Below are 48822 nucleotides of genomic sequence, written 5' to 3' on the forward strand. Positions count from 1 at the left end.
GCACCGCACCATCGAACTTGTCGGCCCAGCCGGCAAAGGCGAACAGGCGTTCCACCGACAGGGCGACTTCCTCGGCACCGTTCTCGCCGGTCTGCTCCTTGATGCGGGCGGCGAACTCGTCGCGCCGGTAATCGAGGTTTTCAGCCAGGTAATAGAGGATCTGCGCGCGCGCATGGGCTGCGGTCGTACCCCAGCTCAGCGCCTTGCGTGCGGCTTCAACCGCATTGCGGATGTCCTTGCGATTGCCTTCGCCAACTTCGCCGACCAGCTCGCCCTTGGGACCGAACACAGGCCGGTTGTAGCCACTGTCGGGACGCGCCTGCTTGCCGCCAACATACATCTTGGCGGTCTGGTCGAGACTTCCGGTATCGAGCGGATTTGCCGCTGCCGGTTTTGTCGGGGCTGCGGGCGGGGCTGCTTTGAGCGTCTTTTCCCAGGCGGGCTTGAGATAGGCGCTCATGCCTTCCCGGCCGCCTTCGCGCCCGAAGCCGCTTTCCTTGTAGCCGCCAAAGCCAACGGCCGCGTCGAAATTGTTGGTGCCGTTGATCCAGATCACCCCGGCCTTGAGCTTGGGCGCGATATCGAGGGCGAGATTGATGTTCTCGCTCCAGAGCGTGGCCGCCAGGCCATATTTGGTATTGTTGGCCAGGGCCACCGCTTCCTCGGGCGTACGGAAGCTCATGGCAACCAGGACAGGCCCGAAAATCTCCTCGGCCACCAGGGTGTTGGCGGGCGAGACATTGGTGACCAGGGCGGGCTTGAGGTAGCAATTGCCGCCGGGTAGTTCAAAGTCGGGTTCGTAGACTTCGGCGCCTTCAGCAATGCCATTTTTCATCAGGTCGCGAATGCGTTCGACCTGCACTGGAGCGACCAGGGCGCCAATATCAACCGACTTGTCCAGCGGGTTGCCGACGCGCAGCTTGGCCATGCGCGCCTTGACCTTGGCGATGAAGCGCTCCTCGATGCTTTCCTGCACCAGAAGGCGCGAGCCGGCGCAGCAGACCTGGCCCTGATTGAACCAGATGGCGTCGACTAGGCCCTCGACCGCACTGTCGAGATCTGCATCCTCAAAAACGATATAGGGCGACTTGCCGCCCAGCTCGAGGCTCAGCCCCTTGCCGGAGCCGGCAGTGGCGGCGCGAATGATCTTGCCCACTTCGGTCGAACCTGTGAAGGCGATCTTGTCGATATCGGGATGGTTGACGATGGCGGCGCCGGTGTCGCCCTCGCCGGTGACGATATTGACCACGCCCTTGGGCAGGCCGACGCGCTCGCAGATTTCGGCAAAGAGCAGCGCGGTGAGCGAGGTGAATTCGGCCGGTTTGAGCACCACGGTATTGCCCGCGGCCAGGGCCGGTGCGATCTTCCAGGCCAGCATCAGGAGCGGGAAATTCCACGGAATGATCTGGCCGCAGACGCCGTAGGGCACGTGGTCGGGGAATTCGCGCGCCAGATGGGTGGCCCAGCCCGCGTGATGGTAGAAATGGCGGGCGGCCAGCGGAATGTCGGCGTCGCGGGTTTCACGGATGGGCTTGCCATTGTCCATGCATTCGAGCACGGCGAAGAGTCGGCTATGCTTCTGGATCATGCGCGCGATGGCATAAAGGAACCGCCCGCGCTCATAGCCGGAAAGGGCGCTCCAGGACTTGAATGCACCCCGGGCCGCCTTGACGGCCGCGTCGACATCGGCGGCGGTGCCATCGGTGATCTCGGCCAGCGAAGCGCCGGTAGCCGGGTTGTCGGCGGTGAAGGTCTTGCCCGGCTTGGTCCATTTGCCGTCGATGAAGTGGCCGAACTTGCGGCCCTTGCTGTCGAGCCAGGCAATGGCTTGATCGGGCGCCTCGGGTGCCGGACCGTAATCCAGGCTATCGAAGATTTGTGCAATCTTGTTCATATGTGGCCTCCTCGCGAGTGCCTGAATTCTTCGGGTGCGGCAAGGCCGCTGATGCTTCTCCCGGAGGGAAGAAGGTGGCGCTCAGCGCCGGATGAGGGGATGGTCCCCCTCCACACTCATCACACCATCGGCTGGCGATAATCGGCCGCGTAGTGGCCGGTCAGACCGTGTTCGAGCTGCCGCTCGATGTCGGTCAGCAGGCTCGATGCGCCGAAGCGGAACAGGTGTGGCTGCAGCCAGTTGGTGCCCAGCTCTTCCTTCATCAGCGCCATGTATTTGAGCGCGTCGACGGCCGTGGCGATACCGCCGGCGGGCTTGTAGCCGATCTCGATGCCGGTCTCTTCAGCGAACCAGCGGATCATGCGGATCATGGTCAGGGAGGTGACGAGGTTGGCGTTGACCTTTTCCTTGCCGGTCGAGGTCTTGATGAAGTCGGCGCCGGCCAGCATGCAGACCAGCGACGCCTTGGCGACATTGGTCTGGGTGGCCAACTCACCAGTGCCGAGGATGGTCTTGATATGCGCGTCGCCGCAGGCCTTGCGGAAGGCCTTGACCTGATCGTAGAGCGCCTGCCAGTCGCCGCGCAGCACCATGCCGCGCTCGATGACGATGTCGATCTCTTTTGCCCCATCCTTCACCGAAGCCTCGATCTCGGCGATCTTGGTCTCGACCGGAGCCAGGCCATGGGGGAAACCCGTGGATACGGCGGCGACGGGAATGCCGGTCCCCTCCAGGGCCCGCACGGCGGTATCAACGAAGCTGTGATAGACGCAGACGGCACCGGGAAGGATGCGGCGGCCAGACATGCCGAGCTGGTCGAGAATATCCTGGCGCACCGGATGGCGCGCCTTGGCACAAAGGCGCTCGACGCGTCCTGGGGTGTCATCGGAGTTGAGCGTGGTCAGGTCGATCATGGTGATCGCCTTGAGGAGCCAGGCAAGCTGGTGATCCTTCTTGACCGTACGGCGGGCGCCGATGGTGCCGGCCCGACGTTCCAGCGCCGAGCGGTTCATGCGCACCCGTTCGACCCAGTCGAGATCGAGTGGATAGCCCGGATTGCGCTTGTGTGCGGGAGTGGTGGACTCTGCGGTCACCAGTTTCATTGCATTACCTTTCCGTCCGCCAATGCACGCCGATAGTAGTTGGCAAATCCGGCAGAGAGCGGGTACTGCGGCCGCCAGCCAGCGTCCTCCGCCATCCGCCGCAGGGAGAAGTCATTCTGCACTTCGGGTGCAGGGTCGCGGCCCTCAACCAGTTCGATCCGCGCACCTGGCACGACTGCCAGAATGATATTGCGCACCGCATCCATGGTCAGAACTTCGCCGGAACCGACATTATAGGTAGAGTGATCGAGCTTTTCTGCGGCGAGAGCAGCCAGCGTCGCGCCAGCCACATCTTCGACAGAAAGAAAGTGATAAGGGAAGCTCGGGTCGCACGGAATGATCGTAGTCCTGCCCACGAAACTGTCCTCAATGGCCTGCCGCAGATAGCAGTTGGCACGGCGGTGCGGACCATAGACTCGAGTTAGGCGCAGGGCAGCGGCCGAAATGCCGAATTCGCGCGCAAAGGACTCCACCAGCGCTTCGCCCGCAACCTTGCTGGCGGCATAAGTCGTGCCGGGATGCACTGCATCCTCTTCGGAAACTACGACCTTGTCGCTATGGCCATAGACCACATGCGATGACATCAGCATTAACCGACCAATGCGATGCCGCCGAGCCAGATCCAGTAGGAAGACTGTCGAGTCCACGTTGATGCGCATAACGCTGCGCGGGAATTCTCGCTGCATCAGCGGCCCGGAAATGCCGCCAGCATGCACGATGGCCTGAACTTCACCTTCCACCACCATCTGTTCGAGACGCGCGTGATCGTTGAGATCGGCCAAGAAGAGATCGGGATCATGTCGGGAAAAGTCAGTGATGTCGGTCGCCAGCACGCTGTGTCCCGCCGCCTGAAGATGGCGACGCAAAGCCATGCCGACGAGGCCGGCACCGCCGGTCACGAGTACTTTCACTCCGTTACCTCCACCCCCGCCAGAGCCGACCTGGGCAATACGCCGTGTACGCCCTTCTCCCCGTTGACCGACTGCGTGACCGCGAAGTCGGCAGCCAGTGAGCAGAGCTGATAGGCCTCTGTGCGGCCCAGTGTGGAGCGTTCGCAAACCATGGCGATCATTTCGCGCACGGCGATCCGCAGCGCTTCGTCGAGATCGGCATCAAACCCCATGCTGATGAGGTGGCTGGGAGACTCGGCCCTGGGCAAAACGCGCTCCGCAACTGTGCCAGCCTTGTGCAACGCGAAGGTAAAGTGTCCTTCGAGCGCCATTTCCAGCGCGGTGACGCAGACTTCGCCGTCACCCTGCATGCCGTGGCCATCGCCACAGGTGAACAGCGCGCCCTCGGCCCAGATAGGAAAGAAAACCGTCGTCCCCGCCGTCAGGCGCCGGTTGTCGAGATTGCCGCCATGCTTGCGCGGCTCGCGGGAGGAAATTTCGCCGTATTCTTGTGGCGGCGCTACGCCCATGACGCCGAAGAAAGGGTTGAGCGGCAACGGCGTGCCCCAGGGCATCTTTGCGATGCGCGCCTTGCGGTCGACGCCGATATGGCTCAACACGCGCTCAGGTATGATGAAGTCATGCGGCAACGTGCCGTCAAATGGCTCGATCGCGTTGAAACCCCAATCAGCCAGCGGCTCCACCGCTTCGATGCGCACCTCGAGCATGTCGCCCGGCATCGCGCCTTCTATCGCTATTGGTCCGGTCAGCAGATGCCCCCAGCGGAATGGCAGTTCCGCTTCGTTGATCGCCTTCAGCTTGGGCGAGACATTCATGCCGCTGCCTGCGGGTGGATAGAGATCGGAAATGCCCGAATAGGTTTCAACCACCACCGAATCTCCGGACCGGATCGTCAGGACAGGGGGTATCTTTGCCGAAAAACGGCCCCAAACCACGGTTTCAGGTGTGGCATTGAGGTGGTGAACAGACATCTTATCTCCTCGCGACCAGCCCAGTGGCATGGCATGATGTTGGCGATAGGAAACCACAAAAGCGCTATCAGAAGCAAGAGGTCAGACTTTTGACCTCTGTCCTATTGACCGCCGAAAGGCTTCATGCAAACTTCATATCAACCGAGGATCGCCGTGACCGAAATCGACTTCCATCAGCTGAACGACAAAATCTGGGCTTCCGGCGTGCGCCGGGACGATCTCGTCCAGCGCGTCGCTAATGCCCTGCGCGAACAGATCGAGCAGGGCATCATTCCTGTGGGCACCAAGTTCATGCCTGAGGCAGAACTCGCCAAGCAGCTTAACATCAGCCGTCCAAGCCTGCGCGAGGCCATCCGCATTCTGGCTCACGACGGTCACCTGCAGGTCAGGCACGGCGTCGGCACCTTCGTCAGCAGGGCCAGCAAGCCCATGTTCGGCTCGCTTGAGCAGATGCGGTCAATGACAGACCTGATCCGCGACGCCGGCGGCACCTCGGGCCACCGCGATCTGCAAATCGAGCACATTGCCGCCGCCGACAAGATTGCGGCCGAACTTGGAGTGGACGAGGGGGCGCCCCTGGGCCGGATCAGGCGCGTTCGACTGGTGGATGACCGGCCCTTCGTCTACGCCAATGAATATCTGGTGCTCCAGCACGCAGAGAAGGACTTCGGCGCCCTCAGTCAGTTTACCGGGGGATCGATTTACCAATTCCTGCGCGAGCGTTTCAGCCGTCCCATTTCGCACAGCAAGCTGCGCGTTTCCGCAGTCGCCGCCGACACCGAACTGGCAGGCCTGCTGCAGCTCAAGCGCGGTGCTCCACTCCTGCGAATGCATGAACTGCATGTGGATGCAAACAACGTCCCGATGCTGCTCTCCATCAACTACCACAACACCGAAGTGGTCGAATTCACCTCAATGCGCGCAGGTATGCCCACGTGACCCATCTAACCTTTGCTAGTTTTGGCAACGTCACGGTCGACGACCTGGTTTTCGCCGACGGCACGACCATGTGGTACACGCCGGGCGGCAACGCTATCTATTCCGCACTGGGAATGGCGATCTGGGGGCACCGGCCGGCGGCCGTGGCTCCTATCGGTGACGATTATCCAATCGAGATGCTCGAGGGGCGGCTGGTTCTCGACTATTGCCGACGCACTGGCCAAACCCTGCGGGACTGGGGGCTCTATGAAGAAGATGGTACCCGCACGTTTGTGTTCCGCTCCTATACCCGTGACTGGCTTGAATACAGTCCGACGCTCGACGATGTGGGAGCGCTGACTTGCGACTATGCGCACATCGCGCCCGTCCCATGGCAGCAGCAGATCGCCATTGCCGACAAGCTGCGCCGTCTTGGCACCAAGACCATTTCGATCGATCTCGATGACCGATACCTTGCGGAACTGGCCGATGCTGATCGCACGCAGCTACTGACTGTTGCCGACCTTTTTCTGCCCAGCAAGCAGGATGCAGAGGCGCTATATCCCGGCAACAGCATTCCCGACACCATCCGCCGTATGCGCGAAGTCGCACCTGATGTCCCGATGATAGCGGTCAAGCTAGGCGGAAGCGGTGTGCTGTTCCATGGCGCAGATGACGCGGAGCTTTCTTGGCTGCCCGCAATAGCCGACGGCGTACGCGATACGACAGGCGCAGGCGACGCATTTTCCGGCGGGGCCCTCGCGGGCTTCGTGCATAGCGGTACGGCGCTCGAGGCGGCGCTGCGCGGTTCGGTAGCTGGTAGTTTCGCCGTTCAAAGTTCTGGACCAGGAGCCCTGGTTTCTGCCCGCCCCGAAGAGTGCGAGGCGCGTCGAAGCGCTCTGTTGGCTCGAGTAGAGACCCGCCCATTCTAATACAAACTGACTAGGAGTTCTTAAGTGGATAACGAAAAGACCGTCATGTTGCGCGAAATCGCGCTGCAGCCAGACTTCGTCAGGGACAACATCGACGAGATGCTGACCTATATGCGTTCGGTGGTTGCCGATCGCGATCCTGGCTCGTTGCAGCATGGCTTCATGATCGGTTGCGGTGACAGCTATTGCGCTGCCATTGCCGTACGACAGTTCATGATGAAGGCCACCGGACGTCTGGTGGAAGCGGTCGAAGCCCTCGAGTTCTCGCGTTATCTCGTTGAAGATCTACCCGCCAACAGCTTCGTCTTCGGCGTGTCCAACTCCGGTACCGTGTCGCGCACCATCGAAGGCGTACGCCTCGCTCGCGCCAAGGGCGCATGGACCTTTGCCGTCACCGTAAGCGCGGAGAACAAGCTGGCACAGGCTGCCGAGACGCTGATCCGTGTCAACGCGACGCCAAACATCAAAGAATTGCCGAACGGCACCCGCGTCGTAACCCCTGGCACCGTGACCTACACGGCCAGCATGCTAGGCCTCTATGTCGCAGCCATCGCCATCGGCGAGCGCATCGGCCATCTTGATGCCGCGGCATCCAAGGTATTGGTCGAGGAACTCCATGCAACAGCCGAAGCCATGCGCGCTGCCGATGCATCTACGGCGGCGCTGGCGCGCGAGATTGCTGCCAGCTTCACGCCCGATCGTCACACTGTGTTTGTCGGCGGCGGGCCGAACTATGCCACGGCCTATTTCGCCATGGCCAAGTGGTTCGAAAGCCTGACACGTCCGGCGCACCTGTCCCAGCTGGAGGAGTGGGCGCATGAGCATTATTTCATGACCCGCTCCAACGTCGACACCTTCATCATCCTGCCGCCCGGCCCGGGTCGCATCCGTGGTCTGGAACAGGCCCGCGCTGCCCGCGAGATGGAATCGCGCGTCATCATCATCGCCGAAGAGGCCGACGCCGAGGCACGCGCCGCGGCCGATATCTTCTTCGCGATGCCGACAGGCATTCGCGAAGTGCTGACCCCATTCGTTTACAAGCTGGTGTTCGAATATCTGTCCTGTGAAATCTCAAAGGTCCAGAACGTGGCCTTCCTGGGCTTCAATGATCGTCGTCGCCAGGAAGTCAACTTTCGGCAGATCTTCCATTCCGCAGAGATGGCCTAATGAGCCGGCTACTCTTGCAAGTCAATCAAGGGCACCGGCCCGTTGTCGGCATGGTGCAGCTTCCGGCGTTGCCGGGCGGTGCCAACTATCGTGTAGGCACAGTCGAGGCAGTGATCGAGGCCGCCCGGTCCGAAGCCGAGATTCTGAGTCGCAACGGCATTGATGCTTTGTTGGTGCAGAATCTGGGCGACATCCCGGTCCACCACAAGACAAGCGTCGAGCAGGTGGCCTGGATGACGCGTGTGACGAGCGAGATAGTAGCCGCCGCATCCTGCCCTGTAGGGCTCAATTTTCTTGAGAACGATGCCCACGCCATGATGGCGGTGGCGTCGGCCTCGGGGGCCGACTTCGTCCGCATAAAGATCTACGTGGGCGCCATGCTGACCCCGTTCGGCATCGAATCCGCGCAGGCACACGTGGCCATCAAGGCACGCACGGCGCTTGGCGCAGACAATGTCGCCATCCTCGCCGATGTGCATGACCGCACAGGCACGCCCATCGCAACCGGTGGCTTCGAGGAAGATGTGGAATTCGCCCTGCGCTTGGGCTTGGCCGATGGCCTGGTCCTCACTGGCAAGTCCTACGAGCAGACGCTCGACATGGTCGCCCGGGCCAGGGCCCAATACCCGAAAGCGCCCCTCTTCGTGGGTGGCGGGGTTACCAGCGAAAACTTCGCCGAAGCTATGGCCGAAGCCAACGGCGCCTTCGTTTCTACAGCGATGAAGGACAGCGGTTCAGCCGTGGGGCGATTCGTGCCCCAGAAAGTGCAGGATTTCATGGCCGCCGCACGGCGCGCTCCATGAATATGGTGCGGATGCAGCGTCAGGAGAAGCGTCCATCCGTTCAATCTCAGGAAAGGGAACAAAGATATGTCTAGATTTAATCTCAGGGCGGGGCTGACAATTGCCTCGCTGCTTATGCTCTCCACTTTGTCGATAGCGCAGGAAGGCCCCCGCGTCGCTATGGTCACCTCGGAGTCCGGTTTGGGCGACCGTTCATTTAACGACATGATGGTTGAAGGCATGGAACGTGCCGAGGCTGATTTCAACGCAGAGTACGTCGTCATCCAGCCGCGTGCGGTTTCCGAATTCCAATCGACTCTAGCACGTGCCGCCGGGCAGGGTTTCGATATCATCATCGGATCATCGTTCGACATGATCGAACCGATGCGTGCCGTGGCTGAGGCTTTCCCTGATCAGAAATTCGGCCTCGTCGACGTCAGTGACGAACCGGTCGCCGACAACGTCGTCTCGACGGTCACCAAGGACTGGGAAGGTTCGTTCCTGGTCGGCTGGATCGCCGCCAAAACCACCAAAACCGGCACCATCGGCTTCGTCGGAGGGGCTGACATTCCGATCATCCATCGCTTCTTCGTTGGCTATTACTACGGGGCCAAGATGGCCAACCCCGAGGTCAACGTGATCGAGACCTATACCGGCTCCTTCACGGACCCAGCTGGCGGCAAAGAATTCACACTCGCCAACGTCAACCAAGGAGCCGACATCAACTTCGCCGTTGCTGGTGCCACCAGCGCCGGCGTTATCGATGGTGCCGTAGAGTCGGGTACTTTCGCCATCGGCGTAGACAGCAACCAGAACTACATGGCCCCCGGCTCGGTGCTAACCTCCATGGTTAAGCGCGTCGACACCCAGGCCTATGACATGATCGCTTCGGTTGCCAACGACTCCTTCATCGGCGGCAACGTTCTCTACTACGGTCTCGCCGAAGACGGCGTCGGAGCTGCCATGGACGAGCACAATGCTGGTCTGATCGACGAAGAAATCCTGGCCGAAGTCGAAGAACTCAAGGGCAAGCTGCTTTCGGGCGAAATCGTGGTGCCGAACTACTTCGACCTGACACCCGGTCAGAAGGAAATGGGAACGCCTCCGATGGCAACCCCACCTTCTGTCGCCAACGCCAAGTAAGAAAAATTGGGCCGCAGTCTATGACTGCGGCCCAAATATCGGGAGATTCTTAATGGCATCCGATACTTCGAAACACGTCGTGGAAATGCGCAATATCGTCAAGCGCTTCGGTAATTTCACCGCGATCCACAACGCCAACATCACTATCGGACGCGGCGAAATCCACGCGCTGGTCGGTGAAAACGGCGCGGGCAAGTCGACGCTGATGAACGTGCTTTATGGTCTGCTGCCGCGCACCGAGGGTGATGTGCTGCTGCGCGGCAAGTCCGTTCATTTCAGTACGCCAAACGATGCCATTGCACAGGGCATTGGCATGGTGCACCAGCATTTCAAGCTCGCTCCCTCGTTCACCGTGGCCGAGAATATCGTGCTTGGCGCCGAGCCGACGCTGGCCATGGGCCGGCTGAACATGCGCCGCGCCGAAACCGAGACGGGTGAACTGAGCAAGCGCTTCGGTCTCGATCTCGATCCGCGCGCCATGGTCGGGTCCCTGTCCGTGGGCCTGCGTCAGCGCGTCGAAATTTTGAAGACGCTCTATCGCAAGGCCGAGGTACTGGTATTTGACGAGCCGACGGCGGTCCTCACTCCGCAAGAAACGCGCGAACTCTTCGCGACCATGCGACAGCTGGCCCAGTCGGGCCATTCGATCATCTTTATCACACACAAGCTGCGTGAGGTCCTTGCGGTATCAGACCGCATCTCGGTGATGAAGCAGGGCGAAATCGTCGCCACCATCGACAATAAGGATGTCACCGCGCAGGAGATTGCCAGCCTAATGGTGGGGCGCTCAGTGCTGTTACGCGTCGCCAAGGACGAAGCCAAGCCGGGCGGCCGCACCATGCTGAATATTCGCAACCTGACGGCGCTTGGCGAACGCGGCGAGAACGCGGTCCACAAGCTCTCGCTCAGCGTGCGCTCCGGCGAAATCGTCGGCCTGGCAGGCGTGCAGGGCAACGGCCAGGACGAACTGGTCGAATGCATTGCCGGCCTGCGCCAGCCGGCCGGGGGCAAGATCGAGATCTGCGACAAGCCGCTGGGTGCTACGCCCGCTGACAACCGCGCATTGGGCCTTGCCTATGTTCCGGCTGACCGCGGCGGCGTTGGTCTTTCGCTGCAGAGCAGTATCTGGGAGAACATGACGGTCGGTCACCTGCCCAAGTTTAAGAGGGGACAATTCTTGTCGATCGGCGACGCGCGGGCCAGGGCAGACGAGCTCATCAAGCGCTACGACGTCCGCGGCGCTACACTCGATAAGGCCGCTGGCTCGCTCTCAGGCGGCAACCAGCAGAAGGTGCAGATTGCGCGCGAGCTGTCGCGCGAGGACGGTTCGCTCATCATCGCCGAACAGCCCTCGCAGGGCGTCGATATCGGTGCGATCGAGTCGATCCACCGCATCCTCGTGGAAATGCGCGACGCCGGCAAAGCGGTGTTCGTCATTTCCGCCGACCTCGACGAGATTTTCTCCATCTCCGACCGCATCCTCGTAATCTATCGCGGTCAGATCGTCGCCGATCTCAAGGCGTCGGACGCCACTCAGGAAGAAGTCGGCCGCTATATGGGTGGACTGGAGACTCCGATTGTCGATACCGGCGCATCAGTTAAGGAGCCAGCACGTGTCTGTTGAAACACTGTCTGCACCAACAACTCGTCCCTACCTGACCTCGCTGTTGTCGGCAGTGGTCAATCCCATTATGGCCCTGGCTATTGCTGGCATCCTCGGCGCCTTGCTCGTTATGGCGCTGGGTGAAAACCCCTTCGAGGTCTACTGGCTGCTGATCTCGGGTAGCCTCGCGGGTATTCCCAATATCCTGGTCACGTTGCAGATGATGACGCCGCTGCTTTTCACCGGGCTTGCGGTCGCCATTTCTTTCCGCGCCGGACTCGCCAATATTGGCGCCGAGGGCCAGATGCTGGTAGGCGCCCTGTGCGCGGGTATCGTCGGCTTCGCCGTCGACCTGCCGGCGCTCCTGCATGTGCCTCTCTGCATTGCGGCCGCCTTTGCCGGCGGCATGGCCTGGGCGGCTGTTCCGGCATTCTTGCGTGTCAAATTTGGCGTTAACGAGCTGGTCGTATGCCTGATGATGAACCCCATCGCGCTGCTGCTGACCGGGTATTTTGCGACGCACGTCCTCAAGGCACCCGGGCCGACCAACAAGCTGCCCGACGTGCTGCCAAGCGCCAAGCTGTCCACCTTCTCGTTCTACTCCCAGGTTAATACCGGCCTAATCCTAGCGCTGGTGCTCTGCGTGGTCCTGGCCATCATCAATGCTCGCACCGTGCGCGGCTTTGAGTGGAAGATCATCGGCCTCAGCCCGAAGTTCGCTTACTATGGCGGCATCGACGTGCCCAAGCGCGCGCTCAACGTGTTCCTGCTCAGCGGCGGTGTCGCCGGCCTCGCCGGGGCAGAGCAGGTGATGGGTCAGTTTGGTGCCTATTACGACAACTTCTCGCCTGGCTATGGTTTTGATGGCATTGCCGTAGCCATGCTTGCTCAGTTCCATCCCATCGGCGTGATCTTCTCGGCATTCCTGTTCGGCGCGCTGAACAGCGGAAGCGGCGTGCTGCAGATGATGACCGGCCTGACCAAGCACCTAGTGCAGGTTCTGCAGTTCATCGTGGTTTTGGTTCTTGCTGCCAAGATTTCTTGGGATTGGCTCACCCACTTCAAGAAGCCAAGTGAAATCACCATGCGCCCGTCGCGATCCAGCACGACATCGGAGACTTGAAATGGACATTGTAGAAGTCCTTTACTCGGCGGTGCGCGTGTCGACGCCACTTGTTTATGCCGCAATGGGTGGCCTGCTCACCTATCAAGCGGGCATGCTCAACATCGCACTGGACGGCTTCATGATCGTCGCGGCCTTTGCCGGCATCGCGACAGCCTTCGCTACCGGCAGCCTTGAGCTGGCGCTTATCGCTGCCGTCATCAGCTCCGTGCTGCTCGCCGCGTTGATGGCGACGTTCACCTTCCGCTTTAAGGCCGACATTTTCATCGCCGGCATCGCGGTGACCTTCCTGGCATATGGCCTGACTGCGCTGTTGCTCAAAGGCGTTCTCGGCGAGGACGGTGTGTTTATGTCGAACACCATCCCGCGCTTCTCGCCCATCGTCCTGCCCTTCATCGCCGATATTCCGGTGCTGGGGCGAATACTGAGCGGACACACGATCCTGGTCTACGTGGCGTATCTGTTCATTCCGGTAATTGCGTTTGCCCTCTATAGCACGCGCTGGGGCCTGCGGGTTCGCATGGTCGGTGAAGCGCCCGAGGCGGCAGCGGCGGCCGGCGTCAAGGTCACGAGCCTCAAGTTCCAAACCATGCTGCTGTCTGGCGCATTGTGCGGCTTCGGCGGGGCCTATCTATCACTGGCCTATGTGTCTCTTTTTGCCAATCAGATGACGGCGGAACGCGGGCTGATTGCACTCGCCGCCATCTTTTTTGCCAAAGGGCGCCCGCTTCCCACCGCGCTCGTCGCGCTGCTGTTCGGCCTGGCGACGGCCCTCTCTGTTCGCCTGCCGCAGGTGACCGGTGCAGCGCCGCAACTGCTGCAGCTGATCCCCTATGTGGTAACGGTTCTGGCGCTGGTCATTGTTGGTGTGCGCACGGCGCGGGCCAGCAACAAGCACGGCGCCTGGAAGTTTGCACTTGACTAAGACGCCTGAGAATAGAGAACGACGGCAGCTACGGCTGTCGGCGTTCGAGCAGAGCGCAGGCTATACGCTGACCGGCCGAAAGGTAGACTAGAGCAGAGAGACGTTCGACCATGGCGGGCAGCGGAAATATGGCTCCCGCCCGGATGGTCCGTAGCGGACTGTCATCCGCGATAACAAGAGCCGTGGAATCGTTGCCCTGCCGCCGCTCGAGTACGAGTTGTGCCCGCCTTACGCTGAGTCCGTTGGGCACGATGGCCAGCGTGGCGACGGATGGGCTTGACGGAATATCGCCCAGAGTTTCTAGCCCGCACATCGTGATCGGACGGCCGGTAGCAGCACAGAACCAATGCGCGCTTGCCGCGGCTGCTGCGCGGGCCGCCCCGTTGCCGGCCACCACGATGTGCCGAGCTGCAGCAAGCTGGGAGGCCATAGCGCTATCCGAGGCCGTTGCTATCAATGCCTTTTGCAACTGCCCCGGCATTTCCGCAAGCGCGGCCTCCAACTGGACCAGCCGGTCTGCCGCCACGCCGTACTGCGAGCCCATTGAAAGGGCGAGCCGGTAGGCCATGGCCAGAAGTAGGCTGGGGTCGGCGATCGGATCGAGGGGCGGCGCTAGCCGCCAGCTCCAGGACGCAAAGCGGTCGTAGCGCATGTCGGCGCCAGCGGCGAGAACGAGTGTCGTGGCACCAAGGCCTCGCGCGGCGACGATTGCTTCGAGACTGCGCCAGGGTTCTTCGGACGCGGCGAAGACGATGACGAGGCAGTCAGCGTCGACGGCCTGGCGGGCGTAGTAGGCGAATTCCGTGCTGTCGATCGCCTCGCAGGGCGTGCCAATGAGCATTTCCTCGAACAATGGCCGAAGCCCGCAGGCGGCGGCATAGGCCGTGTCCGTGCCCACGAGGTAGGCCTTGCAAAATGTCCGGTTCAGCGCCGACCCCAGCGTCAGGTCATGGCCCTGGAGGATGTCGCCAATCCGGCTGGGCAGATGGTCGAGGGCGAGGCGAGCGCCAGTTGCTGTCCAGCCGCGCGAAGCGATGGGTTCATTATCCTCTTCGCGCATCCATCCGGCGATCAGGGACTGGTCGGCATCGCCAAGCGGCGACGCCGGTCCGAGGAGCGGGTGGGCGAAGACGAAGCTCACTTCGCCTCTGCGGCTTGCGTCAGATAGTCCGCATAAAGGCCGATGCCGCGCGCCAGCGGCACCTTCGGCGTCCAGCCCAGGTCTCGCGCGATGGCCGAAATGTCGAATTCGGTCTGCACATCGGGCACATCGTCCTCACCCGGCACCATTTCGATGCGGGCGCGGAGCAGGACCTGCTCGGCCGTGGCAACGATCTGCGGCATGGTCATGGCTTCGCCCCCGCCCACATTGTATCGTCGCGCGGGCAGGTGCGGCGCATCGAGCACGGTGAGGATGGCGTCGACCACGTCGTCGACATGCACGTAATGATACATGAACGCCGGATCGCAGGGGATGGTGGTCTGCGCACCCGCGAGATCGTTGCGGATGATATCGGCAAGGATGCAATTGCCGCGGCGGTGCGGCCCGTAGACCCGGCCAATGCGCAGGCTGACGCCATCGAGCCCATGTTCGACCTGGAAGGCATCGACCAGCGCCTCGCCAGCCACCTTGCTCGCCGCGTAGACCGAGGTGGGGCGCAGAGGCGTGGTCTCATCGATGCGTCCGGGCCCGACGCTGCCATAGACGCTGATCGACGAGCAGACCACGAAGCGCCTGACGCCGTGGCGGCGGGCCTGGTCCATCAGCCGCGCGGTGCCGCCGACATTGACGTCGACGACGAGGCCAGGATTGTCGCGCGCCAGCATCGGTCCAGATATGGCCCCGCAATGGACGACGGCGGTGATGGCCTGCCTTGCGAATAGGACCTCCAGCGCCGCCGGATCGGTCAGTTGCGCGATGATCAGGTCCGGATCGTTCCGGCCATGGCTGACCGCGTCTGTGGCAATAACCGTCCGGCCCAGGTCTGCCAGATGCTCGCGCAACGCCATGCCCACCAGACCTGCGCCGCCCGTGACGAGAATGCTCATAGCGCCACCATGCCGCCATCGACGCTGAGGTCTGCGCCGGTGATGAAGGAGGAACCGCCCGAGCAGAGGAAGACGATCGTTTCGGCGACCTCTTCGGACCGGGCAAAGCGTCCGATCGGGGTCAGCGGCAGAAAGGCCGCCCGCTGCGCGTCGGTCACGGTGCGCTGGATGCCGGTCATGGTCGTGCCGGGAGAAACCGAATTGATCTGGATATTGTCGGGCGCATATTGCACGCCGGCCTGCCGAGTCAGCGCCAGGACGGCGCCCTTGGAGGCGCAATATATGGCCGCGTCCCTCAGCCCGATATGGGCGGCGGTCGAGGCCACGTTGCAGATTTTCCCGCGCCCGGCGGCAACCATTGCAGGCAAGACGGCCTGCATGCCGAGCCAGACGCCCTTGGCATTGATGCTCATGATCTGCTCCCACATGTCGTCCGTGCCGTCGATGACGCTGTCGCCGGGCAGGGCAATGCCGGCATTGTTCACAAGCACATCGATGCGTCCGAACCGCGCCAGCAGATCGGCGACAAGGTTGCTCCACGCCGTGGCGTCGCGCACATCCATGGTTACGCCGAGAACGGCGCTTCCCCGCGCCGCCAGTTCGGCTTCGACCTCCGGCACGCCCTTGATATCGATGAGGACCAGTGTGCCGCCCCGCTCGGCGAACTGCCGCGCCGCTGCCCGGCCGATGCCGTCCCCTGCACCCGTCACGAGAATGATCTGGTCGGTGAAGTCGTGTGTCATGGCAGGATCCTCGATGGAATGAGCGGCGCAGGCGCCAAGGGGGGCAGGACGGATGTCGCGAAATCGATGAGAGCGCGATCGCGACCGGGCGCAGCGATCACCTGCACGCCGATGCCGCCGCCGCCTTCGGTCCAAGCCAGCGGCACATTGAGGGCCGGCAGTCCCGCGACATTGGCCCAGGCGGTGAAAATGGCGTGGCCGCGCGGCCCGACTGGCTGGGCGTCGATCGTTTCGGGATAGGGCTGGCGTGCGTCCCAGGCCAGCGCAGCGATAGTCGGGCTCATGAGCAGGTCGGTATGCTGGAAGAGGTCGCGCGCCTCTGTGCGCAGCTGCTGGGCGCCGGCGAGGGCCTCGACATAGTCGGCGCTCGAAAGCGCCATTCCGGCCTCGACCATCTTTCGGGCATTTTCGCCGGTCTGCCGATCCGCGAGGTGTCGACCGATATGCCAGGCAAGGCCCGCCTGGGCGACGGTTTGCCAGACAGCGCCGGCGCGGGCTGCGTCGAACGGCTCGGCCGCTGTGGTAACCGGCCAGCCAAGAGCTTCCAGATCCCGGATAAAGCGGGCAAAGGCAGTCGCTATAGTCGGGTCGACGGGCGCGTCGCCGATCGTGTCGAATGCTAGAATACGCGGTCGAGCCGGCAGGGGCGCGGCCGGGCCATAGGCGCCGCGTGTGCGTGGATCGGCGTCATCGGGACCGGCGAGGATGGCGAGCACCGCCGCGAGATCGGCTGCGTCGCGGGCGATGGGCCCGATCACCTCGAAGTCGTGCAGGATTGCCGGAAATCCGCCGGCTCGCGCAATGGTGCCGATCGACGGCTTGAAGCCCCACAGCCCGCAATGGGCCGCAGGACGGCGAACCGAGCCGCCGCCGTCGGTGCCGATGGCAATGGGACCAAAGCCGGCGGCCACGGCTGCAGCGCCGCCGCCGGTCGAGCCTCCGGGCGTGCGGCCGGGCGCCAGGGGATTGAATGTCGGGCCGAAGAGGGCGTTGTCGGTATAGCCCTGGAGGGTGAATTCAGGGACGTTGGTCTTGCCCAGCACGAGCAGGCCGGCGGCGCGAAGCCGTCGAACGGCCGGCTCGTCGGTGTCGGGGCGATCATGTTCGTGGGCTCGGCTGCCCCAGCGCGCAGGCAGGCCCGCGACGTGGATATTGTCCTTGATGGTGATGGGTACGCCGTCGAGCGGCGAGAGCGGCTGGCCCGCCTGCCAGCGGGCATCGGATGCGTGCGCCGCCTTTTTGAGGGACGCGTCGTCCTGCGCGATGATCGCATTGATCGCCGGGTTATAAGCCGCAATGCGGTGCTGGATGGCGGCAACGGCATCGCTGGGCCGCACCTGGCCCGAGCGGTAGCGTTCTGCCAGTTGCAGTCCCGTCAGATCCCAAATGGGTGGGGAAACGCTCATCTCGGCCTTGGCACGTCGCGGTAAAGTTGCTGCAGTTTGCTCAGGAAGGCCGGCTCGAGCTTTCTGGCTGTCCCCGCGACGGGGTCTGCGCCGGCTCGCATCGTGTCGGTCGCATCGCGGGAAAAGCCGGTGACGAAGTCGATGCGCTGCTGCCGCCGCGCCGCGAATTGGGCCGGCACGTCCTGCAGCGCGCCGCCGCCGGCCAAAGCATGGCGAATTTCGTCCAAGAGTACGCAGGCATCTTCGATCGACTGGGTTGCGCCCTGTCCCAGGGTTGGGAGCATGGGATGGGCGGCGTCTCCGGCGAGGACGACACGCGATGCGCCGACAAGCCGGGTTGCGCGTTCCTGCAGCCGCGCCCAATGCAGCCGGCCGCCGCTGCCGAGTATGGCGTCAAGGAGAAAGCGAACGGCGGGAGAGACCTGTCCCGATGGCGGTATGAACAGCGCGCTGATGGCCAAGGGGTCCTTCATGGCGTCGGTAAGGGTTCCGTCTCCCGGCAGTGGAAAGGCGCCGGCGCAGTAGACGCGGTCGCCGGGAATGCGGAAGGCCAGGAGGCGGTTGGGTCCGTTGAACCATTGGCCGTAGTCGTCGATGGGGCAGTCGGCCGGGGCCGGGCAGAGAAGGCGCAGCAGCGCGACATCGGTGTATTCGGTCGTGTCCGATGCCAAGAGGCTTTCGCGCACCACCGAGTAACGGCCATCGGCGGCGATCAGCAGGTCGAGGTCGTCGATGCGGTGCGTTTCGCCGCTGTCCACGCGCAGGTCGATGAAGGGACTGTCGCCGTCCTGACCCGCAGCGATGACGTCGGTGCCATAGCGGATGGCGGCGCCGGCCGAGGCACGAAGGCGCGTGTTGAGCGCGGCCCAGCCGATGCGGAGGCCGGGATTGTCCGCGAGCTGATCGAGTTCGAACCGGGCAAGGGGCGTGCTATCGGTAAGCGCCACGGTCCATTCAAACCATGGCAGGGAAGCGGCAACCAGGCTTTCCGCCACTTCAGGCAGAAAGTGGCGCAGCGCCTTGACCCCGTTCGGACCGATATTGAGCCCGGTGCCGACATCGATCTGCATGTCCTGGGCGCTGCGCTCGCAGCAGATCACCTCGACATCGTCTCGTCCCGCGAGGCCGGCGGCCACGAGGCTGCCGACGACGCCGCCACCCACCACGCCGATTCGAACGCGGCGCGACAATTCAGTTGGTCTCGCGGTCAACGATCAGGGCCATGATGCCCCCGCCGTCCGGACCCTGGTGTTCCGCGCCACCAGAGACGAAGAGGGCGGTGTCGTTGAGTACGCTGGCCACGATGGCCCCGACGGCGCCGCGAATATGGCGCTGCTGGTCGATATCGCCATCGGTGAGCATGACATGGGACCGCCCGCGAATCTGGCCGTTGCGCGATGCTTCGCACTTGATGAAGCCGGCCCGCAGGCGTTTTGCCTGGCGTTCGTCGAGCTGGGGGTCCGCCACCATGTCGAGCGCGTCCAGCACGTCATGAATTCCTGAAATATCGAGAGCGTCCTGCATCACCCCATGGGCGATGGCGAGCGGGCCGGACCATTTCCGGCTCATGCCGACCACGATCACCTCGTTGCAGCGCACTTCGGTGCCCGCCGAACAACTGCCGACCGAGGTAAAAAGGGAAGAATCCTTGAGCACGGCCGCTTCCACGGCAGCGTCAGCGGGCATCTCGCCCAGCGCCTTGCCGACGCCGAGGGCGGATGCCGCTCGTCCCAGGGCCATCAGGCGTCCTGCATTGTCCGAAACCAGCGGGTGCCGCGCGGCGAGAATATCGTCCGTGTCAAAGGCGGGGCCCTTGATCTGCACGAAATGCACGTCCGACGGGGAGTCTATGCCTGCCGATGCCATGGCCTCTCGTATAGCCGTGGCCGTCGTGTCGATCTGGTGCTGGCGGCCAATATCGCCGGGGTCATAATCGGGCGTGAAGGCAACGCCGATGGCCAGGGCCGGCTCTCCTGAGCCGGCTTCGGCGGACTGTGCCGTGAACACGGTATAGTGGGCGGACAGGACGCCTTCGACGCCCCCGGAAAAGACAAAAGGCACCCGCTTGCGCACTGCCTCGGGCGTCTCGCCCGTGTGGCGAGCGATCAGCAGGGACAGCGACAGTGTGAGATAGCCTCGGGTGTAGTCGTTGACGAGGCCGTTGCCATGCGTCTTCCCGATGACCGCGACAATGTCGCCAGCCTCGATGGAGCCCGACGCAAGCGCCTCTTCAAGCCCCGATACATCGCCCGGATTCGACAAGGCAAAGCGGATTACGTCACAGCGCATATTCATGTCCTGACCATTGACATCAGAGGTCAGACGACATGTTATAGACGAAGAGACGGCACAGGCAAGAGCGGCTGTCGGAATTTATGCATTATGCCGTGGCGGACCCTGTCGGGCGCGGGCGGAGGTTCGGAGGATCAGATGACAAGTCAACAGTCCCAGTTCGGCGCGGGTGCCCTGGCCGGGATGCGCGTGCTCGATGTCAGCCAGGTCATGGCGGGACCGTTCTGCTGCATGATGCTGGGCGACATGGGCGCGGACGTCATCAAGGTGGAGCCGCCGCAGGGTGGCGACCAGACGCGGCGCGCCATGGGCTTCAAGCTCAAGGGCGACGACAGCCTGGGCTTCCTCAACATGAACCGCAACAAGCGTTCGATCACCATCGATCTCAAGAGCGACGAGGGCCGCGAGATCTTCTACGCGCTGGCGAGAACCGCCGACGTCATCGTCGAAAACTACCGGCCGGGCACGATGAAGAAGCTTGGTATCGACTACGACACGATCAGCAAGATCAATCCCGGCATCATTTATGCCAGCATTTCCGGCTTCGGACAGTCTGGCCCCTGGGCGGACCGGCCGGGCTTCGACCTGATCGCCCAGGCGGCCACCGGCGTGATGAGCATAACCGGCCATCCCGGCGGGCCGCCGGCAAAATCGGGCGTGCCCGTAACCGATATCGGCTGCTCGCTGTTCGCGCTCTACGCCATCCTCACTGCCTATATCGGCCGGCAGAAGAGCGGGGAGGGCCAGCACATCGATGCGTCCCTTTACGACGCCGGCATCGCCTTTGCCGTCTGGGACATCTGCGAATACTGGGGTACCGGCAATGTGCCCGAGCGCATCGGCACAGCCAATCGCATGGCGGCGCCCTACCAGGCCGTGGAAGCGAGCGACGGCTACTTTGTCTTCGGCGCCAACAATGACCGGCTCTATCGGCGCCTTTGCGAGGTCATCGGGCGGCCAGACCTGCTCGACAACCCCGATTATGCCACCAATGCCCTGCGCATGGCCAATCGCGAGGCCCTGATCGGCGCACTGGAAAAGAGTTTTGTCCAGTGGACGCGCGCAGAATGCGTCGACATGCTTCTGGCCGTCGGCATTCCGGCCGGTCCGATCAATGACTATGCCGAAGCGCTGGAAAACGAGCATGCCCGCGAACGCGACGTGGTGATGAAGATCGACCACCCGATCGAAGGTGAGGTCAATTCCATCGGCTTTCCGGTGCGGCTCTCGGGAACGCCACAGCAGGTTCGCCGGCCTCCGCCGCTTTTGGGCGAGCACACAGCGGAAATCCTGGCTGAGCTTGGCATCAAGCCGGCAGCAGCCCAATGACCGTGTCCGGCATCGTCGCCACATTGGAGGGGCCGGTCGCCCGCATTCGTATCGACCGCCCCGGGGCTCGCAACGCCCTGACCCTCGCTATGTATGATGGGCTGATCGGCGCGCTGGAGGCGCTGCGTGGCAACGACGCAGTGCGGTTGCTGGTGCTCGAGGGGGAAGACAAGGCTTTTGCCGCGGGCACGGAAATCTCCGAGTTCACAGCGTTCAAATCCTGCAGCGACGGCCTGGCCTATGAGACCAGGGTAGAGCAGGTGATCGACACGCTCGAAACACTGCCATTCCCCACTCTGGCCGCAGTCAAGGGCGTGGCCACGGGCGGCGGGCTCATGCTCGCCGTGTCCTGCGACCTGCAGTTGTTGTCCGCGAGTACCCGTATCGGCGCCCCGATTGCACGCACGGTCGGCAATTGCCTGTCGTCCCGCAATCTCGCGCGTCTGCAGACCCTGGTCGGGCCCGCTCTGCTCCGGCGCATGCTTTTTGCAGCCGAACTCGTGCCGGCATCCGAAATCGTCGGCAGCGCCTTCCCGACCTGGATTGTGGGGGCCGACGCTTTCGAGGCGACGCTGGCCCAAAAGATCGACGCTATCGCATGTGCCGCGCCTTTGACCCAACGCGCCACCAAGGCCTCGTTGATCCGCATCGCCCGCAACGACTTCAACGACACCGACATTATCGAGCGCACCTATGGTAGTGCCGACTTTGCCGAGGGCGTCGCTGCCTTTCTTGAACGCCGCAAGCCTGCCTGGCAGAACCGCTAAAGGGGACGCACGCACGGACAATAGCCAGACTATCGCCGAGTCATTCTTGAGCGCGCGCCGGGCAGCGCTGTCCCTGGCGGAATTTCCGGGACCGCAGCCGACGACGCTGCAAGCTGCCTATGCGGTGCAGGAGCGCATGCTGGACGCTCTCGCGGACCGGCCCGTCGCCTGGAAGGTCGGACTGATCGCCGCCGAACAATCCGCAGCCCTTGGAGATAATCGGCTTGTCGGGCCGGTCGCTCGCCTTATCGAGCAAGGGGCAGGGGGCAGAGGCGTTGCCGTTCCATTGATCGCGGGGGGCTTTGCCGCCGTCGAAGCCGAACTCGCCCTGTTGATCGGGCACGATATACCCGCGCGCAGCGAGGTATTCGCCGAAGCGGACCTTGCCGACTACGTGTCCGACATGCGTATCGCTGCCGAAATTGCCGGCAGTCCGCTTGCCGCCATTGTCGAACTTGGACCCACCGCGGTTGTCTCCGACCACGGCAACAATCTGGCCGTGGTCTTGGGGGGAAGCATTGCCGATTGGCGGGCGCGATCGCTGCAGAGCCTGGTCTGCACCGTCAGCATCAACAATGCCGTGATCGCCTCCGGCAGTGCCGAACAGGTACCGGGAGGACCTCTCGCCGCCTTGTCCTTCCTCGTCCAGAACCTGGCGCGGCGTGGCCGAGCGCTGAAAAAGGGCGACTGGGTGAGTACGGGCGCCATGACAGGCGTGCACCCTGTCGCGCCCGGCATGCTCGCTGAACTCGATTTCGGTTCACACGGTCGCCTGTCCGTGCGTTTTAGTACGCACCGGCAGACATAGTAAAAAATTCGCCGGCCAGTAGCGCCCCGGCTGCGGCCCGTGGTCCCAAAAGCCACTCGGCCTGGAATTTCTCCCAGCCCAATAGATGGTTCAGTAATCTCTCAATGGAATGTCCGCTTAGCCTCGGTTGCTGCCAGAAGCTGCCAGTCTGCAATCGGCCCCCGAAACGTCATCTGCGAGCCCGGCGGGAAGGGTAGGGAGCTTCCATAGCATGTCCGACCTTAAGCGCTTCGATGTGTGGCTTGAAGCTGCCAAAACGGTAGGTCCGCGGATAACCCGCCTGCAGTTTAGAGAAGCTGATTGTGCCTGCCGAGTTAACCTACTTAAGTCCCCGAACCGTCTGCAAAGTCTGCTTTGCATTCTCTGCCAACAGCCTCACATCCGTCGCGGCAGTCACAAGATCGAAGCCCCAATCTATCGCTCTTGACGCATAAGCCGCCGAGCCTGTGTGGAGGCCGCCTTTGATGCCGTGTTTGTGGGCGGTGGTGAGAATTCTCTTTATAGCCTCGACCATCTCGGGCTCTTCGCGGTCAAAGCCGACGCGGTACCTCCGGCCGGTGAGAGCCAAGGTCAGATCCGAGGGGCCGACATAAATGCCATCGAGGCCTGGGGTCGAGCAGATAGCGTCGAGATTGTTCATGGCTTCGGCAGTTTCGACCATGGCGAAGCAGATCAGCTCGTCTTCGGCGTTTCCATCATAGCCCGGCCCCAGCGCGATAGCGGCGCGGGTGGGGCCAAAGCTGCGGATGCCGTTTGGCGCATAACGTGCATATGAGACAAGCGCCTCCGCATCGGCGCGGGTGTTGATCATCGGGCAGATGAGGCCCATGGCCCCACCGTCGAGAACGCGCGTCACTTCGCTGGGGGACAGGTGAGAAATGCGCGCCATGGGCATGACCCCGCTGGCGCCCATGGCCTGGAACATCTGGATGGCGGTCGCATAATCGACGACGCCGTGCTGCAGATCGACAGTGAGGCAATCAAAGCCTTGGGCGGCCATGATCTCGGCAGAAAAACTGTTGCCGATGGAGAGCCAGCCATTGATGGCTCTTTCGCCCCCAGCCCAGAGGGCCCTTACTGCGTTGGTATTCATGGCTTGGCTGCCTTCGCCTTCGCGCGCATGGCGGTGATGGTGGTGCGGTGAGAGATGGCGTCCTTTTCGGTTATCAACTCTAGGAGGGCGCTGCCGGGCGCGGCAAGCGCGCGCGCGAGGGCAGGGCCGAAATCGGCCGTTTTCTCAACTCGTTCAGCCATGAGGCCATAGGCCTTGGCGAGGGCGACAAAGTCCGGGTTGACGAGATCGGTCGCGTAGACGCGCTCGGGGAATTCGCGCTCCTGATGCATGCGGATGGTGCCGAGCATGGAATTGTTGACGACGACGAACAGTATCTTGGCGCCATATTGGGCGGCGGTTGCGAGCTCCTGACTGCTCATCTGGAAGCAGCCATCGCCGGCAAAGCAGACAACGGTGCGGTCCGGGTGGACGAGGCTTGCCGCAATTGCGGCCGGCACGCCATAGCCCATGGCGCCCGAGGTGGGAGCGAGCTGGGTGCGGAAGTTCGAGAACTGCCAGAAGCGGTGGGCCCAGGCCGTGTAATTGCCCGCGCCCGAGCAGACGATGGTATCGGCCGGCACTGCATTCCTGATATCGGTTACAATGCGGGCGAGATCCACGGTCGTGTCGCGGTCGGCGACTTCAAGAGTCGCGAGATATTCGGCGCGGCAATCGGCGACCCACTGGCTGCGCTTTTCGCTCGTTGCCTTTGGCGTCAGAGCGGCAAGACCCGCCGCGATTGCGGGAGCGCCGGCATTTATGGCAAGGTTGGCCTGATAGACGCGGCCAAGTTCCTCCGGATCAGGATAGATGTGAACGAGCGTCGCGCCGCGCTTGGCGGGATCAAGGATCGTGTAGCCGGCCGTGGTCATTTCCCCGAGGCGGGCGCCCATGACGATCAGGAGATCGGCCTGGCGGACCCGCTCTATGAGCTTTGGTTCGGCGCCGATGGTCAGGTGGCCGACATAGTTGGGGTGGTGGTTGGAGACGTAATCCTGGCATCGGAGGGAGGCTGCCACGGTAACGCCGAAGCGTTCGGCAAAGCTCGCGACCTGTTCGCCGAGGCCAGGCTGCCAATCGCCGCCGCCAACGATGAGGAGCGGGCGTTCGGCGGCTTCGACGAGATCGGCAATCATGTCGAGCTGGGCCGCGGTCGGGGCGCCATTAACCGGCTCAGCACAAAGACCCGGGTCGATATCATCGGAAACGAGCGTGCTCAGAACATCTTCGGGAAGCGCGAGCACGACGGGGCCGGGGCGGCCGGCCATGGCGGTCTGGAAGGCGCGGTGCACATATTCAGGAATGCGCGAGGGGTCGTTGATCTCGGCAGCCCACTTAACGAGTGGAGAGAACATAGCGGCGAAGTCGACTTCTTGGAAGCCTTCGCGGTCCTTCATGGAGGAGTTGACCTGGCCCACGAACATGACGAGCGGGGTCGAATCCTGGAAGGCGGTGTGGACGCCAATTGAAGCATGGGTCGCGCCCGGACCGCGAGTGACGAAGCAAACGCCGGGGCGGCCGGTCAGCTTGCCGTATGCTTCGGCCATGTTGGAGGCGCCGCTTTCGTGACGGCAGACGACGAGATCGATCTGGTCGCTGACATCATGAAGCGCATCGAGTACCGGCAGATAGCTCTCGCCGGGGACGCAGAAGGCGCGGTCCACCCGATTGGCCAGCAGGCTGGCTACAAGCAGATCCCCACCCCGGCGGGTCATACTGGTGATCTCGACCGACATTTTCATTCTCCTTCGTGCGTTCTTGGGGAAAGGCTTTCGCCTAAACCGCTACCGAACCCGGTTATTATTCAGCGCTCCGCCCAATCGAAACCAATTCCAACCTGCTTGGTCCAATTTAGCTTTGCCCTTATTTTGGGCGAATAGTGACTTTGAATATTTCGCTAGTCTGTTATAGATTTGGGTAGTCCGGGTGCCGCCAACCAAAGCGGCCTTACTCGCAACCTAATGGTCGGTTAACATGAATTTCGAAGCCATCTCGGCGGTCGGCGCCGCGCTCAATGTACGCGCCAAGTCCGAACTGGATTCGCAACTTATCTATCGCGAACTGAAGTCTGGCATCATGGACGGTAGCTACGCGGCCGGAAGCAGGCTGCCCACCGAACGCGCGCTGGCCGAACACTTCGATGCGGCGCGCAACAGCGTGCGCAAGACGCTCAATCTTCTTGAAGATGAAGGCCTGATCGTTCGCCATGTCGGTCGCGGCACCTTCGTGCGCAGCGCGCCCGCGCAGGACGAGTTTACGCTCGCCGAACTGCTCGAAGCGCGGCTCCTGTTCGAACCCAACCTGCCGGACCTCGTAGTCGAGCGCATCACGCCCGAGCTGATCGCGGAGATGGAAGAAGCGCTGGAACGCGTTCGCGATGCCGAGAGCTGGGACCAGTTCAAAGAAGCGAAATACGCCTTGCACATGGCCATCGCTCGCGGCTCGCGCAACCGCTTCATCATCTCGATCTTCGAGCAGATCATTGCCTCGCGTCGCCGCGCCGGCTGGGGGCGTCCGGGCCAGCAGCTGTCGCCGGTTCTGGTGGTTCGCGAATCCGCGTACCGCGACAATCTCGTGATACTCGACGCGCTGCGCGCCGGCGATGCCGATAAGGCGCGCGAAGCCATTCGCGACTACCTGCTGCGCATGCTGTCCAACGTCAGCAGCAACTGACTGGGTCCGGATGGCGGCAGCCATCCGGTCGGTCGTCCAACTCAGGTTCATCGCTGATCCATCCGCTTCTGAACACCACGACCAACGAGCATGAGGGCTAGTGCGGCAATCAGCACGGCAATACCCGGGAAAACCGAAATCCAGGGGGCATAGAGGGTGTAGTCCTTGCCCTGTTCCATGATCGCGCCCCAGTCGGGGGTCGGCGGCTGCACGCCCAGGCCGAGGAAGCCGAGCGCTGCCTGGATCTGGAGGATCAGCGGGAAGAGGATTATGTATTGGGTCAGGATGAGCGGCAGCACGTTGCGGGTAACGTGGCGGCTGAGGACAACACCGTCGTGGACGCCAATACTGCGGGCGGCTTCGACATAGGTCTTGCCCGTTTCGCTCATGGCGCCGGCGCGCGCGATACGGAAGAAGACCGGCATGTAGACGATGGAGAGCGCGAGCACTAGATTGGTGATTTCGGGACCAAGAACGCCGGTGATGATGACGCCGAGGATAATCGGTGGGAAGCTGAGGAGCACGTCCACGGCGCGGCCGAGAACTTGGTCGGTCCAGCCGCCGAAAAAACCAGACACGAGGCCGAGTGTGCCACCGACAATGGCTGAGATCAGAAGCGAGCCGGCGCAGATCGCGAGGGTAACGCGGGCACCGTAGATGACGCGCGTAAAGACATCGCGGCCCACATCATCGGTGCCGAACCAGTGGTCCCACGACGGCGCCTGCATGGCGCGCTCGATATAGACACCAACGGGGGAGTGGGGCGTGAAGAGCCAGGGAAACACCGCCATCACGAGAAGGATCGCGAGCAGAGCGATGCCGAAAACCAGACCGGGTTCGCGGCGTAAGGTGCGTATGATCTTGCCCCAAGTGCCTAACTGGGCGGAAGCCGGCGATGACGCGATGGAAGAACTGGCTTGTGCCATGGGTAACTCCGTATCAGGCTACGCGCACGCGCGGGTCGATGAGCCGGTAGGTAAGGTCAACGAGGAGATTGATGACCATGGCAGCGACGACAACGATCAACAGGGCGCCCTGGAGGACCGGATAGTCGCGGGTCTCGATGGCGGTGAGGAGCAGGCGGCCAAGGCCGGGGAGTGCAAACAGGGATTCAATGATCACCGTGCCACCCAAGATTTGGATGAGGATCAGGCCCATGAAGGTGATGATGGGGATCAGCACATTGCGCAGGATGTGCTTGAAGAAGACGACGCGGATCGGCACGCCCTTGGCAATCGCGGTGCGCACATATTCCTGGTTAATGGCCGAAACGACGTTCTGGCGCACGAACTGGCTATAGGCAGCAGCCTGCAGCAGACCAAGGCTGGCAATCGGCAGCATGAGAATGGCGAGGTTGTCGCTGACCGAGCGGGTGAGCGGCACGAAACGGAGTGGCGGCGACCAGCCTAGAGTCGCGGAAACGCCAACGAGGAGCACTAGGCCGACCCAGAACACAGGCGCCGACAGACCCAGGATATTGAAGGTCTGGATGGCGGTGTCGAGCGGACGGTTTTCGAAGATGCCGGCGATGATGCCTAGCGGCACGCCGACAAGCGTCGCCACGGCGAGGGTCAGGATGGCGATTTCGAGAGTGACCATGAAGGCCGGTGCAATCATTTCGGCGACCGGCATGCCTCGCGTCCAGCTATTGCCGAGATTGCCCTGCAGGACATTGGTGATCCAGGTCAGGTACTGCATGTAGATCGGCTGATCGAGGCCGAAAAACTCACGCAGTGCCGTTGCGGCGTTTTCACCGCCGGCCTGGCCCATCATCTGGGCCACGACGTCCCCGGGCACCATGCGGACCAGCAGAAAGACCAGAATGGACGCCAATACGGCCGTGAGAAGTGAGGCGAACAGCCGTTTGAGAAGATAAGTGCCCATGATCAATCCCGTGCGGAGCTAGGGTGCGGGAGGCGCGTCGGCGCCTCCCCTGTGACATCACTCGGAGATGTAGGTCCGAGCCAGACCGAAGTACCAACCGGTCGGATGCTGGGTGAAGTTCTTCACCTTGTCGCTGCGAACGGTCACGTGATCAGGCGAATAGAGCATGATCGTCGGGACGGTTTCCGCGAGCACGACCTGGAAGCGGTTGTAGATATCGCGACGCTTTGCAGGGTCGGATTCCGCGCGACCTTCATCAAGGAGGGTACTGGCTTCGTCGTTGTTCCAGTTACGGAAGTCGGCGCCGTCGGGCTTCTTGTGGAAGTGACGGTAGAACAGCAGGTTCGGGTCAGGCTGGGTAGCCCAGTCGTTGAAGGTGAAGCCCATCTCGCTCGAACGGAAGTTGTTCACCCAGACGCCGAGGTCGACGCGCTGAATGTCGAGCGTGATGCCGATTTTTGCGAGTTGTTCCTGAAGGGTGACAGAAGCCGGGTCCATCCAGTCAAAGCCGTTGATGGTGGTCAGCGTCATGCTGAAGCCATCGCGATAACCAGCTTCGGCGAGGAGTGCCTTGGCCTTTTCGATATCGGGACCCTGCATCGGGACCTCATCTAGTGGCAGGCCCCATGTGTCCTGCATGCCGGAAACCATGGTGCCCAAAACGGTGCCATATTCGCCGACGGAAGCCTGGAGGATCTCATTCTTGTCCACGGCCAGCGAGATTGCCTGACGGACGCGGACGTCGCTGAGCTGCTCGAGCTCTGAACCGAGGTCGATCGCGGTCTGGGCCAGCGAAGGCCAACGTTCAATGGTCAGACCAGGAAAGCTCGAGACCTGCTGCACGTCCTGGGGACGGCTGAGCGGGACGAGATCGACGCGCTTGTTCTGGAGAGCCACCAGCATGGAAGAGCTGTTGGGCAGGATTGTGAAGTCGATGGCGTCGAGGTAGGGGATGCCTGCTTCCCAGTATTCCTCGTGACGTTCGAGGGCAACGTGGGAGTTGGGGACGAACTCGACGAGCTTGAACGGACCGGTGCCAACGCTTTCGGTGTTGATGCGGTTCTTGGAGTTTTCGTCGTCGAAGTAGCCGGCCGGCACGACAGCGCCGTACTTGTTGCCGAGGGCCATCGGCAGAGCGGCGTTCTTGGCGGTGAGGGTGAAGCGAATGGTGTAGTCGTCGACGACTTCAACATCGCTCACGATCGAGAAGTCACCAGCGCCGGGCGAGCCGTTATCCGGGTTGCGGATGTAGTTGTAGCTGTAGGCCGCGTCCTTGGCGGTCATCTCGCCACCGGTGTGGAACTTGACTCCCTGACGGAGCTTGATCGTGTAGACGAGGCCGTCTTCAGAGATCTCATAGCTCTCGGCGAGCAGCGGGATGGCCTGGCCATTTACGCCTTCATAGAACAGGCCCTGATAGACCAGAACGCTGAGACGGATACGCGCGTCAGCAGCCTGGTGGAACGGGTCGAAACCGGGCGGTTCCAGGAGGAGGCCCATGTTGAGGCGGCCACCCGAGACGGCGTTTTCCGCAGCCGGGCCATAAAGGCTCGGATCATCAGCAATGCTCGGCGAAAGCGCCAGCAGGCTGAGCATTGTCGCGCCGAGCAGCTTCTTGCCCATGCGGCGCATGCTATTTGCATTCAGAAAGGTCATTAGTACCCCCTTGAGGATCAGTGTTCCCTTGACGGTCGCCGCCTTCAGGGCGCCAACCGCGAGCGTGCGCGCCTTATCGGCGCTGTTGTCAGTCGCGATAGGCGACTGTCATTTCGATCTCGACCGCAGCATTGCGCGGAAGCTCGGCTGCGCCGATTGCTGCCCGTGCGTGCCGACCGGCCTCGCCGAAGATTTCTGCCAAAAGGTCCGAAGCGGCATCCAGCACCTTGGGCTGGGCGTTGAAGCCCGGCGCGGACGCCACGAAGCCGTTGACCTTGATGATCTGTTCGATGCGATCGAGCGAGCCGAGCGCCTGACGCAGGCAGGCAAGGCCCTGCAGGATGCAGATGCGGGCTTCGCCCTGAGCCGTTTGGAGGTCTACCTCTGCGCCGACCTTGCCGAAGACGCGGACTTCACCATCAACCTTGGGCATCTGGCCGCTGACATAGGCGATGCCGCGGTGAAGGATCACCGGCATATAGTTGAACGATGGAGAGGCGGCGTTGGGCAGTTCGATGCCGAGTTCCTTGAGGCGCGCGTCAATGCTCATGACTTGGCTCCACCGATCTGGGACTTGAGAAGGTACTTGAGGTCGTATTCGGGCGTAAAGGCGAAGCGCGCTCGGAAGCGGCTGTCGTCCATCAGCGGGAAGGTATTGGTCGGCGGCACGATTTCCTGCTCGACAGCATAACCGGGCACGAGTTCGGCAGCGGCGGCGGCGATCTCGCTCATGCGGGCCGTAAAGCCATTGATGTGGTAGATGGCCTCAAGCGGCTCGGCAGTGGTGAGCGCCTCAAGGATGGCGCGAGCGACATCGCTGACATGCATGAGGTCAATCGGCAGATCATGGAACCGGACCGCGGGGCGCGCGCCGGGGGCAGCATTGGTGATGACGCTCGAGATGGCGCTGGCGGCGCCTTGGTACCAGAGGCCGGGTCCGAGAACGATCGGCAGGCGGATGGAGGATGCATCGAGCCCGTGGCGATCGCGATAGTACTGGACAAGGTCTTCGGAGAGGACCTTCGTCAGGCCATAGATGGTGCGCGGACGCTTGACGCCGCTCTCATCGACCCGCTCGGCGGAGTAGGTGTCGGCGGGACCGAAGACAACGCTCGAACCAGTGGTGATGACACGGGAAACGCCGGCTGACTGGGCAGCTTCCAGAACCTTGCGGAAACCATCGACATTGATGGCCATTGCGCGGTCGACATCGGCTTCGCCGCCGACCATCAGGCCCTTGCCACCTTCGCCGTAGGCAGCGGTCGTCACGATGGCCGTTGCCCCGCTGGCTTTGATCGCCTCGAGAATGGCGATGCGGTCCTCCACCGAGCCGTTGATCTCACCGAACTTGCCGGCGCTATCGGCCAGCAGATCGGTTGCCATTGTGGGGCCGAACACATGGGCAGGAATGTTGCGGGCAACGAGAGCGCGCACGATATGGGAGCCGATAAAACCGCGGCCCCCGATAACCAATACGCTCGGTGCTTCAAAGGGTGATGTCGTCACGGATACAAGCCTTGTAATGGCCAGCGCTCAGCTCGCGCAGGATCGGAATAGTCTGGGCGCATTCTGCAATGGCGAAGGGGCACCGGGTGCGGAAGACGCAGCCTGAGGGTGGCGCGATCGGACTCGGAATTTCCCCGCCAAGGATTTGGCGGCTTTCGCCCGTATAGCCGGGAGCGGCCTGGAGGAGCGCCGCGGTATAGGGGTGCGCCGGATTGTCGTAGAGGTCTTCGGTGCGAGCGACTTCCATCACGCGGCCGAGATAGAGCACCATCACGCGGTCAGTGATGACTTCGACAACCGAAAGGTCGTGGCTGATGAAGAGGAGCGCAAGGCCAAGTTCCTGCTGCAGGTTCTGCATCAGGTTGAGGACGTCGGCCTGCACCGACACGTCAAGCGCGGAGACCGGCTCGTCGGCGACGATGAAGCGCGGCGAGGACGCAAGAGCGCGGGCAATGGCGATGCGCTGGCGCTGACCGCCCGAGAAGGCGCGGGGATAACGCTTGGCGTGATCGGTCGAAAGGCCAACCTTTTCGAGGAGAGCAACGGCCTGATCCTCGGCATCACGACCCTTGAGGCCGAGATGGAGCTTCAGGGGCTCCATTAGCGCGTCGCCGACGGTCATGCGCGAATTGAGGCTCGCGAAGGGATCCTGGAAGATCATCTGCATGTGGCGGCGGAACTTCCGGAGCGCGGTCGGTCCGAGCGCGCCGAGGTTCTGGCCATCAAAGATGACTTCGCCGGCGGTTGGCTCGACGAGACGCAGCATGAGCCGGCCGACGGTGGATTTGCCGGAGCCGGATTCACCCACAACGCCGAGGACTTCGCCCGGAGCCACGGTGAGGCTCACGTCCTCAACCGCGCGGACAGCCTGAGCGGGCTTGCCGAAGCTCGCGCCGCGGACGGGGAAATGCTTGGTCAGGCCACGGACCGTGACCAGTGCCTTGGTTTCTTCTGTCGTGCTCACAGTGCAAGCTCCTGCCAGCGGATGCAGCGGGTGACGTGCTTGCCTTCCACGACTTGAAGTTCCGGTTCAATAGCGACGCATTCTGGCTGGGCGTAAGCGCAGCGGGCATGGAAGCGGCAGCCGTCCGGCGGAGAAAGCGGATTGGGCATAGTGCCTGGAATGGGCTTGAGCGTGCGCCGATTGCCATCGCCATCGCGGCGCGACGGAATGCAATCGAGAAGAGCACGGGTATAGGGGTGGCGCGGATTGGCGAGGACCTGATCCACGGGCCCCTCTTCAACCACCTGGCTCGCATACATGACGGCCACGTGGTCAGCGATCTGCTTGACGAGCTTGAGGTCGTGCGTGACGAAAATCAACGCCATGCGCAGTTCCTTCTGCAGCTTGCGCAACAGGTCGATGATCTGGGCCTGGATGGTCACGTCGAGCGCGGTGGTCGGCTCGTCGGCAATGAGAAGGCGCGGATCGCAGGCCAGGGCCACGGCGATCATGACGCGCTGGCGCATGCCGCCGGAAAGCTCGTGCGGATAGGCATCGACGCGCTTCTCAGGCTCGGAAATGCCAACCTGGCGGAGGAGTTCGATGGCCTGGAGACGGGCCCCGCGCTTGCTGAGGCCCTTGTGGACCCGCAGGGACTCAGCAACCTGATCGCCCACCGTGAAGACCGGATTGAGGCTCGACATCGGATCCTGAAAGATCATGGCGATGTCGTGTCCGCGAATGCGGCTCATGGCTTTTTCGCTGAGGGCGAGAAGGTCGGTGTTCTCTTCGTTTCGGCCACGGAAGTGGATGGAGCCACCCACGACCTTGGCGGTCGTACGACCGAGCAGGCGCATAACGGTGAGTCCGGTGACCGATTTGCCAGAACCCGATTCACCAACGATGGCGAGCGTTTCGCCTTCATCAACGCTGAGGGTCACGCCGTTGACGGCCTTAATGACGCCGGCATCGGTAAAGAAGTGGGTCTTGAGGTCGACCACGCTCAGCACGTGCTGAGCGGGGGCGAGACTTGTATCACGCTGCGGCATATCGGAGCAGCGCCTCCTCGTCGACTTCGATGCCGAGGCCCGGGCCCTCAGGCACGGCGATGATGCCATCCTTGACCACGATCGGCTCCTTCAGAAGCTCGGTGCGCAGCGGATTGGCACCGAGGTCGTATTCGAGCAGCGTGGGCTTGGGGATGTTGTCCGAATGCGGAAAGGCTGGGAGAGAGGCGATAAAGTGGATGCCCGCAGCCAGGCCGATCGCGCCACCCCAGACGTGGGGCGAGAGGCGCAGATGGTTGGCATAGGCCAACTCGGCAATCTTGCGACCCTGCCAGAAACCGCCGCAGAGGCTGAGGTCGGGCTGGAGCACGTCCACACCGCCGGCATCGACGAGGTTCTTAAAATCAAACACAGTATAGAGCGCTTCACCGGTTGCGATCGGCATGCGCGCGCGCTTGTGGAGGCGCCCATAGCCCTGGATGTCGGCCGGGTTGAGAGGCTCTTCCATCCAGCCAATGCGGTATGGTGCGAGACGCTCCATGCTCTCCATGGCGACGTCGTAGGTATAGTTGGAATTGATATCGACCAGGAGCTCGACATCCTTGCCAAGAATTTCGCGGGCCATGGCAACGCGCTCTTCGTCGCTTTCGGGGCTGAGGCCGATTTTGATCTTGACCGCGGGGTAATTGCCTTCGGCGAGAAGTTCAACCTGCGGGCGATAGTCTTCGCGCGGCGTCTCGGTGAGGTAGCCACCCGATGCATAGATCGGAACGCTATTGATGCGCTTACCGCCGAGCAACTTTGAGACCGGCAGGCCGAGCGTTTTGCCGATGGCATCCTTGGTGGCCATGTCGATACCGCTGATGCAGGCCATCATCGGGCCCTGAACGCCGAAGTGATAATGGCGGGCGAGGATGCGGGTATAGGCGTGCTCGATGTTGAAGGCGTCGGTGCCGACCAGATAGTTGGCGAGGAACGCCTCGTAGCTACGGTTGAAAGCGGGCAGGCCCCAGGCTTCACCATAACCGACCACACCATTTTCGAGCGTGAGCTTCACAACCGTGGATGCGCGTCCGGTCGCCAACGACTTCGACATTCCGTACGGCTTGGCAGCCCCCAGGGGAGCGCTCAGAGCGACGAACTGTATGGCGGTCAATTTCAAGGCAAACCCTCGCAGCCAATGCTGATCAATTACGGATCATATGTGAACCATTTTTCACAAGAAGCGCAAGAGGTCTCTTTAAAAAGTAGTTCATTGGGCGCTATTGTGCCGACAAATCCCGCATCGACTACCACAGGACAGACATGACGAACGCTGCAAGAATCTGGGAGGGGCTCAGCCAAGAGGAGCATGAGCGCCAGTACAATCCACAGAAGGCCTGCCCCAACTTCGACGAATATCGCGCGCTGCGCGAGCCGGCCAATGAGCAGGCTCTCAAGGAATTGATGCTCCATGCGGACATTGCATATGGCGATCACAAACTACGCACTCTCGACATTTACCCGGCTCTCGGCGAGGGGGCGCGGCCCGTTCACATCTACCTGCATGGTGGCTATTGGCGCGCGCAGGACAAGGTCAACTATGCCTTTATAGCAGGAATGTTGGTGCAGCATGGCATCACAACCGTGGTAATGAACTACGAGCTGTGCCCCAACTCAAGCCTCGACGAAGTCGCAGATTCCGCGCTTGCGGGCGTTGAATGGGTGTGCCGGAACATCGCTGGCCATGGCGGCGATGAGAAGATGATCAGCCTCTCGGGCCATTCGGCCGGGGCGCATCTTGTCGCAGAAGTGCTGGCGACCGATTGGAAGGCGCGCGGCATTGACCCCTCGTGCTTTGTGGGTGCGGTTGCCGTCAGCGGCATCTTCGATCCGGCGCCAGCGGCGCTGACCACGGTCAATACGCAGCTCAACCTGACGCCCGAAACCATCGCCAATCGCAATGTCGAAACGCGCACGCCGCTCGTCAAGTGCCCGGTGGCCGTGATGGTCGGTGGGGACGAGCCCTGGCAGTGGATCGATCAGAGCTTCCGCTACTCGCATCACCTCCACCGCCACGGCAACCAGCCGGAAGTGCAAGTTCTACCCAATTACAACCATTTCAACATTCTCCTGCCGTTCATGCAGCCGGAGAGCGCGATCGGTAGCGCTATGCTGCGTCTTGCTCGGCCGCGTCGCTGATTGATTTCCAAGGCCCTAAAGACCAAAAAATGAACAAGTTGAAACTAAACGATTATCGCCTCAGCGTCTATGATCTGACCGCCAGCGCCCAACCTGCCGTGAGTGACGTGACCAGCATTGCATTTGTCTACGCCGCCAACGGCACTGTAAATGTCGACGGCACGGATGTTGTGGAAGATGACGGATACTTTGTCGAAGGTCCGTTCAAGCTATCTGGTGCCGGCAAGGCATGGCTCTATGAATTCGCCCCGATCACCCAGCCGGTGCTGGAAGGCGAAGGCATCAGCCTCGTCATTTCCCGCTGTCTGCCGCAGACCTACTCGGGCGACCGCATCTTCCGCGCCGACCGCGTCGAGTCGAACCCTGGCGCGCAGACCCCACTCCACGGCCATCGCGGTCCGGGCATCCGTCGCCTGCTCAAGGGGCGTCTTCATGCCTATATTGGCGAAGGCAGCGAACGCATCGATGCGGGTCACGCCTGGTTTGAAACCGGCAAGGATTGGGTTATCGGCAAGAACATACACGACAGCGCCAGCGCCTTCGTACGCGTGATGATCCTGCCGGCCGAACTGTCCGGCGGCATTTCTTCTTTTGTCCCGGCAAGCGAAGAAGACGCCAACAAGCCGCGTTCGGTCACCTACCGCCTCTTTGGCGAACGTCCGTGCTGATTGGACCGCCAACAAGAAGGGCGGATAGCCGCAGGAAGCAACCAAAGGAGCTCAACCTTTCACGCCCAACGGAAGAACGTGGCTCGGGCGTATGAACGTTGTCGAGTGCGAGCGCCTGACCACGAGTCCTCGCAATTGTTGGACATAAAGGTCCGGACTGACCTATAGAGGGCGTTGTCACGGCAACGAGGGACCAGATGTACGTGGAGCGATAGGGTAGGGGCATGCAGCCCATTTCCTATGCTCGCCATCGCTTCCCGCCCGAGGTGATCCGCCAGGCCGTTTGGTTGTATCTGCGTTTCACGCTGAGCCTGCGGGGTGTAGAAGAACTTCTGGCCGAACGCGGGCTCGAGCTCTCATGCGAAACAGTCCGCCGCTGGGTGCTCAAGTTCGGCCCCGTATACGCCCACAACCTTCGCCGGCTTCGGCCCAACCGTCCAACACCTGGCACCTGGACGAAATGGCGGCCTCGATCGCTGGGCGGAAAATGTATCTTTGGCGCGCGGTGGACAGCGAAGGTGAGGTGCTGGACATGTTGGTTCAGCCCAGGCGGGACAAAGCCGCGGCCCTTAAGCTCATGCGTAAGCTGCTCAAGAAGCAGGGTTATGCTCCTAAGGTTCTCGTAACCGATGAGCTGAAGTCCTACGCTGCAGCGAACCGGGAGCTCAAGCTAAGAGCCCTGCACGAGCAAGGTCTGCGAGCCAACAACCGGGCCGAGAACTCGCACCAGCCGGTGCGACGACGAGAGCGCAAACTGCAGGGCTTCAAGTCGCCTGCATCAGCTCAAACGTTTTCTTGCCTACCACTCCGCCGTTCACAACACCTTCAACCTCCAGCGTCACCTTATCTCCCGTCCGACACTGCGCCTGTTCCGAAAACAGGCTGCTGCCACTTGGAAGATCGCTACTGCAGCAGCATGAATCGGCGCCAGTCCAGCCCAAGGTTGCACTCCTGCGGGCAAGGTGACAAAGCCCTGTCGTTCTGATGGTCTTGTGACATCGGCCGATATGATTCGCACAGCTGCGGCACAGGCGCGGATGGTTCAATAGGGCGTACGTCAAAATGCTAAACGCTGCTCCTCCGCCTCAACCTGAGCGTCGTTCCCAAATGCGGGCCTCGATCCCAAGAGACGCTAGAGCGCCTGGCTGATTACAAATCAGGTGCCCTAGTCTCACTGATCGACCTTCCGACCGGTCAGCCCCTGCGTCGAGGCAAGCGGCCAAACGGCCTGCCGGTAACGGGATCCCGGTCGAGCGAACCCTTAGCGCGAGGTGAGGCAGTCCACTCCAGAAACTGCACGAGACTATCTACCTGGTCGTCATAGCGGCCATTGGGGAAGGCAAGGAGCTCCCGGCGAAGATCGGCAAGCCAGGAAGCCTCGATCGGCAGCAGGTAATTCCCGGTTGCCAACCTTGCCGTCTGCGCCTCAAAGCGCGTGCGTTTGTCCAGCTTGGTTACGATTCCTAGATAGCGCGTCTCCTGCTCCCGCTGTTCCCGGTGTAGCTGTTGGAGCAATGGGTATCCAGATGCAGCCTTCTCGATCAACACCCGGTCAGCCCTCCAGCGCGTGGCAAAATAAAGGACAAGGGCCTTCAGGTCAGGAAAGTCCAGCTTCTCGCGAATGAGATCAAGCAAATACCACTGACCATTCCTCAGTCCCCAGGTCATGCCCACCGAGAAATCGCTGGCGGGCTCAGCGGTAAGTGCGGTGTCCCAGCTTTGCACCACATACTGGAAGTCGCTGCGGTCCAAGTCCGGCTCATATGTTCCGAACCACTCCCACCGCAGCCGGTTGCCACCAGGAGGGGTGGGGTCCTGCTGATACTGCGCGGAAAAAACCGCCGGCCCCATTTCGATCCGCAGTTGTTCCAGCACCTGCAGCGGCTCGCGGTCGGGGCAAAGCGCCTCTCCTTTGACGCGATGCCGGAGGCGTTTGAGGCCAATCGGCACCGTCTGGGTCTCTTCCGCGATGGCAGGCAGGTTGAGGTGCTCAAACTGTTTGCTGGCGAGCAGGTGACCTGGCAGATCATCCTCGTGCAGGCGCTGCTGGATGACAATGACCTGACCCGTGCCCTTGTCGTTGAGCCGGGAGAGCAGGGACTGCTCATAATAGTCGCGGGCCCGCTGACGCTCGACTGGGGAGGAAGCATCTGCTGCCTTCATCAGGTCATCGACAATGATCAGATCGGCGCCAAAGCCGGTGGCCGCCCCGCCCAGGGAGACGGCTTTGCGACCACCATTGCCCGTAGTGATCTGCTCGTCCGCCCGATTGCCGCCCTCAGCAAGTCGGGCAAGTGGGAAGAGATGCTCGTACCAGGGTGAGGTGAACACCGCGCGAAAGTCGCGTGCATGTTTGGCCGCGAGGTCCCCGCCATAGCTCGCCACCATGATCTTGAGAGAGGGATCATGACCCAGCATCCAGGCCGGCAGCGCCACGGCGGCGCAGATAGACTTGCCGTGCCGGGGCGGGACCGTGATCACCAGGCGCCGTGTTGCGCCCGAAGCCACCTGTTCGAGTGCATGGCAGATTGCCTCCACATGCCAGGACGGAACAAAGTCCTGTCCGGGATGCAGCAGCTCAAAAGCCTTCCAGGCGAAGGGAAACAGATGCGTGCGCTGAACAGCTGCGCTGACAACGGCAGCATTCATGGTGTCTCCTCCTGATCGGAAGAGCGGTTCGCCTCGATAAACCACTGCAGAATTGCTTTGTCAGTTTGAGACGGCTCAACTGGTGACAAACTCGCAGGACCAGCCAGATTGCCCGCCGGTCCGCCAGAGCCGGCTTCCTGAAGCTTGTGAACCGCCAGCAGAATCTTGACGTCACCTGTTTCGGCGAAGCGGTTGGCGAGTTTGGTGATGCCAATCTCGCTCTTGCTCATGCGCTTTGTGCGACCACCCTCCCTAACGGGAACCTTGGCCCCGAATTTTTCGGACACAAGGGTCGCAACGTTCTTTGCACCCTTAGGGCGGCCTTTGGGGTTGCCGGAGCGGCCTTTTTGGAATTGGCTCGAGCGGGGAGGGCGGCCGTAGCCGACCTCATACTCCGACTGCTGCGGATCCTCTTGGCCAGAAGCGATGTCGATCGGGTGCTGTTTACGCGTGGTCATGGCCGACCTCCGCGTTCCCGACCACGCTCGAACGGGCAGCCTCGCGCGCGGCTTCCACCTGGGCAAAGCTTTGGTTGGTGCCAGCCAAGATAGCCGGCTTGCCGCTGATGCTCTGCCAGCGGCGGATCGCAACATCCACATAGGCCGGGTCGAGCTCGATGCCATAACCGACGCGGTGGCTCTTTTCGGCCGCGATAAGGGTGGTGCCCGAACCGCAGAAGCAGTCCAGCACGCTTTCGCCGACACGCGTGCAGTCCTTGATCGCATCGGCAACAAGCGCCCACGGCTTGACCGTGGGATGGGCCGCGAGATCATCCATCCGGCCCTTGCGGAACGTATTCACCCCCGCATAGCTCCAGAGCGTTGTGCGGAAGCGACCGTATTTGCCGAGCTGGATGTTGTTGATGTGCGGGATGTTATCCCCGCCATTCTTGAACACATGCACAAACTCGGTCTGCTGACGGTAGAGGCTGCCCATGCCCGCATTCGTTTTGGCCCAGGTGCAGGTGGTCTTAAAGGTCAGCTTAGTCTGGCGAGCGGCCGACAGGAGCTCGAAAGCGTGAGCTGCATCCATGCAAACATAGTGCAGAGCGCCAGGCACAGAGTGCTCGCATGCTTTCTCCAGGTAGCCCTGGAGAAAGCCGGTAAACTCTCCTTCGCTCATCTCGCCCGATGCCATGGCAAATTCGCGGTGCTTCACGCGGCCCTTGCCGCTCACATGGCCATGCACCGGAACATTGTAAGGCGGGTCCGACCAGACCGCCCGAACCTTCTCGCCATCGAGGAGAACGCGATAGCTGTCTTCATCCAGAGATGAGCCACACAACAGCCGGTGAGGGCCAAGCTGCCACAGATCGCCAACCTGGCTAACAGCAGCCGCCGGCACAAGCTCGGGCAATTCGTCAGCCGCATCGCCGCTGTCTTCGTCCAGGCTCTGGATGTGAAGATCGATCTCAGCGGTTTCAAAGCCACTGAGCTCCAGGATTTCCAGATCAAGCTCGACGGCAGCCAGGTCTTTGAATTCGAGCGCAAGCGCGGTAGCGTCCCAGTGAGACAATTCTCCAAGACGATTGTCTGCCAGGCGATATGCCTTGATCACCTCGGGCGAGAGGTGGCTCACCCGAATGCCCGGAACCTCATTGAGCCCAAGTGCAATAGCAGCTGCAAGCCGGCCATGACCGGCAACCACTTCGTTTGAGGCGTCGACAATGATCGGCACGAGAAAACCGGCCTTGCGGATGGTGCCGGCCAGCTTGGTAATCTGCCGGTCGCCGTGCACGCGCGGATTGCGGTCGTAATTCTTAATGCTGTTGATCGGTAACTGCTCGATAGCAGATGCCAGGAAGATACCGGTAGACGAGCTCTCCGCCTGGCCGCGCTTGCGGCTCTGCTTGGCGGGGGCGGTTTGGTCGACTGTGAGACGCTTGATCATCTGAACCTCGTCGCTGGCCGAGTTAGTGCTCGGCCGGGTAAATGGAGGATCACAACGATGGGTTGGAAAGCGCAGAGCAGTAGACGAGCATAAGCGCTCCCCAAAGGTCCCAATGCGAGATCCAAGGTGAAGCGTCTACTGCCCGCGACCTGTGTGATGACCACTCACCAAGGTCCTGTGGTCCACCACAGTTAGCGTTCTGCAAACTGGAGCTACGCGTCTTGGTTGGTCTCGGCGCAGCCCGTGAGGAGTAGTTAGAAACTGGACCTACTGCCCGTCAAGATCAGATTAAATCTAAATTGCAAAGCATGAGCACGCGCGCCTTCAGTTGCTTGCATCGAAGCTCCCCTTTGCAAACTCCGGTCGCAAGCTGGTTTCCTTGATATGGCACCGGATTTTCCCTGTTCCGGTTTGGCTAATTCCCTGTTCTCATTGAAGAAAAGAACTTGGAAAATCTACGCAAAATCAGAAACTTGGCTGCTCCACGGTTGGGGATGCGGAAGCGAAATACCCTGTATTTTCCCGGCGAACAGGGAATTTGTGGCAAGGCAAGCGGAGAGCAGTTCGCAGCTGACTGCCTCCACAGCCAAACAGTCTCGCACAGTCTGGCGACATGCTGGTACCCCAGCGGAAAATTAGATACTTCCGCGGGTTAGGGGGCCAATGTCCTCCCGTCCGTCTCTCTCCGTTTCAGAAACTGTGCCTTATGGCGCGATCGTTAGCCTGGTTTCTCCACACGCGAAATTCCCGACATGCTTCCGCGTCGACTTAGACGTACGCACCGCCTTAAAGAACGTCGATGCGGTGGAGAATGAGTGGTGATGGTACCAAGACGTGGCTTGCGTCACCCACTCTCTCTTCTGAGCTCAGCCCAGTAGCTTCAGACGCTGGAGGTCCCATTCGAGTGGCAGCGGCCGCGCTGCTTTCAATCGTTCGTGTGTGAGCGTTGCAGGCTGCGTTCCTGCCAGGATCATGTCGACGATATCTGGAGCTAGGAATGCGAGCGATAGAGTGCGGCTAACGTGAGAAACTTGTTCGTTGTCGCGCTTGGCAATAGCCGCAATTGTCTTCGCCCGCCCTATAGAAAGATCCGCGAACCAACGATGGCCGTCGCCTATGAGCTGTACGAGCTGTGCATCCGGCGATCTTGTCTTGCTCGTGACTTCACCGACAATTAGCCGCACCTGCTTGCCGCACCGAAGCATCTTGGCAGGCACAGTGATGCAAATTGTCTGATTGTCAGGCAGGGAAATGTCATCACACACAGGGATGCCAAGCGCCGCTACGAGCGCCGCCCTATCGAGTGAGATGACTATCGTATCCGTGCCAACCTCGACACGTCGAAGAAGTGGCGGCATGTCCAGGGATGGGCAGTCGCCATCTGGGCATCGCACTGATTTTGCTAGCTGATCAGCCGCGGCGATGATCATAGGGAAGTGGGTGATCTCGATTTCACCGATCAACGCCGCCAACCATTTCTGATCGTTGAGGCGATCGGCAATGCTCCCATTGATCAGTTGCTCCAAGTCGGGTGCTGGCAGGCGCATGCCCTTGCCGCCCGAGCTACCGCGAACAAGGGGTGCAAAGGTGTAGTGCCGATAGTGTCGCCCTGCTTTCTTTGAGTAGGTAGGTGTCATGCGTGTGCCGTCGGCGTCGTAGATCACCCTGGCCAGAGGTGCCGGTGTTGCTCTGGAGCCCGATCCCCGAGGCCGCTGGCTTTGATCTTTCAGGCGCCCTTGAACCTCGTTCCAGAGGTGTTCGGGAACAATCGCCTGGTGCTCGCCCTGATAGATTTCGCCTCGGTGTTCGATCTGGCCGAGGCATATGCGGTTGCGTAGAATTTGATAGAGCGCGCCTCTGCTCAGACTAGCGCCGCCCATGACCTTGCCAGTCTGGAAGCGACGATGCTTAGACACTATGCCATCGGCATCGAGGGAGTGTTTCAATTGCGCGATTGAGCCAACCTTGCAGTAGCGCCGAAAGATGGGTCTCACGGTGTCGGCTTCCACGCTGTTGATGATGAGCTTGCCCTCCACCCCATCGTAACCCAGCGGTGGCAGGCCGCCCATCCACATGCCCCGCCGTTTCGACAGTGCAATCTTGTCGCGGATCCGCTCTCCGGCGACCTCACGCTCAAACTGCGCAAAGGACAGTAGAACATTGAGCGTCAGCCGCCCCATGGAGGTCGATGTGTTGAAGGCCTGGGTCACGGAGACGAACGACGCGCCGGGTGCATCAAACAGTTCGGTGAGTTTGGCAAAATCGGCGAGTGACCTGGTTAGGCGGTCGACTTTGTAGACCACGACAATGTCGACCAGGCCATCACGGACGTCTTGTAGGAGCCGTTGAAGAGCAGGGCGCTCCATCGACCCGCCCGACAGTCCGCCATCATCATATGCCCCCGGGACTAGCCTCCACCCTTCGTGCACCTGGCTGGCGATGAATGCCTCGCATGCGTCGCGCTGGGCCTGAAGCGAGTTGAAACTCTGTTCCAAACCTTCTTCACACGACTTTCGCGTATAGACGGCACACCGCAATTTTTGCCGTGGCACCGCAGATGGGGGCGATCTATCGTGCGCCACGTGGCTTCTCCTCCTTTAGACCAAAGAAGGCGGGGCCTGACCATCGTGTGCCGGTGACTGCCCTGGCGATAGTACTAAGGGATTTGTACGTCCTACCGCGATAGAGGTATCCGCCTTTCTCATTGGCGATCACCTCTATGGTTCTGCCTTGCCATTCCCGAATGAAGAGCGTGCCAGACTTAATGGTACGATCGACCCGACCTGGCGCGGCCCGCAGCGGCGTGTCGCTTCGGCGAAGCTTGTTGCGGCTGAGGACAGAAAGTCCTCCCAGCGCCTCCTCCTCGATGCGGTATGCAATTGCCTGAACCATCAGCTCCCGGCTCATATGCTTTGGTGCCATAGTGCCGTAGTACCGGAGCCAATGGTTTCGCAGGGTAGCAATCTCAAGATCGGCGAGAGCACCGATCTCCAGCTGCACACGAGTGTTTGACACGGCCCGGCCCTACGCAACGATCCTGTAGCGTCGTATCCCTTCAATGGTCTCGCTTGTGACGGTAAGGCGGCATCTCTTCCGCGCTGTTCCGGATAGGATTCCGCGAACTGAATGGACTTGCCAGCCGCTCGCCGCCATCATGTCTGAAACCGAAGCGCCCTCTTTTTTCTTCGCAAAAGCTCAACCACAGCGGCCCCTTTCGTCCCAGGCCGGAGTTCAGAGCCAGCCGCTATTCTCGCGTCGGTTGTTGCAGTATTTTCGGCCGTCAGGTCAGAGGTGTTCCCCTTCTTGCGCCGACCATGTGCAGAGGGGAGACCGGGCAGGCCAAGCATCTGCAACGCGGCCTTCGCAATCACCAGCGTTACGCGGTCGCCAGTGACATTCCGTGACCACTCCTGGTCGTCGTCGGCTGCCAATTTTTCTTGGACAAGCTTGCGGTGAACCAATGCCTTTAGCGCTCTGGTCGCCACGCCGCCTTTGTTGGACGCTTCTGGAGGAAGAGGAAAGACGAGACCGCCTGGGCGAGCGGCGGCATTGATCAGGATGCGTGTCTGAGTATCGGAGAGAGGCTGGGTATTCATGGTAGCTCCATCTGTGGGCGTCCGCTTCATGCCGACGCTGCTACCAATCTGAGCCCGGGGTCTCCGGGCTCATTGGACACCAATGCTCGCTTTGGCGACGAAGTCCAGTCGAAACCAGTGAGCTAAACCTATCGCTGTCCGGCAAGAGCTTTCCCGCTCGGCGGGCTGCGGCTTGGCCATTAGCAAGACGCCCCAGGCTGTTTGGAAACTCCCAACTGGTCGCGAGCATCGAGATCGGACGCGCATTCTGCGCCAAAGGCGTCAGGCTCTCCTGTCCCCAACCCATCGAGCAGTCCTTCTTGAAGATCAAGCACTGGACACGCACGTTTCAGCGCCGATCAACGGCTCTGCCGCCCTAGGCGGGAGTTCGTCCCCCCAGCTGTGGAGTCCTCCAAGGATAAAGCAGCAGATTACTTCGACCTTTCCAGACGCGCAAAGAAAAAACAATTGAGGACACCGTTGCGCGACGAGGCGGCTTTGGCTAGGTTGCGCCAAATCGGCCGGGTGACACTGGCCCTCACGAAAGCACCCGTAGCTCAGCTGGATAGAGCGCTGCCCTCCGAAGGCAGAGGCCACAGGTTCGAATCCTGTCGGGTGCGCCATAACTTCTCCTAAGTTCTTGATGTAACACATTAAGTTTGGGACAGGTTTTGGGACAACGCATCTCCGCAGAATCAGTTTGTGCCTTGCCAGAGTGTCGAGGGCCCTTTCGCCATCAACGCGAAAGAGCGACGCATGCCGACCATCAAACTCGTCGGTGAAACCTACATCTATGAGCGCATTTCTGCCGACGGCGCCTCACCTCGTATCAGGTGAAAATCCGCCGCAAGGGGTTCCCGCAGCAAAATACCTCCTTTGATGATCTGAACGCAGCGCGGCGCTTCGTACGGCAGGTGATGAGCGACCAGGATCGCGGCCACAAGGTCGACCGATTGGCGGGGCATCGCACCTCCGTGGGCGATGTGATCGATGGTGCGATTGAGGCGCTCGAAACAGGCAAGCGTCGCGTCAAGGGTGCGCAAAGCGAGCTTTACCGGCTCAGAGCCTTTCGCCGAAATAATGTAGCGCTCTGCTCGACCGCCCTCTCGGACGCGACCGAAGATATGTTCGAGGACTGGATCGCCGATCGCCTTGAAGTGGTGAAACCCAACAGCGTCGGCCGCGATATTCGGCTGCTCAAGCCGTTGTTCGCCGCGGCTGCCCGCAAGTATGACCTCCTGCGTTCGCCTCTCGAATATGTCTCTGCGCCCAGGGCAATCGATGAGCGTATTCGGCGGATTTCGAAAGATGAGGAAGCGCTGTTGTTTGCAGAGCTAATCATGGCAGAGAACCCCATTGTGCCGCTTGCCGCCGAGTTCGCGCTTGAAACCGGCTGTCGTCGGAGCGAGCAGTTGCGCATCGAGTGGAAGGATTACGATCGGCGATGCGGTACTGTGTGGTTGCCCGACGCCAAGAATGGCCGAGGACGCTACATTCTGTTGTCAGAACGCGCCGTTCAGGTCCTGGAGTCCCTGCCTGGTCGCGCTGAAGGCGGGAAGATCTTCAAGGTCTCCAGCAATGCGCTGAAGATAGCCTTCGAATATGCCCGCGCACGCGCCGCTCGCCGGGCTCGGAGCATGGGACGGGAGGACCTGGTGTCCGTGAGGACGCTGCGTTGGCACGATTTTCGACACGAAGCGGTTTCGCGGTGTTTCGACTACGGTTGGACCAGCGAGCAGGTCATGGATTTTTCGGGGCATGTCGATATCAAATCGTTGCTCCGATACCGCCATCCCAAGGTCGATCAGAGCGTTGCCAGACTTCGCGCGATGAAACCAAGAGACAATCGGGTTCTGCCAGTCCCGGGAGTTATCGACGCTGCCATAGGAGAGCGTAGCGGGTCTTGACCCTGGTTACGCCTGAAGCGTGTGCGGGGTTGTAGTGTACGAACAGGATCCGAAAAGCGCGGCCGCAGACACTGCCCCGCCCCGCAATGGCCAAGTTATTTCAGTCGCGACGCATCTCTCGTTTGTTCCTTGCAAGGGGCTGGATGAGAATGGGACCGTCGAGTAACGGGAGGTTTTGATGGCGGAGCATGTATTTCTGGGGTTTGAAGTCACCCGGACCCTGAGCACCGAGATCGAATATGCTGATCGCGTGGCGATGTTAATGCGACGGGCGTCTTCGGCACTTGGGCGCCCCGCGACGCTTTTGGACACCATCCAGCACCTCAGCGGACAGCACGATGAGTTCGCCCCTGCGAGCATTCGGAAATACTTCGCTGCCCTGACAGCGGCATTCGAAGAGGCTCTGGCAGCCGATACTGCGCTCGCACATCCCGAAGCGGACTATCGTGGGGCTCTTGAGAAGAGGCCGCGACCTCGGCCGCCAAGCAAAGAGCGCCGCACGTCGGCCAGGAAGCGCAAGGATGTATTGCGTGCGGAGGTGAAAACGGTCTGCCGCTACCTTTGGGATCGGGGTGAGTCCGACGACAAACTCTTGGTGCGCCTCATAATTCATGGCGTATTTCTGGGCTTGCGACCCTCGGAGCACTCAGAGGCTAGGAGGAACGGCAGCGTGCTTATTGTTTATAGCCGAAAGATTACCAACGGTCGCGGCCTGGGCCCACTGAGAGAGCTTGATTTAGGCAACGTCTCTGAGGACGAGCTGTATTCGATTGATAAGTTGATCGCAGCGTTCGCCAAGGCCGGCTGTGAGGAGCTGGAATTGGTGATCGATCGGCTGGGAGCACGTCTGCGGCGTGCCTGCCGTAGGGTTGGTGTCAAGCCATTTGCGCTCTACACTACTCGCCACCAGGCGATCGCGAACATGAAAGCAGCGGGAGAAACCACGACTGAAATTGCCGCGATGGCCGGCCACAAATCACAGCAGACAGCGAGTAAATATTACGCGAAACGACGCTCAGGGTGGAAGAATGCACCGTCAGCTTCCGCCACTCGCGACATGGTCGCCAAGTTCGACGTGGCTGTTCCCGTTCCCACACCGCCGTCACCGAGACCTTACTGATCGGGGTCCGGGCTTGCCGGTGACATTATTCTTGTGCCGTCGGCTTGCGAAACGCCGAGAAGGCCTCCGCTTCTAAGCAATATTGAATTTGCAGAGGGGGCAAAGACTTGCGTGCGCGGCCGATCATTGGAGGTTTCTTGTATTGATACCGTCGATAGGTGCCACGACCGCCAGATGTATTTTTGCTGGCTTTTTTGGGGGTGCTGGGACGCTTTCCCAGATGAGCATCGGCCGATGGCTCCTTGACGAATGACGCAATCCAGTCCTCAACATCAGATGGCTTGTATAACACCTTGTCGGTCGGCTTGTAGTAGCGCGGACCCCGGCCCGAAGACGCCAGTTTTGCCAGCGTGTGCTCCGAGATCGGATAGCGCTTTGCGACCTCTTTGCGGGTAATGAAGATTGGTTCGTTGTTCATAAGTCGATGCCCGATGTTATGCATTTTATGATCGCGCCGACTTATGAAAGGTACAAACTGTTTCTCGATCACGCTGTTGGTTTCGGCGATGCCACGGCTTGGGCGCCTTGCGGGACAAGAAAGTCCGCGTCCAATTGTTCAGGTCAGTGCAGGTACGATCGACCGGGTGTTCACCTCTACGGGCAGGCTCTTCGGCCGGTCAGCGTCGGCGAAATGCGCATTTCTCGGCAGTACGGCGCAGCGTTTCTGTCCGCGCTTGTGCGGATTGGAACGTTCCCGCGCCAGGATAAATGGAGGCGAATTTTGTGGCGCGTAGGGGGCCATTGGGAGCAGTAGCTTCGTACAGACATTGATCGTTACCGACGTCGCTACGGGGACGGACTGGAAGCGTCACTACTTTTCGCGGCGGCGTCTGCCGAGCTGCCTCTATCATTGTAATGAATCAGGTCGCTTCTATGCCGTGGGGCGACTGCCAGATCTCTGCAGATCGCACGACCCCACAGTGCCTCTCGGGCTTGAGGGCTTCATCGCGCTGGGCGCCCATCCACCTGTCATGAACATGTTGCCCAACGCCGCGAAATACGCGGAGGCTTTGCGCAGGACCTCGTTGTCCTGCCGCAACCTTTTCTTCAGATCACAATGACGATCGCTTGCTATGGCGCCAGAATGACAGCTTGCTCGTAAGCTATCAAGCTATCAAGCTATCAAGCTATCAAGCTATCAAGCTATCAAGCTATCAAGCTATCAAGCTATCAAGCAGCACCGCGACGTTGTTCGATCAGAAAGATTTGTCGTACTTCGCGATCAGGTCGCCCACAGCTTCGT

At 61.4% G+C, this 48822-nt stretch carries 44 protein-coding genes, 1 tRNA gene and 1 pseudogene; 18 read left to right on the forward strand and 28 right to left on the reverse strand.

Features of this window, described 5'->3' with window-relative positions:
• From GGR20_RS17635 to GGR20_RS17650, 4 genes are all read right to left on the reverse strand, one after another.
• Positions 1-1894 (reverse strand): aldehyde dehydrogenase family protein (locus GGR20_RS17635; RefSeq protein ID WP_183312674.1); only part of this gene is annotated, 1894 nt, incomplete at its 3' end.
• Positions 1895-2013: 119 nt separating this feature from the next.
• The gene (deoC, locus tag GGR20_RS17640; RefSeq protein WP_183312675.1) at positions 2014-2997 is read right to left on the reverse strand and encodes a deoxyribose-phosphate aldolase; all 984 of its coding nucleotides are present in this window, start codon (positions 2995-2997) and stop codon (positions 2014-2016) included.
• Positions 2994-3908: an NAD-dependent epimerase/dehydratase family protein gene (locus GGR20_RS17645; protein WP_183312676.1), complete on the reverse strand. Its 915-nt coding sequence runs from the start codon at positions 3906-3908 to the stop codon at positions 2994-2996. Before GGR20_RS17645 ends, deoC begins: the two co-directional genes overlap by 4 nt.
• Positions 3905-4879, reverse strand: a complete 975-nt coding sequence (locus GGR20_RS17650; RefSeq protein ID WP_183312677.1) for an acetamidase/formamidase family protein — start codon at positions 4877-4879, stop codon at positions 3905-3907. Before GGR20_RS17650 ends, GGR20_RS17645 begins: the two co-directional genes overlap by 4 nt.
• Before the next feature lie 153 nt (positions 4880-5032).
• On the opposite strand from GGR20_RS17650, the gene GGR20_RS17655 reads away from it, so the two are divergent.
• The 8 genes from GGR20_RS17655 to GGR20_RS17690 all read left to right on the forward strand — a co-directional run bounded on the left by GGR20_RS17655 (position 5033) and on the right by GGR20_RS17690 (position 13472).
• Positions 5033-5818 carry a UTRA domain-containing protein gene (locus tag GGR20_RS17655; protein WP_183312678.1) on the forward strand — a complete coding sequence of 262 codons (786 nt, stop codon included), beginning with the start codon at positions 5033-5035 and terminating at the stop codon, positions 5816-5818.
• Positions 5815-6729, forward strand: a complete 915-nt coding sequence (locus tag GGR20_RS17660; protein WP_183312679.1) for a PfkB family carbohydrate kinase — start codon at positions 5815-5817, stop codon at positions 6727-6729. Before GGR20_RS17655 ends, GGR20_RS17660 begins: the two co-directional genes overlap by 4 nt.
• Positions 6730-6753: 24 nt before the next feature.
• The gene (locus GGR20_RS17665) at positions 6754-7896 is read left to right on the forward strand and encodes an SIS domain-containing protein (protein WP_183312680.1); all 1143 of its coding nucleotides are present in this window, start codon (positions 6754-6756) and stop codon (positions 7894-7896) included.
• Positions 7896-8699: a BtpA/SgcQ family protein gene (locus tag GGR20_RS17670; RefSeq protein ID WP_183312681.1), complete on the forward strand. Its 804-nt coding sequence runs from the start codon at positions 7896-7898 to the stop codon at positions 8697-8699. Before GGR20_RS17665 ends, GGR20_RS17670 begins: the two co-directional genes overlap by 1 nt.
• 66 nt (positions 8700-8765) lie before the next feature.
• Positions 8766-9821 carry a BMP family lipoprotein gene (locus GGR20_RS17675; protein WP_183312682.1) on the forward strand — a complete coding sequence of 352 codons (1056 nt, stop codon included), beginning with the start codon at positions 8766-8768 and terminating at the stop codon, positions 9819-9821.
• 52 nt (positions 9822-9873) lie between these two features.
• A complete protein-coding gene (locus tag GGR20_RS17680) occupies positions 9874-11445 on the forward strand; it encodes an ABC transporter ATP-binding protein (RefSeq protein WP_183312683.1) in 1572 nt (523 codons plus the stop codon).
• On the forward strand, positions 11399-12547 hold the full coding sequence (locus GGR20_RS17685; protein WP_183312684.1) for an ABC transporter permease: 1149 nt from the start codon (positions 11399-11401) through the stop codon (positions 12545-12547). Before GGR20_RS17680 ends, GGR20_RS17685 begins: the two co-directional genes overlap by 47 nt.
• A gap of 1 nt (position 12548) precedes the next feature.
• On the forward strand, positions 12549-13472 hold the full coding sequence (locus tag GGR20_RS17690; protein ID WP_183312685.1) for an ABC transporter permease: 924 nt from the start codon (positions 12549-12551) through the stop codon (positions 13470-13472).
• Between the two features lie 28 nt (positions 13473-13500).
• Here GGR20_RS17690 and GGR20_RS17695 read toward each other — a convergent pair whose 3' ends face one another.
• The 6 genes from GGR20_RS17695 to atzD are packed head-to-tail and all read right to left on the reverse strand — an operon-like array spanning position 13501 to position 19959.
• Positions 13501-14613: a hypothetical protein gene (locus GGR20_RS17695; RefSeq protein WP_183312686.1), complete on the reverse strand. Its 1113-nt coding sequence runs from the start codon at positions 14611-14613 to the stop codon at positions 13501-13503.
• Positions 14610-15521: an NAD-dependent epimerase/dehydratase family protein gene (locus GGR20_RS17700; RefSeq protein ID WP_183312687.1), complete on the reverse strand. Its 912-nt coding sequence runs from the start codon at positions 15519-15521 to the stop codon at positions 14610-14612. Before GGR20_RS17700 ends, GGR20_RS17695 begins: the two co-directional genes overlap by 4 nt.
• Entirely contained in the window at positions 15518-16264 is a 747-nt protein-coding gene (locus GGR20_RS17705) for an SDR family NAD(P)-dependent oxidoreductase (protein ID WP_183312688.1), read from the reverse strand. The genes GGR20_RS17700 and GGR20_RS17705 overlap by 4 nt, the downstream gene beginning before the upstream one ends.
• Positions 16261-17670 carry an amidase gene (locus GGR20_RS17710; RefSeq protein ID WP_183312689.1) on the reverse strand — a complete coding sequence of 470 codons (1410 nt, stop codon included), beginning with the start codon at positions 17668-17670 and terminating at the stop codon, positions 16261-16263. Before GGR20_RS17710 ends, GGR20_RS17705 begins: the two co-directional genes overlap by 4 nt.
• The gene (locus GGR20_RS17715) at positions 17667-18860 is read right to left on the reverse strand and encodes an FAD-dependent oxidoreductase (RefSeq protein ID WP_183312690.1); all 1194 of its coding nucleotides are present in this window, start codon (positions 18858-18860) and stop codon (positions 17667-17669) included. Before GGR20_RS17715 ends, GGR20_RS17710 begins: the two co-directional genes overlap by 4 nt.
• 1 nt (position 18861) lies before the next feature.
• Complete coding sequence (atzD, locus tag GGR20_RS17720; protein ID WP_183312691.1) at positions 18862-19959, reverse strand: cyanuric acid amidohydrolase; 1098 nt, start codon at positions 19957-19959, stop codon at positions 18862-18864.
• Positions 19960-20100: 141 nt separating this feature from the next.
• Here atzD and GGR20_RS17725 point away from each other — a divergent pair, with 141 nt between their 5' ends.
• The 3 genes from GGR20_RS17725 to GGR20_RS17735 are packed head-to-tail and all read left to right on the forward strand — an operon-like array spanning position 20101 to position 22866.
• Positions 20101-21291 (forward strand): CaiB/BaiF CoA transferase family protein, encoded by a 1191-nt coding sequence (locus GGR20_RS17725; RefSeq protein WP_183312692.1) that lies wholly within the window; start codon positions 20101-20103, stop codon positions 21289-21291.
• Entirely contained in the window at positions 21288-22058 is a 771-nt protein-coding gene (locus GGR20_RS17730) for an enoyl-CoA hydratase (protein ID WP_183312693.1), read from the forward strand. The genes GGR20_RS17725 and GGR20_RS17730 overlap by 4 nt, the downstream gene beginning before the upstream one ends.
• A gap of 46 nt (positions 22059-22104) precedes the next feature.
• Positions 22105-22866, forward strand: coding sequence for a 2-keto-4-pentenoate hydratase (locus tag GGR20_RS17735; RefSeq protein WP_183312694.1), 762 nt, complete (start codon positions 22105-22107; stop codon positions 22864-22866).
• A gap of 319 nt (positions 22867-23185) precedes the next feature.
• Here GGR20_RS17735 and GGR20_RS17740 read toward each other — a convergent pair whose 3' ends face one another.
• Both GGR20_RS17740 and GGR20_RS17745 read right to left on the reverse strand, forming a co-directional pair.
• Positions 23186-23959 carry an HpcH/HpaI aldolase family protein gene (locus GGR20_RS17740; RefSeq protein WP_183312695.1) on the reverse strand — a complete coding sequence of 258 codons (774 nt, stop codon included), beginning with the start codon at positions 23957-23959 and terminating at the stop codon, positions 23186-23188.
• Complete coding sequence (locus tag GGR20_RS17745) at positions 23956-25656, reverse strand: thiamine pyrophosphate-binding protein (RefSeq protein WP_183312696.1); 1701 nt, start codon at positions 25654-25656, stop codon at positions 23956-23958. Before GGR20_RS17745 ends, GGR20_RS17740 begins: the two co-directional genes overlap by 4 nt.
• Before the next feature lie 238 nt (positions 25657-25894).
• On the opposite strand from GGR20_RS17745, the gene GGR20_RS17750 reads away from it, so the two are divergent.
• Positions 25895-26593, forward strand: a complete 699-nt coding sequence (locus GGR20_RS17750; protein WP_183312697.1) for a FadR/GntR family transcriptional regulator — start codon at positions 25895-25897, stop codon at positions 26591-26593.
• A 47-nt stretch (positions 26594-26640) separates the two neighbouring features.
• Here the strand turns inward: GGR20_RS17750 and GGR20_RS17755 are convergent, their stop codons facing one another.
• The 8 genes from GGR20_RS17755 to GGR20_RS17790 all read right to left on the reverse strand — a co-directional run bounded on the left by GGR20_RS17755 (position 26641) and on the right by GGR20_RS17790 (position 34685).
• Positions 26641-27519 carry an ABC transporter permease gene (locus tag GGR20_RS17755; RefSeq protein WP_183312698.1) on the reverse strand — a complete coding sequence of 293 codons (879 nt, stop codon included), beginning with the start codon at positions 27517-27519 and terminating at the stop codon, positions 26641-26643.
• Between the two features lie 13 nt (positions 27520-27532).
• Positions 27533-28477: an ABC transporter permease gene (locus GGR20_RS17760; protein WP_183312699.1), complete on the reverse strand. Its 945-nt coding sequence runs from the start codon at positions 28475-28477 to the stop codon at positions 27533-27535.
• 57 nt (positions 28478-28534) lie between these two features.
• The gene (locus GGR20_RS17765; RefSeq protein WP_183312700.1) at positions 28535-30133 is read right to left on the reverse strand and encodes an ABC transporter substrate-binding protein; all 1599 of its coding nucleotides are present in this window, start codon (positions 30131-30133) and stop codon (positions 28535-28537) included.
• Positions 30134-30221: 88 nt separating this feature from the next.
• Positions 30222-30683 carry a RidA family protein gene (locus tag GGR20_RS17770; protein ID WP_183312701.1) on the reverse strand — a complete coding sequence of 154 codons (462 nt, stop codon included), beginning with the start codon at positions 30681-30683 and terminating at the stop codon, positions 30222-30224.
• Positions 30680-31639 carry an NAD-dependent epimerase/dehydratase family protein gene (locus tag GGR20_RS17775; RefSeq protein ID WP_183312702.1) on the reverse strand — a complete coding sequence of 320 codons (960 nt, stop codon included), beginning with the start codon at positions 31637-31639 and terminating at the stop codon, positions 30680-30682. The genes GGR20_RS17770 and GGR20_RS17775 overlap by 4 nt, the downstream gene beginning before the upstream one ends.
• On the reverse strand, positions 31620-32603 hold the full coding sequence (locus tag GGR20_RS17780) for an oligopeptide/dipeptide ABC transporter ATP-binding protein (RefSeq protein WP_183312703.1): 984 nt from the start codon (positions 32601-32603) through the stop codon (positions 31620-31622). Before GGR20_RS17780 ends, GGR20_RS17775 begins: the two co-directional genes overlap by 20 nt.
• Positions 32600-33631, reverse strand: a complete 1032-nt coding sequence (locus tag GGR20_RS17785; RefSeq protein WP_183312704.1) for an ABC transporter ATP-binding protein — start codon at positions 33629-33631, stop codon at positions 32600-32602. Before GGR20_RS17785 ends, GGR20_RS17780 begins: the two co-directional genes overlap by 4 nt.
• A complete protein-coding gene (locus tag GGR20_RS17790; protein WP_246349738.1) occupies positions 33618-34685 on the reverse strand; it encodes a mandelate racemase/muconate lactonizing enzyme family protein in 1068 nt (355 codons plus the stop codon). The genes GGR20_RS17785 and GGR20_RS17790 overlap by 14 nt, the downstream gene beginning before the upstream one ends.
• A gap of 209 nt (positions 34686-34894) precedes the next feature.
• Here GGR20_RS17790 and GGR20_RS17795 point away from each other — a divergent pair, with 209 nt between their 5' ends.
• From GGR20_RS17795 to GGR20_RS17805, 3 genes and pseudogenes are all read left to right on the forward strand, one after another.
• Complete coding sequence (locus GGR20_RS17795) at positions 34895-35770, forward strand: alpha/beta hydrolase (protein WP_183312706.1); 876 nt, start codon at positions 34895-34897, stop codon at positions 35768-35770.
• 29 nt (positions 35771-35799) lie between these two features.
• Positions 35800-36438, forward strand: a complete 639-nt coding sequence (locus GGR20_RS17800) for a cupin domain-containing protein (RefSeq protein WP_183312707.1) — start codon at positions 35800-35802, stop codon at positions 36436-36438.
• A 224-nt stretch (positions 36439-36662) separates the two neighbouring features.
• A pseudogene (locus GGR20_RS17805) lies at positions 36663-37358 on the forward strand (IS6 family transposase).
• Positions 37359-37632: 274 nt separating this feature from the next.
• Here the strand turns inward: GGR20_RS17805 and terL are convergent.
• The 7 genes from terL to GGR20_RS17840 form a co-directional block, all read right to left on the reverse strand.
• Positions 37633-39087, reverse strand: a complete 1455-nt coding sequence (gene terL, locus GGR20_RS17810) for a phage terminase large subunit (RefSeq protein WP_183312708.1) — start codon at positions 39085-39087, stop codon at positions 37633-37635.
• A complete protein-coding gene (locus GGR20_RS17815) occupies positions 39084-39545 on the reverse strand; it encodes a DUF5681 domain-containing protein (protein ID WP_183312709.1) in 462 nt (153 codons plus the stop codon). The genes terL and GGR20_RS17815 overlap by 4 nt, the downstream gene beginning before the upstream one ends.
• Positions 39532-40977 carry a site-specific DNA-methyltransferase gene (locus GGR20_RS17820; protein ID WP_183312710.1) on the reverse strand — a complete coding sequence of 482 codons (1446 nt, stop codon included), beginning with the start codon at positions 40975-40977 and terminating at the stop codon, positions 39532-39534. The genes GGR20_RS17815 and GGR20_RS17820 overlap by 14 nt, the downstream gene beginning before the upstream one ends.
• Before the next feature lie 866 nt (positions 40978-41843).
• On the reverse strand, positions 41844-43559 hold the full coding sequence (locus GGR20_RS17825) for a recombinase family protein (protein WP_338084936.1): 1716 nt from the start codon (positions 43557-43559) through the stop codon (positions 41844-41846).
• A complete protein-coding gene (locus GGR20_RS19300; RefSeq protein ID WP_183312712.1) occupies positions 43546-43992 on the reverse strand; it encodes a DUF2924 domain-containing protein in 447 nt (148 codons plus the stop codon). Before GGR20_RS19300 ends, GGR20_RS17825 begins: the two co-directional genes overlap by 14 nt.
• A 9-nt stretch (positions 43993-44001) precedes the next feature.
• Entirely contained in the window at positions 44002-44133 is a 132-nt protein-coding gene (locus GGR20_RS17835) for a DUF3489 domain-containing protein (protein ID WP_183312713.1), read from the reverse strand.
• Entirely contained in the window at positions 44130-44573 is a 444-nt protein-coding gene (locus GGR20_RS17840) for a hypothetical protein (RefSeq protein ID WP_183312714.1), read from the reverse strand. Before GGR20_RS17840 ends, GGR20_RS17835 begins: the two co-directional genes overlap by 4 nt.
• A 525-nt stretch (positions 44574-45098) precedes the next feature.
• Here GGR20_RS17840 and GGR20_RS17845 point away from each other — a divergent pair.
• The 3 genes from GGR20_RS17845 (at position 45099) to GGR20_RS17855 (ending at position 47579) form a co-directional block, all read left to right on the forward strand.
• Positions 45099-45175: transfer RNA gene (locus GGR20_RS17845), tRNA-Arg, on the forward strand.
• 294 nt (positions 45176-45469) lie between these two features.
• Positions 45470-46459: a tyrosine-type recombinase/integrase gene (locus GGR20_RS17850; RefSeq protein WP_183312715.1), complete on the forward strand. Its 990-nt coding sequence runs from the start codon at positions 45470-45472 to the stop codon at positions 46457-46459.
• Between the two features lie 178 nt (positions 46460-46637).
• Positions 46638-47579 carry a site-specific integrase gene (locus GGR20_RS17855; protein ID WP_183312716.1) on the forward strand — a complete coding sequence of 314 codons (942 nt, stop codon included), beginning with the start codon at positions 46638-46640 and terminating at the stop codon, positions 47577-47579.
• 25 nt (positions 47580-47604) lie between these two features.
• On the opposite strand, the gene GGR20_RS17860 is transcribed toward GGR20_RS17855, so the two are convergent.
• Positions 47605-47997 carry a helix-turn-helix transcriptional regulator gene (locus GGR20_RS17860; RefSeq protein WP_183312717.1) on the reverse strand — a complete coding sequence of 131 codons (393 nt, stop codon included), beginning with the start codon at positions 47995-47997 and terminating at the stop codon, positions 47605-47607.
• Between the last annotated feature and the right edge of the window lie 825 nt (positions 47998-48822).

Origin of the sequence: Devosia subaequoris (genome assembly GCF_014197055.1) — a bacterium.
In the GTDB taxonomy this organism is placed as follows: Bacteria; Pseudomonadota; Alphaproteobacteria; order Rhizobiales; family Devosiaceae; genus Devosia; species Devosia subaequoris.

Bases quoted from the DNA above. Each gene is read 5' to 3' on its own strand.
- deoC (WP_183312675.1), bottom strand. From the start codon at position 2,997: ATGAAACTGGTGACCGCAGAGTCCACCACTCCCGCACACAAGCGCAAT.
- GGR20_RS17650 (WP_183312677.1), bottom strand. From the start codon at position 4,879: ATGTCTGTTCACCACCTCAATGCCACACCTGAAACCGTGGTTTGGGGC.
- GGR20_RS17670 (WP_183312681.1), top strand. From the start codon at position 7,896: ATGAGCCGGCTACTCTTGCAAGTCAATCAAGGGCACCGGCCCGTTGTC.
- GGR20_RS17675 (WP_183312682.1), top strand. From the start codon at position 8,766: ATGTCTAGATTTAATCTCAGGGCGGGGCTGACAATTGCCTCGCTGCTT.
- GGR20_RS17680 (WP_183312683.1), top strand. From the start codon at position 9,874: ATGGCATCCGATACTTCGAAACACGTCGTGGAAATGCGCAATATCGTC.
- GGR20_RS17690 (WP_183312685.1), top strand. From the start codon at position 12,549: ATGGACATTGTAGAAGTCCTTTACTCGGCGGTGCGCGTGTCGACGCCA.
- GGR20_RS17700 (WP_183312687.1), bottom strand. From the start codon at position 15,521: ATGAGCATTCTCGTCACGGGCGGCGCAGGTCTGGTGGGCATGGCGTTG.
- GGR20_RS17705 (WP_183312688.1), bottom strand. From the start codon at position 16,264: ATGACACACGACTTCACCGACCAGATCATTCTCGTGACGGGTGCAGGG.
- GGR20_RS17710 (WP_183312689.1), bottom strand. From the start codon at position 17,670: ATGAGCGTTTCCCCACCCATTTGGGATCTGACGGGACTGCAACTGGCA.
- atzD (WP_183312691.1), bottom strand. From the start codon at position 19,959: ATGCGCTGTGACGTAATCCGCTTTGCCTTGTCGAATCCGGGCGATGTA.
- GGR20_RS17725 (WP_183312692.1), top strand. From the start codon at position 20,101: ATGACAAGTCAACAGTCCCAGTTCGGCGCGGGTGCCCTGGCCGGGATG.
- GGR20_RS17730 (WP_183312693.1), top strand. From the start codon at position 21,288: ATGACCGTGTCCGGCATCGTCGCCACATTGGAGGGGCCGGTCGCCCGC.
- GGR20_RS17740 (WP_183312695.1), bottom strand. From the start codon at position 23,959: ATGAATACCAACGCAGTAAGGGCCCTCTGGGCTGGGGGCGAAAGAGCC.
- GGR20_RS17745 (WP_183312696.1), bottom strand. From the start codon at position 25,656: ATGTCGGTCGAGATCACCAGTATGACCCGCCGGGGTGGGGATCTGCTT.
- GGR20_RS17750 (WP_183312697.1), top strand. From the start codon at position 25,895: ATGAATTTCGAAGCCATCTCGGCGGTCGGCGCCGCGCTCAATGTACGC.
- GGR20_RS17755 (WP_183312698.1), bottom strand. From the start codon at position 27,519: ATGGCACAAGCCAGTTCTTCCATCGCGTCATCGCCGGCTTCCGCCCAG.
- GGR20_RS17760 (WP_183312699.1), bottom strand. From the start codon at position 28,477: ATGGGCACTTATCTTCTCAAACGGCTGTTCGCCTCACTTCTCACGGCC.
- GGR20_RS17765 (WP_183312700.1), bottom strand. From the start codon at position 30,133: ATGACCTTTCTGAATGCAAATAGCATGCGCCGCATGGGCAAGAAGCTG.
- GGR20_RS17770 (WP_183312701.1), bottom strand. From the start codon at position 30,683: ATGAGCATTGACGCGCGCCTCAAGGAACTCGGCATCGAACTGCCCAAC.
- GGR20_RS17785 (WP_183312704.1), bottom strand. From the start codon at position 33,631: ATGCCGCAGCGTGATACAAGTCTCGCCCCCGCTCAGCACGTGCTGAGC.
- GGR20_RS17790 (WP_246349738.1), bottom strand. From the start codon at position 34,685: ATGTCGAAGTCGTTGGCGACCGGACGCGCATCCACGGTTGTGAAGCTC.
- GGR20_RS17795 (WP_183312706.1), top strand. From the start codon at position 34,895: ATGACGAACGCTGCAAGAATCTGGGAGGGGCTCAGCCAAGAGGAGCAT.
- GGR20_RS17800 (WP_183312707.1), top strand. From the start codon at position 35,800: ATGAACAAGTTGAAACTAAACGATTATCGCCTCAGCGTCTATGATCTG.
- terL (WP_183312708.1), bottom strand. From the start codon at position 39,087: ATGAATGCTGCCGTTGTCAGCGCAGCTGTTCAGCGCACGCATCTGTTT.
- GGR20_RS17815 (WP_183312709.1), bottom strand. From the start codon at position 39,545: ATGACCACGCGTAAACAGCACCCGATCGACATCGCTTCTGGCCAAGAG.
- GGR20_RS17820 (WP_183312710.1), bottom strand. From the start codon at position 40,977: ATGATCAAGCGTCTCACAGTCGACCAAACCGCCCCCGCCAAGCAGAGC.
- GGR20_RS17835 (WP_183312713.1), bottom strand. From the start codon at position 44,133: ATGATGGCGGCGAGCGGCTGGCAAGTCCATTCAGTTCGCGGAATCCTA.
- GGR20_RS17840 (WP_183312714.1), bottom strand. From the start codon at position 44,573: ATGAATACCCAGCCTCTCTCCGATACTCAGACACGCATCCTGATCAAT.
- GGR20_RS17850 (WP_183312715.1), top strand. From the start codon at position 45,470: ATGAGCGACCAGGATCGCGGCCACAAGGTCGACCGATTGGCGGGGCAT.
- GGR20_RS17855 (WP_183312716.1), top strand. From the start codon at position 46,638: ATGGCGGAGCATGTATTTCTGGGGTTTGAAGTCACCCGGACCCTGAGC.
- GGR20_RS17860 (WP_183312717.1), bottom strand. From the start codon at position 47,997: ATGAACAACGAACCAATCTTCATTACCCGCAAAGAGGTCGCAAAGCGC.